Source organism: Streptomyces sp. NPDC052496 (genome assembly GCF_040679095.1).
GTDB lineage: Bacteria > Actinomycetota > Actinomycetes > Streptomycetales > Streptomycetaceae > Streptomyces.
In genome coordinates this window covers 286367-329415 of sequence record NZ_JBFAUH010000006.1, presented here as the reverse complement: position 1 = coordinate 329415, position 43049 = coordinate 286367, and the positions used below count along the sequence as shown (strand labels likewise).

Annotated in this window: 46 protein-coding genes and 1 pseudogene (1 of these 47 cut by a window edge); 22 read left to right on the top strand and 25 right to left on the bottom strand. The window is 71.9% G+C overall.

Features of this window, described 5'->3' with window-relative positions; genetic code table 11:
- The 3 genes from AB0L45_RS11695 to thpD form a co-directional block, all read left to right on the top strand.
- Window positions 1-540 (top strand): aminotransferase class III-fold pyridoxal phosphate-dependent enzyme (locus tag AB0L45_RS11695; protein WP_365838557.1); only part of this gene is annotated, 540 nt, incomplete at its 5' end.
- Between the two features lie 57 nt (window positions 541-597).
- On the top strand, window positions 598-1026 hold the full coding sequence (locus AB0L45_RS11690; protein ID WP_365838555.1) for an ectoine synthase: 429 nt from the start codon (window positions 598-600) through the stop codon (window positions 1024-1026).
- A gap of 87 nt (window positions 1027-1113) precedes the next feature.
- Entirely contained in the window at window positions 1114-2013 is a 900-nt protein-coding gene (thpD, locus tag AB0L45_RS11685; RefSeq protein WP_365838553.1) for an ectoine hydroxylase, read from the top strand.
- A gap of 42 nt (window positions 2014-2055) precedes the next feature.
- On the opposite strand, the gene AB0L45_RS11680 is transcribed toward thpD, so the two are convergent.
- Both AB0L45_RS11680 and AB0L45_RS11675 read right to left on the bottom strand, forming a co-directional pair.
- Complete coding sequence (locus AB0L45_RS11680; RefSeq protein WP_365838551.1) at window positions 2056-3132, bottom strand: maleylpyruvate isomerase family mycothiol-dependent enzyme; 1077 nt, start codon at window positions 3130-3132, stop codon at window positions 2056-2058.
- A gap of 405 nt (window positions 3133-3537) precedes the next feature.
- Window positions 3538-4152, bottom strand: coding sequence for a sigma-70 family RNA polymerase sigma factor (locus AB0L45_RS11675; RefSeq protein ID WP_365838549.1), 615 nt, complete (start codon window positions 4150-4152; stop codon window positions 3538-3540).
- Window positions 4153-4277: 125 nt separating this feature from the next.
- Between AB0L45_RS11675 and AB0L45_RS11670 the strand changes: the two genes are divergently transcribed.
- Window positions 4278-5588, top strand: coding sequence for an alpha/beta fold hydrolase (locus tag AB0L45_RS11670; protein WP_365838547.1), 1311 nt, complete (start codon window positions 4278-4280; stop codon window positions 5586-5588).
- 69 nt (window positions 5589-5657) lie between these two features.
- Here the strand turns inward: AB0L45_RS11670 and AB0L45_RS11665 are convergent, their stop codons facing one another.
- From AB0L45_RS11665 to AB0L45_RS11640, 6 genes are all read right to left on the bottom strand, one after another.
- Window positions 5658-6704: an aminotransferase class V-fold PLP-dependent enzyme gene (locus AB0L45_RS11665; protein WP_365838545.1), complete on the bottom strand. Its 1047-nt coding sequence runs from the start codon at window positions 6702-6704 to the stop codon at window positions 5658-5660.
- A 118-nt stretch (window positions 6705-6822) separates the two neighbouring features.
- Window positions 6823-7533 (bottom strand): DsbA family oxidoreductase, encoded by a 711-nt coding sequence (locus AB0L45_RS11660; RefSeq protein ID WP_365838543.1) that lies wholly within the window; start codon window positions 7531-7533, stop codon window positions 6823-6825.
- 187 nt (window positions 7534-7720) lie between these two features.
- Window positions 7721-7939 (bottom strand): DUF397 domain-containing protein, encoded by a 219-nt coding sequence (locus AB0L45_RS11655; RefSeq protein WP_365838541.1) that lies wholly within the window; start codon window positions 7937-7939, stop codon window positions 7721-7723.
- A 58-nt stretch (window positions 7940-7997) separates the two neighbouring features.
- The gene (locus AB0L45_RS11650) at window positions 7998-8204 is read right to left on the bottom strand and encodes a DUF397 domain-containing protein (RefSeq protein ID WP_365838539.1); all 207 of its coding nucleotides are present in this window, start codon (window positions 8202-8204) and stop codon (window positions 7998-8000) included.
- A complete protein-coding gene (locus AB0L45_RS11645; RefSeq protein ID WP_365838537.1) occupies window positions 8201-8695 on the bottom strand; it encodes a DUF5753 domain-containing protein in 495 nt (164 codons plus the stop codon). Before AB0L45_RS11645 ends, AB0L45_RS11650 begins: the two co-directional genes overlap by 4 nt.
- Window positions 8620-9033, bottom strand: a complete 414-nt coding sequence (locus tag AB0L45_RS11640; RefSeq protein WP_365838535.1) for a helix-turn-helix transcriptional regulator — start codon at window positions 9031-9033, stop codon at window positions 8620-8622. The genes AB0L45_RS11645 and AB0L45_RS11640 overlap by 76 nt, the downstream gene beginning before the upstream one ends.
- A 310-nt stretch (window positions 9034-9343) precedes the next feature.
- Here AB0L45_RS11640 and AB0L45_RS11635 point away from each other — a divergent pair, with 310 nt between their 5' ends.
- Both AB0L45_RS11635 and AB0L45_RS11630 read left to right on the top strand, forming a co-directional pair.
- The gene (locus AB0L45_RS11635) at window positions 9344-9565 is read left to right on the top strand and encodes a hypothetical protein (protein WP_365838533.1); all 222 of its coding nucleotides are present in this window, start codon (window positions 9344-9346) and stop codon (window positions 9563-9565) included.
- Window positions 9566-9665: 100 nt separating this feature from the next.
- Window positions 9666-10319 carry a class I SAM-dependent methyltransferase gene (locus tag AB0L45_RS11630; RefSeq protein WP_365838531.1) on the top strand — a complete coding sequence of 218 codons (654 nt, stop codon included), beginning with the start codon at window positions 9666-9668 and terminating at the stop codon, window positions 10317-10319.
- On the opposite strand, the gene AB0L45_RS11625 is transcribed toward AB0L45_RS11630, so the two are convergent.
- The gene (locus tag AB0L45_RS11625) at window positions 10297-10989 is read right to left on the bottom strand and encodes a GNAT family N-acetyltransferase (RefSeq protein ID WP_365838529.1); all 693 of its coding nucleotides are present in this window, start codon (window positions 10987-10989) and stop codon (window positions 10297-10299) included. The two genes, AB0L45_RS11630 and AB0L45_RS11625, sit on opposite strands and share 23 nt — an antisense overlap.
- 11 nt (window positions 10990-11000) lie before the next feature.
- Window positions 11001-12641, bottom strand: coding sequence for an aldehyde dehydrogenase (NADP(+)) (locus AB0L45_RS11620; RefSeq protein WP_365838527.1), 1641 nt, complete (start codon window positions 12639-12641; stop codon window positions 11001-11003).
- A 128-nt stretch (window positions 12642-12769) separates the two neighbouring features.
- Here AB0L45_RS11620 and AB0L45_RS11615 point away from each other — a divergent pair, with 128 nt between their 5' ends.
- The 6 genes from AB0L45_RS11615 to AB0L45_RS11590 all read left to right on the top strand — a co-directional run bounded on the left by AB0L45_RS11615 (window position 12770) and on the right by AB0L45_RS11590 (window position 18582).
- Window positions 12770-13540, top strand: coding sequence for an IclR family transcriptional regulator (locus tag AB0L45_RS11615; RefSeq protein ID WP_365838525.1), 771 nt, complete (start codon window positions 12770-12772; stop codon window positions 13538-13540).
- A gap of 106 nt (window positions 13541-13646) precedes the next feature.
- A complete protein-coding gene (locus AB0L45_RS11610) occupies window positions 13647-14672 on the top strand; it encodes a hypothetical protein (protein ID WP_365838523.1) in 1026 nt (341 codons plus the stop codon).
- A complete protein-coding gene (locus AB0L45_RS11605; protein ID WP_365838521.1) occupies window positions 14663-15967 on the top strand; it encodes a histidine kinase in 1305 nt (434 codons plus the stop codon). The genes AB0L45_RS11610 and AB0L45_RS11605 overlap by 10 nt, the downstream gene beginning before the upstream one ends.
- A gap of 131 nt (window positions 15968-16098) precedes the next feature.
- Complete coding sequence (locus AB0L45_RS11600) at window positions 16099-16746, top strand: response regulator transcription factor (protein ID WP_365838595.1); 648 nt, start codon at window positions 16099-16101, stop codon at window positions 16744-16746.
- A 393-nt stretch (window positions 16747-17139) separates the two neighbouring features.
- Window positions 17140-17646 carry a hypothetical protein gene (locus AB0L45_RS11595; RefSeq protein ID WP_365838519.1) on the top strand — a complete coding sequence of 169 codons (507 nt, stop codon included), beginning with the start codon at window positions 17140-17142 and terminating at the stop codon, window positions 17644-17646.
- A gap of 246 nt (window positions 17647-17892) precedes the next feature.
- Window positions 17893-18582, top strand: a complete 690-nt coding sequence (locus AB0L45_RS11590; RefSeq protein ID WP_365838518.1) for a class F sortase — start codon at window positions 17893-17895, stop codon at window positions 18580-18582.
- A 61-nt stretch (window positions 18583-18643) separates the two neighbouring features.
- On the opposite strand, the gene AB0L45_RS11585 is transcribed toward AB0L45_RS11590, so the two are convergent.
- From AB0L45_RS11585 to AB0L45_RS11575, 3 genes are all read right to left on the bottom strand, one after another.
- Entirely contained in the window at window positions 18644-19552 is a 909-nt protein-coding gene (locus AB0L45_RS11585) for a hypothetical protein (protein ID WP_365838516.1), read from the bottom strand.
- A 178-nt stretch (window positions 19553-19730) separates the two neighbouring features.
- Window positions 19731-21038, bottom strand: coding sequence for a hypothetical protein (locus AB0L45_RS11580; protein WP_365838514.1), 1308 nt, complete (start codon window positions 21036-21038; stop codon window positions 19731-19733).
- Complete coding sequence (locus AB0L45_RS11575) at window positions 21038-22063, bottom strand: 5-dehydro-4-deoxyglucarate dehydratase (protein ID WP_365838512.1); 1026 nt, start codon at window positions 22061-22063, stop codon at window positions 21038-21040. The genes AB0L45_RS11580 and AB0L45_RS11575 overlap by 1 nt, the downstream gene beginning before the upstream one ends.
- Window positions 22064-22386: 323 nt before the next feature.
- Between AB0L45_RS11575 and AB0L45_RS11570 the strand changes: the two genes are divergently transcribed.
- From AB0L45_RS11570 to AB0L45_RS11560, 3 genes are all read left to right on the top strand, one after another.
- Complete coding sequence (locus tag AB0L45_RS11570; RefSeq protein WP_365838593.1) at window positions 22387-23196, top strand: NAD(P)-dependent oxidoreductase; 810 nt, start codon at window positions 22387-22389, stop codon at window positions 23194-23196.
- Window positions 23197-23354: 158 nt separating this feature from the next.
- A complete protein-coding gene (locus AB0L45_RS11565) occupies window positions 23355-23627 on the top strand; it encodes a GlsB/YeaQ/YmgE family stress response membrane protein (RefSeq protein ID WP_365838510.1) in 273 nt (90 codons plus the stop codon).
- A gap of 82 nt (window positions 23628-23709) precedes the next feature.
- On the top strand, window positions 23710-24975 hold the full coding sequence (locus AB0L45_RS11560) for a TerD family protein (protein ID WP_365838591.1): 1266 nt from the start codon (window positions 23710-23712) through the stop codon (window positions 24973-24975).
- A gap of 389 nt (window positions 24976-25364) precedes the next feature.
- Here AB0L45_RS11560 and AB0L45_RS11555 read toward each other — a convergent pair whose 3' ends face one another.
- The 7 genes and pseudogenes from AB0L45_RS11555 to AB0L45_RS11525 all read right to left on the bottom strand — a co-directional run bounded on the left by AB0L45_RS11555 (window position 25365) and on the right by AB0L45_RS11525 (window position 31239).
- Complete coding sequence (locus AB0L45_RS11555; RefSeq protein WP_365838508.1) at window positions 25365-25814, bottom strand: hypothetical protein; 450 nt, start codon at window positions 25812-25814, stop codon at window positions 25365-25367.
- 78 nt (window positions 25815-25892) lie between these two features.
- Entirely contained in the window at window positions 25893-27083 is a 1191-nt protein-coding gene (locus AB0L45_RS11550) for a helix-turn-helix transcriptional regulator (protein ID WP_365838506.1), read from the bottom strand.
- 105 nt (window positions 27084-27188) lie between these two features.
- A complete protein-coding gene (locus AB0L45_RS11545; protein WP_365838504.1) occupies window positions 27189-27827 on the bottom strand; it encodes an HAD family hydrolase in 639 nt (212 codons plus the stop codon).
- Between the two features lie 209 nt (window positions 27828-28036).
- Entirely contained in the window at window positions 28037-28426 is a 390-nt protein-coding gene (locus AB0L45_RS11540) for a VOC family protein (protein ID WP_365838502.1), read from the bottom strand.
- Window positions 28423-28536, bottom strand: a pseudogene (locus AB0L45_RS11535) (transcriptional regulator); the annotation flags it as partial. The pseudogene AB0L45_RS11535 and the gene AB0L45_RS11540, both read right to left, overlap by 4 nt.
- A 78-nt stretch (window positions 28537-28614) precedes the next feature.
- Window positions 28615-29703 (bottom strand): LLM class flavin-dependent oxidoreductase, encoded by a 1089-nt coding sequence (locus tag AB0L45_RS11530; protein WP_365838500.1) that lies wholly within the window; start codon window positions 29701-29703, stop codon window positions 28615-28617.
- A gap of 69 nt (window positions 29704-29772) precedes the next feature.
- The gene (locus AB0L45_RS11525; protein WP_365838498.1) at window positions 29773-31239 is read right to left on the bottom strand and encodes an alkaline phosphatase PhoX; all 1467 of its coding nucleotides are present in this window, start codon (window positions 31237-31239) and stop codon (window positions 29773-29775) included.
- A gap of 481 nt (window positions 31240-31720) precedes the next feature.
- Here AB0L45_RS11525 and AB0L45_RS11520 point away from each other — a divergent pair, with 481 nt between their 5' ends.
- Together AB0L45_RS11520 and AB0L45_RS11515 are read left to right on the top strand one after the other, a co-directional pair.
- Window positions 31721-32878 carry a hypothetical protein gene (locus tag AB0L45_RS11520; protein ID WP_365838496.1) on the top strand — a complete coding sequence of 386 codons (1158 nt, stop codon included), beginning with the start codon at window positions 31721-31723 and terminating at the stop codon, window positions 32876-32878.
- Window positions 32879-32901: 23 nt separating this feature from the next.
- Window positions 32902-33339, top strand: coding sequence for a hypothetical protein (locus AB0L45_RS11515; RefSeq protein ID WP_365838494.1), 438 nt, complete (start codon window positions 32902-32904; stop codon window positions 33337-33339).
- 112 nt (window positions 33340-33451) lie between these two features.
- Here AB0L45_RS11515 and AB0L45_RS11510 read toward each other — a convergent pair whose 3' ends face one another.
- Window positions 33452-34960, bottom strand: a complete 1509-nt coding sequence (locus AB0L45_RS11510) for a hypothetical protein (RefSeq protein ID WP_365838492.1) — start codon at window positions 34958-34960, stop codon at window positions 33452-33454.
- 371 nt (window positions 34961-35331) lie between these two features.
- Between AB0L45_RS11510 and AB0L45_RS11505 the strand changes: the two genes are divergently transcribed.
- Window positions 35332-37101 (top strand): endonuclease/exonuclease/phosphatase family protein, encoded by a 1770-nt coding sequence (locus AB0L45_RS11505; RefSeq protein WP_365838589.1) that lies wholly within the window; start codon window positions 35332-35334, stop codon window positions 37099-37101.
- Between the two features lie 69 nt (window positions 37102-37170).
- A complete protein-coding gene (dapA, locus tag AB0L45_RS11500) occupies window positions 37171-38109 on the top strand; it encodes a 4-hydroxy-tetrahydrodipicolinate synthase (RefSeq protein WP_365838490.1) in 939 nt (312 codons plus the stop codon).
- Here the strand turns inward: dapA and AB0L45_RS11495 are convergent.
- Window positions 38066-38890: an EI24 domain-containing protein gene (locus AB0L45_RS11495; protein WP_365838488.1), complete on the bottom strand. Its 825-nt coding sequence runs from the start codon at window positions 38888-38890 to the stop codon at window positions 38066-38068. The two genes, dapA and AB0L45_RS11495, sit on opposite strands and share 44 nt — an antisense overlap.
- 57 nt (window positions 38891-38947) lie before the next feature.
- Window positions 38948-39661: a hypothetical protein gene (locus tag AB0L45_RS11490; RefSeq protein ID WP_365838486.1), complete on the bottom strand. Its 714-nt coding sequence runs from the start codon at window positions 39659-39661 to the stop codon at window positions 38948-38950.
- Between the two features lie 628 nt (window positions 39662-40289).
- Here AB0L45_RS11490 and AB0L45_RS11485 point away from each other — a divergent pair.
- Both AB0L45_RS11485 and AB0L45_RS11480 read left to right on the top strand, forming a co-directional pair.
- Window positions 40290-40730 carry a hypothetical protein gene (locus tag AB0L45_RS11485; RefSeq protein ID WP_365838484.1) on the top strand — a complete coding sequence of 147 codons (441 nt, stop codon included), beginning with the start codon at window positions 40290-40292 and terminating at the stop codon, window positions 40728-40730.
- Window positions 40731-40825: 95 nt separating this feature from the next.
- Window positions 40826-41137 carry a hypothetical protein gene (locus tag AB0L45_RS11480; protein WP_365838482.1) on the top strand — a complete coding sequence of 104 codons (312 nt, stop codon included), beginning with the start codon at window positions 40826-40828 and terminating at the stop codon, window positions 41135-41137.
- Window positions 41138-41368: 231 nt separating this feature from the next.
- Here AB0L45_RS11480 and AB0L45_RS11475 read toward each other — a convergent pair whose 3' ends face one another.
- Window positions 41369-42058: a hypothetical protein gene (locus tag AB0L45_RS11475; protein WP_365838480.1), complete on the bottom strand. Its 690-nt coding sequence runs from the start codon at window positions 42056-42058 to the stop codon at window positions 41369-41371.
- Entirely contained in the window at window positions 41971-42735 is a 765-nt protein-coding gene (locus AB0L45_RS11470; RefSeq protein WP_365838478.1) for a hypothetical protein, read from the bottom strand. The genes AB0L45_RS11475 and AB0L45_RS11470 overlap by 88 nt, the downstream gene beginning before the upstream one ends.
- On the opposite strand from AB0L45_RS11470, the gene AB0L45_RS11465 reads away from it, so the two are divergent.
- Window positions 42728-43049, top strand: partial view of a toxin glutamine deamidase domain-containing protein gene (locus AB0L45_RS11465; RefSeq protein ID WP_365838476.1) — the beginning only. Its footprint extends 5357 nt past the window's final position; only the first 322 of its 5679 coding nucleotides appear in the window; it begins with the start codon at window positions 42728-42730; the stop codon falls past the right edge of the window. The genes AB0L45_RS11470 and AB0L45_RS11465 overlap by 8 nt on opposite strands.

The window sequence follows — 43049 nt, the reverse complement described above, 5'->3', positions numbered from 1 at the left end:
ATCCAGATGGGCTGCGGCCGCACCGGCGCGTTCTTCTCCTTCGAGGAGGCGGGCATCGTGCCGGACATCGTCACCGTCTCGAAGTCCATCAGCGGCTACGGCCTGCCGCTCGCGCTCACCCTGTTCAAGCCGGAGCTGGACGTGTGGGAGCCGGGCGAGCACAACGGCACCTTCCGCGGCAACAACCCCGCCTTCGTCACCGCCGCGGCGGCCCTGGACACGTACTGGGCCGACGGCCAGATGGAGAAACAGACGCTGGCCCGCGGCGAGATCATCGAGTCGCACCTGCGCGCCATCGTCGCGGAGCACCCCGACGTCATCGCCGAGTACCGCGGCCGCGGCATGGTCTGGGGCCTGGAGTGCTCCGACAAGCCGCTCGCCAACAAGATCGCCAAGCGCGCCTTCGAGCTGGGTCTGCTCATCGAGACCTCCGGCCCGGAGAGCGAGGTCGTCAAGCTGCTGCCGGCGCTGACGACCACCCCCGAGGAGCTGGACGAGGGTCTGCGCATCCTCGCCCGCGCGGTCCGCGACTGCGCCTGAGCGCACCGCGGCACCGCACCACTCCTTGTCCGCACCACAGAAAGGTACGAGAACACCGTGATCGTCCGATCCTTCAAGGACATCGAAGGCACCGACCGCCATGTCAAGGCCAAGTCGGGCACCTGGGAGAGCAAGCGCATCATCCTCGCCAAGGAGCGCGTCGGCTTCTCGCTGCACGAGACCATCCTGTACGCGGGCACCGAGACGTCGATGTGGTACGCCAACCACGTCGAGGCCGTGCTGTGCGTGGAGGGCGAGGCCGAGCTCACCAACGACGAGACCGGTGAGAAGTACACCATCACCCCGGGCACGATGTACCTGCTCGACGGGCACGAGAAGCACACCATGCGGATCAAGAAGGACTTCCGCTGCGTGTGCGTCTTCAACCCGCCGGTGACGGGCCGCGAGGACCACGACGAGAACGGCGTGTACCCGCTGCTCACCGAGCCCGAGCCGGAGCCGGAGACCGCCGGCCAGGCCGGCTGACGCGCCCGGCGCGTACCCCTGCCCCGTCCGGCAGTTGAGGAAGGCGCGAGAAGGAAAGCTCGTACGAGAGGAGAGGAAGGCAACACCATGACCACCGCACCCGAGCGCACCGCCGACCTGTACCCGACCCGGGGGACCACCGAGGTGATGACCCCGCGGCAGGACCCGGTGGTGTGGTCGCAGCCCGGCACGGAGGGCCCTTTCCAGCCGGCCGAGCTGAGCGAGTTCGAACGCGACGGTTTCTTCGCCATCGGTGAACTGCTGACGGCGGAGGAAGTCGCGGTGTACCGCGCCGAACTGGACCGGCTGGTCAACGACCCGGCGATGCGGGCGGACGACCGCTCCATCGTCGAGCCGCGGTCCCAGGAGATCCGGTCCGTCTTCGAGGTGCACAAGATCAGCGAGGTGTTCGCCAAGCTGGTCGCCGACCCGCGCGTGGTGGGCCGCGCCCGTCAGATCCTCGGCTCGGACGTGTACGTCCACCAGTCCAGGATCAACGTCAAGCCGGGCTTCGGTGCTTCCGGGTTCTACTGGCACTCCGACTTCGAGACCTGGCACGCCGAGGACGGCCTGCCGAACATGCGGACCGTGTCGGTCTCGATCGCGCTGACGGAGAACTACGACACCAACGGCGGCCTGATGATCATGCCGGGTTCGCACCGGCACTTCCTCGGGTGCGCCGGTGAGACGCCGCGCGACAACTACAAGAAGTCGCTGCAGATGCAGGACGCGGGCACGCCCTCGGACGAGGCGCTGACGAAGCTGGCCGACGCGCACGGCATCAAGCTGTTCACCGGCAAGGCCGGTTCGGCCACCTGGTTCGACTGCAACTGCATGCACGGTTCCGGCGACAACATCACGCCGTACCCGCGCAGCAACGTCTTCATCGTGTTCAACAGCGTCGAGAACACCGCGGTGGAGCCCTTCGCGGCACCGGTCCGGCGCCCGGAGTACATCGGCGCGCGTGACTTCACTCCCGTGAAGTGACACCTACGCCGTACGGTGCCGGCGGGGCACCACGGCACGGCATCACAGCCAGGCCAGCGACGTGGCCGTCTCCAGCAGCCGCTGCGAGGCGGCCGCGTCGCCCGCCTGGCCGCGCGCGATCTCCTCGGGGTCCTGCCGCCCGCCGATGAGCAGGAGGAAGTCGGTGGCCTCCAGGACCAGTTCGGCGGCGATCGGCTCGGCGTCCGAGCCGAGCACCCAGTCGCCGCCCGCCTCGCCCTCCACCGACAGCAGCACCGGCTGCGCCTCCGGGCCCAGCGCCAGGTCCAGGATGCGTACCGCCAGCCCCAGGAAGCGTTGCAGGTGCACCGGCAGCGGCGGCGGTACGGTACGGCCCAGCGCCCGCCCGATGTCGCGGGTGTGCACCCACGTCTCGAACGCGCGGATCACATAGTGGTCGGCGACCGGCAGCCGCAGGCCCATCAGCGTCGTGGCCATGGCGGCCAGCTGCTCGTCACCCGCCTCGGGCAGCGCGAGCAGCCCATGTGCCTGGGTCCGCCACGCCTCCCGCGTCTCGGCGGGCGGCCGGGTGTGCTCGTACGCCACGACCTCCTGCGTACGGGCCGCCCAGCGCAGCTCCCAGGGGGCGCCCGCGCCCGCCGTCCGGCCCGCGGACAGCGCGCCCGGATCCGTACCGGCGTCCGCCCCGAAACCCCCCTCCGGCCGCGCCCCGGGCAGCGGCCCCAGTCCGGTGCCCGCCTCCGTCACCGGCGCCAGCCCCAGCCGTTCCGCCAGCACTTCGTCGGCCGCGACCAGGTGGGCGACGGTGCCCTGGACGTCCCAGTCGTGCACGACGGGGGTACCCCAGCGGGCCGGCGCCTGGTCCAGTTCCCGCAGCAGCGCGTCCAGGCAGGCCACCGCCCCCGCGTACGGAGCGGCGTGCGCGGCCGGCGGCACCTGCCCGGGCCGCGCGGCGCGGGCCGCGGCCATCAGCCGCCCGCGCGCCAGGCCCGTGTTCGCCTTGCGTCCGGCCCCGCGGCCCGTCCCGCCGGGCGCCGGTTCGTCCAGCAGCCGTACGGTCTCCCGCAACCGCCGCGCCTCGGCCGCGCAGGGCGCGCAGTCGCTCAGGTGGCCGCGGACCCGCGCGTCGTCGCCCGGCATGTCCGCACCGAGCGCCCATGCGGCGAGCAGGGCGGTGACTTCCTCGTGGGCCGCGGTGGGGGTGTCGGGGACGGCCGGGTTGTTCGGGCCGTCCTGGTCCTGCGGGGCTTGAGGGTCGTGGGGGTCATGCGGGTCATGCGGGTCTTGCGGCCCACCGCTCCCGCCCGTACCACCGGGCCCGCCGACACCACCCGCACCCCCTGGGCCACCGGTACCACCCGCCCCCTGCGGACCACCCGTGCCACCCGGGCCCTCCGCACCACCTGGGCCCTCCGGCCCACCCGCGCCACCCCGCCCGTTCCTGCCTCCCGCGCCCATCGCGCGCCCCTTCCGCTGTTCCACCGCCCGGCCTGCCCGCGCGCGTAGCTGTCGTCTCCCTTGCTGCCCGCGGTCGCCGCCCGGCATTCAGCACTCGTCCCGTGCTTCGTCGGCCGGGCTGCCGGGACCGGCCACCGGACCGGCGAGCCGGTCGGCCAGCCCGCCCAGGGCGTTCCGCAGCCGTGCGGTGGCCGCCGCCTCCGGGATGCCCAGTTCCACCGCGACCTGCCGGTACGTACGTCCGGCGAAGCACGCCAGGTGCAGTGCTTCCCGTTCCGGCAGGGGCAGTTCGGTCAGTGCGGTGTGCAGCGCCAGCCGGGCCTCCTCGACGGACTGGTGCCCCGCCCCCGCTTCCGTACCGCCCGGTGCGCGCTCCGTCTCCGCCTCCGTCTCCCGGGTCCGGGCCACCGCGCCGTGGTGCCCGCGGATGCTCAGCCACGCGCGCAGCGAACCGTGGCCGGGCTCGAAGGCGTACGGGCACGTCCACAGGTCGATGAAGACCCGGTGCGTCACCTCGTCGGCGACCGCCGTACTGCCGGTCACCCGGCGGGCCACCGTCCTGACCAGCGCGCTGTAGGCGTCGTACGCCTCACCCAGCGCGGATTCGTCCCCGTACACCAGCCGCCGGTGCAGCTCCCGGTCGCGCGGCGGGTACCTGGTTGTCCCGTCCACCGGCACCACCTCGTGAGTGTGTGGTGACATTCCTAGCCTTTCGCCCTCCTCCGCGATAGCCGTCCGCCCGGCCGAATTGCGCGGCGCCCGGCGGGTGTCGCACGATCCGGAGGGCGTCGGAGGGGCGCGGGGACGAAGAGGACCGAGGAGCGTACATGAGTGCCGACCGGCTGCCCGGTGTCGTACTGACCGACCACTTCCTGGAGGTGCCGCTGGACCACGCCGCGCCGGACGGCGAGCGGCTGACGGTCTACGGGCGCGAGGCCGTGGCGCCCGGCCGGGAGCACGAGAAGCTGCCGTGGCTGGTCTATCTCCAGGGCGGCCCAGGCTGCGCGTCGCCGCGCCCGCTGGGCCGGGACTCCTGGCTGGTGCGCGCGCTGGACCACTACCGGGTGCTGCTGCTCGACCAGCGGGGCACCGGCCGCTCAGCGCCGGCCAACCGGCAGACCCTCGCGCTGCGCGGCGGCCCGCGCGAACAGGCCGCGTACCTGGCGCATTTCCGTGCCGACGCGATCGTGCGGGACGCCGAGCTGTTCCGGCGTGAGCTGGCCGGTCCCGGCGAGCGGTGGAGCGTCCTGGGGCAGAGCTTCGGCGGCTTCTGCGCCACGACCTATCTCTCGTACGCGCCCGAGGGGCTGCGCGAGGTCATGATCACGGGCGGCCTGCCGGGGCTGCGGGCCACCGCGGAGGACGTCTACCGGGCCGCGTACCCGAGGGTGGCCCGCAAGAACGCCGCGCACTACGCGCGCTATCCGCAGGACGTCGAGCGCGTCCGCCGGATCGCCGCGCACCTGCGCGAACACCCGGCCCGGCTGCCCGGCGGCGGGCAGCTGACCGCTGAGGCGTTCCAGGCGCTGGGCCTGCTGCTGGGCACCGGCACCGGCTCGTACGTCCTGCACTACCTGATCGAGGACGCGTGGGTGACCGGCCCCGCGGGGCCCGAACTGGCGGATTCCTTCCTCCAGGCCGTACAGGGCCATCTCTCCTACGCCGCCACCCCGCTGTACGCCGTCCTGCACGAAGCGATCTACGCCCAGCGGTCGGTGGCCTCCAAGAGCACCGGCTGGGCCGCCCAGCAGGTACGCGCCGAGTTCCCCGCGTTCGACGTGGACACGGCGCTGGAAGGCGGGCGGCCGGTCCACTTCACCGGCGAGATGGTCTACCCCTGGCTCTTCGACACCGACCCGTCGCTGCGCCCCCTCAAGGAGACCGCACAGGCACTGGCCGAGCGCGCCGACTGGCCCGATCTGTACGACGCCGACCGCCTCGCGGCCAACGAGGTCCCGGCCGCGGCCGCCGTGTACGCGGACGACATGTACGTCGACGTCACCCACTCCCTGGAGACCGCGCGGGAGATCCGCGGGCTGCGGACCTGGGTGACCAACGAGTGGGAGCACGACGGGCTGCGGGTCAGCGACGGCGCGGTGCTGGGGCGCCTGATCCGGATGGTGCGCGGGGAGATCTGAGGCAGGGGGCCAGGACCGGAGCCGGGCCGGAGCCTGGCCGGCGCCGGGAGCCCCCGCACACCTCCTCAGCTACCCCAACAGCTCCAGCAACCGATCCACATCATCCGACGAGTTGTACAGATGGAAGGCGGCGCGGAGGCTGCCGGCGCGCGCGGCGACCCGTACCCCCGCCGCCTCCAGCCGGCCCGCCGCGTCCGCGAGCCCCGGCACGGACACGATCGCCGAACCGGGCGCGGGCAGCGGGGTGTGGCCGAGCGCCGTGATCCCCGCGCGGTACCGGTCGGCGAGCGCGGTGTCGTGCGCGTGGACGGTCTCGACGCCGATCTCGTTCAGCAGGGCGAGGGACTGCGCGGCGGCGGTGTACGAGTAATGGGCGTGCGGCTCGTCGTAGCGGCGCGCGCCCGCCGCGAGCTCCCGGATCGGCCCGTAATTGGACTCGAACGGGTCCGCGCCGGCCACCCACCCGGCGTGCAGCGCCTCCAGCCCGTCGTCGCCACACACCAGGAAGGAGGTGCCGCGCGGGCACAGCAGCCACTTGAACGCCCCGCACACCACGTAATCGAAGTCGCCGCCCCGCAGCGGCAGCCACCCGGCGGCCTGCGTGGCGTCCACCAGGGTGCGTGCGCCGTGGGCGCGGGCGGCGGCCCGTACCGCCTCCAGGCCGGCGATCCGTCCGTCCAGGGCCTGGACCGCGCTCACCGCGACGAGCGCCGTGCCCGGCCGGACGGCATCGGCCAGCTCCGCGAGCGGCGCGGTACGCAGCTTGATCCCGGACCGGGCCGCGAACGGATTGACCAGCGAACTGAACTCCCCCTCGGGAACCAGCACTTCGGCCCCGTTCGGGAGCGACCCGGCGATCAGCGCGGCATGCACCGCGACGGCGCCGCCGATCGCGACCCGATCCGGCGCTACGTGCATCAGCTGGGCGAACGCGGCCCGCGCGGCCTCCGCCGGCCCGAAGTAGTCCCGGCCCATGGTCCCGTACGAGACGGACTCCTCGACGGCCGCGCGCAGGGCGGCAGCCGCACGGGCCGGGAGCAGGCCGCTGGAGGCGGTGTTCAGGTACGTCGTCAGGGGCGCGAACTCGTCCCCACCAAGTGGCTCAATGCGCTGCATGCCCCCCACTGTGACCGCCCCGCCGCCCGCCGTCCATCAAGAATTCCTTTGCAACGGCACCAAGCACCCCTTATCCCCGCAGCTCAGCGCCCTGCCACTGCACCGACCCCCGCCGCGATCACTTACCCGTGCCGGGCCGGCACACCTCCCCTTCACACCCCGGCGCGCCCTCGCCGTCCCCCAGCACGGGCGCCTCCCCCTCCCCCCACGCCTGCTCCAGCGCCTGCCGGAACACCTCGGCGGGCTGCCCGCCGGAGATCCCGTACCGCCGGTCGATGACGAAGAACGGCACGCTCCGCGCCCCCAGCTCCGCCGCCTCCCGCTCATCGGCGCGCACCGCCTCCGCGTAGGCGGTCCCGTCCGCCAGCACCCGGCGCACGTCCTCCTCGTCCAGCCCCGCGGCCACCGCGACCCCGGTCAGCACGTCCGCGTCCCCCAGCGGCAGCGCCTCCGCGAAGTTGGCCCGGTACAGCGCGCCGAGCAGCGCGTCCTGGACGCCCCGCGCCTTGGCCAGGTGCAGCAGCCGGTGCAGGTCAAAGGTGTTCCCGTGCATCCGGTCCGACCGGTACCCGAGCCCTTCCCCAGCCGCCGCCTCAGCCACCCGAGCCTCCATGGCCTCAGCCTGCTCCCGCGACACCCCGTACTTGCCCGCGAGCATCTCCAGCACCGGCACGCCCCCCGCCGGCGCCGCCTCCGGATCCAACTCGAACGACCGGTGCACCACCTCCACCGCCCCCCGATGCGCGAACCCGGCCAGCCCCTTCTCGAAACGGGCCTTGCCGATGTAGCACCAGGGGCAGGCGATGTCCGCCCAGATCTCGACGCGCATGTCAGGTATGTCCTCAGATGACCAGTACGAATACAGACAGTGGCGGACAACCTTCCGAAGGCGGTACCTATTCCCCGACGCGGTAACGCATACGGGTACGCGGCGTCACACACCACCACAGACACCGGAGCAAGAAGCCCCGCCGCCCCATCACGGGAAGGCGGGACCGATAACCCGCTCGACAAGATCAGACAACAGCCCGCCGAGCGAACTGCACGAGCCCAGCAAACGCCCCACCAGTAAGCCTCAAGCACGGCCCATCCGGAAACGCACTGTCCCGAACCAGATACTCCCCCGTAGCCACCGCATACTCCGGCGCCCACTCGACGCACTGGCCACCTTCACCGCCGCTGTAACTGCTCTTGGCCCACCGGGTGGGGCGTACGAGGCCTGGAGTGCTGGTCATCTGGTGCATTCCTCCGCAAGGCTAGAGGGAGCGGGGCCGGCGGCTCGCTCGGCCGAAGTCAGACAGCAGCCCGCTGAGCAAACCGAACAAGCCCGGCAAATGCCTCGCCATTAAGCCTCAAACACGGCCCATCCGGAAACGCACTGTCCCGGACCAGATACTCCCCCGTAGCCACCGCATGCTCCGGCGCCCACTCGACGCACTGGCCGCCGTCCCCGCTGCTGTTGGTGCTCTTCACCCAACGGACGGGCTTTCCTGTCTTCATCGCGCGTACTCCTTGATCGCTTCGCGCAGTGCGCGGAGTGATTTCTCGGGGGACAACGCGTCCGCGCGCAGCCGTTCGTACCTGCTCGTGCCTGTGGCCACCACGGACGCCGAATCGATGACGCGTCCCAGTCCCTGAGCTTCCGAGTAGAGCACTGGTGCCGAGCCATCGTCGAACGTCAGCAGCGTAAACGGCTCTGCCGCCGGAGGAGCACCGGAGTCGAACGGCAGTACTTGGACAGTGACGTTCGGCGTCTCAGCCACTTGCGACAGGTGCTCCATCTGGCCACGCATCACGGGGCGTCCTCCCACCTGCCGGCGCAGACACGACTCGTCCAGCACGACCCACAACAGTGGCGGCTCGGGGCGCTCCAAGACATCCCGTCGCTGGAGGCGCCACGCGACCTTCTCCTTGATCACGTCGTCCGAGTAGCGCGGGTTCGCCGCACGGTACAGCGCTTCGGCGTAGGCGAAGGTCTGCAGGATTCCCATGACCAGGAAGGGCGAGAAGTCGAGAATTGCGCCGCCTTCTCCTCCAGCAGCAGGTACGGCACGAACCACTCAGGGTGCCCGTGCTGCGAGATCCGGGTCCGCATACGGGCGAAGTAGCCGGAGGTGCGGAAAAACTGGTCGCACCCTTCGGCGAAATGCAGGCTGGCAAGAGCTTTACCCTGCTTCACCTTCGTCACGTACGGCGCCTTGTAACCTGTCGCGTCTGCCAGCTCCTGCTGGGTCACGCCCCGATGACGAAGGGCTTCCTCCAGCTCTCGCCCGAACCACTCAAGACCGTTGCGCGGTTCGGGTTGTGCCGCGAGGAACTTTTCGCTCATGTGTGCAACTCCCGGTTTTTCCAAGTGCCTTGGAAACCTTTCAGGCCTATTGAGCCTACGCCTGAAGCGGCAGTCTGTGAGCAGACAGTCACGCACCGGATGAAGGGCTCAGCTCCCCATGCCGAACGACCTGCCGAATCGCCTTCCCCCGGCTACCAGCCCCGGCCGGACACACTTCGCCCGCCTCATGCGCTCGCACGGGCATGAAGGCGTGCTCCACATGCGCACCAGTGGCAGCAGTGATGCTGCCCTCGTCCCCCCGCGACCTGAAGGCAAGTCCATGACAACCCCCGCCTCTGCCCCGACACGCATGGAAATCCAGATCACCGGCATCCGGAAGCACGTCGCCGTTTGCGTCACTGAATCCGGTGGCATGGAATGCGGCGTTCGCTCCAGCGTTTGGGACACTCCCACGCCATTGCACACATGGATTCGCGCCCACGCGGACGAGACCGGGCACACGGAGTACAAGAAGCACACGGAAGAACCCGTCAACGCCTTCTCCGTGCCCGTCGGCAAGGCAGGGCAGTGAGCGTGGGTGGCGCGTCAGCGACTCCGGCTCACTGAGCGGAAACTCCGCCGTCATCGCCGAAATGAGCGGCCTCCCGTCGCTTCCGGGGTAGCGTCCGCCCATGGAGATGCGGCAGGAAGCGCGGGGGTTCTGGGAGCGGGCCGGGGCGGGCAAGACGTTCACCCACCCGTTGGACCACGGGCTGCTCGACGCTTACGTGCCGCGCGACGTGGCGGTGCTGGACTACGGATGCGGGTACGGGCGGCTGACCGCCGAGCTGGTGGCGGCCGGGTACGGGGACGTGTGCGGGGTGGACGTGTCGCGGGCGCTGGTGGAGCGGGGCCGGCGGGAGCATCCGGGGGTTCGGGTCGAGCATTGTCCCGGGCTGCCGCTGCCGTTCGAGGGCGGGAGCTTCGGGGCCGCGCTGCTGTTCGCCGTACTGACCTGTGTGCCCGGCTCCGGGGAGCAGCGGGAGATCGTCGCGGAGCTGGGGCGGCTGGTACGGCCGGGCGGCGTGCTGTACGTCAGTGACATGCCGTTGCAGAGCGACCGGCGGAACCTGGAGCGGTACGAGGCGTACGCGGACCGGTACGGGACGTACGGGGTGTTCGAGACGCCCGACGGCGGTGTGTTCCGGCACCACGAGCCGGACCACCTGCGCGGACTGCTCCGGGCGCACGGCTTCGCGGTGGAGGCCGAGCGCACGGACACGGTCGAGACGCTGGAGGGGCACACCGCCGAGCGGCTTCAGCTCATCGGGCGGCGGCAGGGCTGAGGGGCAGGATCAGGTCCAGGTGGGTGGCGTCCGGGGCGGGGCGCCGGGACGTGTCGGGTTGCCAGCCGTGCCGGGTGTAGAAGGCGCGGGCGCGCTGGTTGTGCCAGTAGACCTCCAGGTGGGCGGTGGCGGTGCCGGCCGCCTGCCAGTCGGCCACGCAGGCGCGGTGCAGCACGGTGCCGATGCCGGCGCGCCAGTGGTCGGGGTCGACGTGGAACTGGAAGAGCTTGACGGTGTCCGCGGGCGCGCCGTCCTCACGGCGGTAGGAGGCGATGCCGACGATCGCGCCGTCCCGTTCCGCGCACAGCACGGTGGCGTCCGGGCGTTCCAGTCCACGCTGCCAGCCCGCACGCCACCGCTCGCGCTCGGCCGGGGCGTCGAGCAGGGCGTCGGGGATACGGCCGCGGTAGTACGTCGCGCGGGCGCGGGAGTGCAGGTCGACCATGGCGTCGAGGTCGGCGGTCGTGGCGTGGCGGACGGTGGGGCCGGGGGCGTGCGGCGCGCCCGGCGTGGCGGCGTGCGGCGCGCCCGGCGCGGGGGCTTCCGGTGCGCCGGGCGTGGCGGCGTGCGGTGTACCGGACGTGGAGACGTGCGGTGTACCGGACGTGGCGGCGTGCGGTGCGCCGGGCGTGGGGGCGTGCGGTGCGCCGGGCGTGGGGGCGTGCGTCATGGGTGCGTACGTCACCTTTCGGCCCGGCCGTCGACGCGGCGGGGCAGCTTCAGCGGGTTGTCCTCGCGCAGTTCCGGCGGGAGCAGGGCGGGCGGGGTGTCCTGGTAGACGACCGGCCGCAGCCAGCGTTCGATCGCCGTGCCGCCGACGGAGGTGGCGGTCGAGGTGGTGGCCGGGTACGGGCCGCCGTGGTGCTGGGCGGGGGCCACGGCGACACCGGTCGGCCAGCCGTTGACGAGCACCCGGCCGGCCAGCGGGGTGAGCGCGGCCAGCAGCCGCGCGCCGCGCCCCGTACCGCCGGCGGAGGCGACGCGTCCGGTACCGTCCCCGCTTCCGCTCCCGTCCCCGGCTTCGGCTCCGTCCCCGGCTCCAGCCACCGCCGCGTCCGGCACCCCGTCCTCCCCCGCGCACTCCGCCGCCCCCAGCTGGAGCGTGGCGGTGAGGTTGCCGGGCAGCCGGGCCAGTACGGCGCTGATCTCGGCGTCGTCGGTGTAGCGCGCGAGGACGGTGACCGGCCCGAAGCACTCCTCCAGGAGGAGGTCGTGGCCGCCGCCGTCCGCGGCGAGCCGGGCCGCCGGGACGGTGAGGAAGCCCGCGCTGACGGTGTGCTCGCCGCCCGCGCCGGGTGTCACGGGGGCTTCGACGTCCGGCAGCGCGGCGCGTTCCCGTACGCCGTCGAGGAACGCGTCGCGCATCCGGTGGTCCAGGAGCACCCCGGCCTCGGTGTTGCTGACGGCCTCCGTGAGGGAGCGCTCCAGGCGGTCGCCGGCCGGGCCGTGCGGCGCGAGGACGAGTCCGGGCTTGACGCAGAACTGGCCGGTGCCGAGGGTCATCGAGCCGGCCAGGCCGGTGCCGATCTGCTCGGCGCGCTCCTCGGCGGCGGCCTCGGTGACCACGACCGGGTTGAGGCTGCCGAGTTCGCCGTGGAAGGGGATCGGGTGCGGGCGGGCGGCGGCCGCGTCGTACAGGGCGCGTCCGCCGCGTACCGATCCGGTGAAGCCGGCGGCGGCGACCAGCGGGTGCCGGACCAGCTCGATGCCCGCCTCGAAGCCGTGCACCAGGCCGATCACGCCCTCGGGCAGGCCGACTTCGGCCGCGGCGCGGCGCAGCAGGGCGGCGCACAGTTCGGAGGTGGCCGGGTGGTCGGGGTGGGCCTTGACCACGACGGGGCAGCCGGCGGCGAGCGCGCTGGCGGTGTCGCCGCCGGGCACGGAGAAGGCGAGCGGGAAGTTGCTGGCCGCGTAGACGGCGACGACACCGAGCGGAATTTTGTAGCGGCGCAGGTCGGGGCGGGGCGGGGTGAGCGCGGGGTCGGCGTGGTCGATCAGTACGTCGAGGAAGGCGCCCTCGTCGACGACGTCGGCGAAGGCACGCAACTGGTAGGTGGTGCGGGCCAGTTCGCCGGTGAGCCGGCCGGGCCCGAGCGCGGTCTCCGCGTCGGCGGCCTCGACGATCCGTTCGCCGGCGCCGTCGAGCAGGTCGGCGGCGCGGCGCAGCAGGGCGGCCCGGATGCCGCGGTCCGCCAGCGCGTCCCGGGCCTCGTGCGCGGCCCGTACGGCGGCGTCGACCTCGGCCGCCGTGGCCTCCACCGCAACCTGCTCGCGCCGCTTCCCGGTACGGGGGTCGGCACTCCAGACTGGTGCTGCTGCCACCGCGCATTCCTCCCAGCGAACTCTTGCCGCACCCAGGACGCCGTTCGGTATGCTGAACGCCGTCCCAGATGGTGAATGTGACCGTCCGCCGGGACTCTATGGCTGTCCGAACTGAGGGGTCAAGGCCGATGTCCGCTGCCGAGACCACCGGAGCGCAGGTCAAGTCCGCAGTGCGCACGGTGGAGTTGCTGGAGTACTTCGCGGGCCGCCCCGGAATGCACAGCCTCGCCGCCGTCCAGGAAGCCGTCGGCTACCCGAAGTCCAGCCTCTACATGCTGCTGCGCACCCTCGTCGACCTGGGCTGGGTGGAGACCGACGCCACCGGCACGCGGTACGGCATCGGCGTCCGCGCGCTGCTGGTCGGCACCTCGTACATCGACGGGGACGAGGTGGTGGCCGCCGCCCGCCCCACCCTGGACCGGCTCGCCGACGACACGACCGAGACCATCCACCTGGCCCGGCTGGACGGCACCAACGTCGTCTACCTCGCCACCCGCCAGTCCCAGCACTACCTGCGCCCCTTCACCCGTGTCGGCCGCCGGCTGCCCGCCCACTCCACGTCCCTGGGCAAGGCGCTGCTCGCCACGTACACCGACGACCAGGTACGGGCGCTCCTCCCGGAAAGGCTCGACGCCCTGACCGAGCACACCGTCACCGACCGCGAGCAGCTCATCGAGGAGCTGCGCCTGGTGCGCGAGCAGGGGTACGCCGTCGACCGCGAGGAGAACACGCTCGGCCTGCGCTGCTTCGGCGTCGCGGTTCCGTACCGCACCCCGGCGCGGGACGCGGTCAGCTGCTCGGTGCCGGTGGCCCGGCTGACCCCGGCGCACGAGCAGCTGATCAAGGACGCGCTGTTCGACGCGCGGGACCGGCTGGCTCTGGCTACGCGGCGGCTTTGAGGGGGCGGGCGGCTCCTCCCCTCGGCGCCGCCCCTCCGCCGCACGGCGGAAGCAGATCGTCGCCAGGGCCGAGGCCCGGCGGGTCCGGATCCGGGAACCTGCTGGCATGAACTCCTCACCAGCGGGGACGCCGACGGTCCGCGGGAACCGCACACGCGCCGCGCTGCGGACGGTCACCCTGGCGGCCTGCGTCCCGTACCTCTCCCTCAAACTCGCCTGGCTCTCGGGCAGCCGCGTCGGCATTCCCGCGGGCAGCGCCCTGCGCCGGGACGGCAACTCCCTGATGACGCTGAACGCCCTGACCGTCCTGATGGACGCGGCCGTGATCGTGCTGGCGTTCCTGCTGACCCGCCCCTGGGGCCGCCGGGTGCCGTCCTGGCTGATGGCCCTCCCCATGTGGTGCGCCACCGGCCTGCTCGCCCCGATCATCGTGGTCTTCCCCGTACAGACGCTGTTCGCCCTGGTGCGCGGGGCCGCCGCGGACGGTACGGGTTCGGCGGCGGGCGGGCCGGACGGCCTGCTGGCGCCGTGGGTGTGGGGTCTGGTCTACGGCGGGTTCATCGTGCAGGGCCTGGCGCTGGGCACCCTGTTCGTGCTGTACGCGCGGGACCGCTGGGGTCACCTGTGGCGCGGCCGCACCGGTGGACTGCCGGTCACCCCGACGCTGCCCGCGCGGCAGTCTGCCGCGGTCGCCGCCGCCGTGGCGGCCGCGCTCCCCGCCGCCGTACACGGCCTGTGGGCGTCCGGTCAGGGCGTCGGGCTGAGCGCCGCGCGGCTGGCCGGCCAGGATTTCGACGCCCGCCTCAACGACGCGGCGTACGTGCTGTTCGCCCTGTTCACCGCCGTGGGCGTACTGGCGGTCGGCTTCCGGCGCGGCGGCCGGACGCCCCTGCTGCTGCCGCTGGCCGCGGCCTGGACGGGTTCGGCGGCGCTGGCCTGCTGGGGCGGCTGGATGACGCTCACCACGCTGACGGCGACGGCGGCCGACCCCCGTCTGCCCACACCGGTGATGAGCCTGACTTACGCTGTGCAGATGATCGTCGGGATGCTCGTCGCCGTCACCGGCGCCCATTTCCTCGCCGAGCGGCACGCCACCACGCGGGCCGCTTCGGAGGCCGCGCGATGCGGGTGACCTTCCGCCGCTGGGTGCATCTCATCCTCGGCGGCGCCTTGCTGATGCCGTACTTCCTGCTGGTCACGGTCCTCACACCGCTGTTCTTCCCCAGCGTCAACCCGTTCTCCGACTTCCCGTGGCAGTTCGCCGCGTTCGGTGCGGCCCTGCCGCTCGCCGCCCTCAGCGCGCTGCTCTTCCCGCTGCTGCGCACGCTGGAGTCGACCGCGGCGCGGTCGCTGTGCGGCCTGCCCGCGGACGTGGCGGCCGAACTGGCCGAGGAGCCCGCCGACTCGTGGGCGGCCCGGCGGCGTACGGCCCTGTGGTTCGTGGCGCACCTGGCCGCCGGCGGCATCGTCAGCGGCATGACCCTGTCGGCGCCACCCGCCGCCGTGATGCTGGTCCTCCTGCCGGTCACGGACCCGCTGCGGCACGAGGAGCTGGGCTGGCCCGCTCTGGAGGGCAGTGTGCTCGGCCCGCTGCTCGGCCTCGGGCTGCTCGCCCTGGTGGCAGGCACCTCCTGGGGGGCCGGGACGCTGCTGGCCCGCCTGGCGCCCGTAGCGCTGGGCCGTACCCCCGCCGACCGGCTGGCCGCCGCCGAACGCCGGGCCGCCGACCTCGCCTCCCGCAACCGGCTCGCCCGCGAACTGCACGACTCCGTGGGCCACGCGCTCAGCGCGGTCACCCTCCAGGCCGGCGCGGCCCGCCGGGTGCTGGACTCCGACCCTGAGTTCGCACGGCAGGCGCTCACCGCCATCGAGGAGACCACCCGCGACGCGGTCGCCGAACTCGACACCGTACTGGGCCTGCTGCGCGAGGAGGGGGACAACCGCCCCGGCGCGCCGGCGCCCGCGCCGACGCTGGACGCCCTGGACGGCTTGCTGGACCGCAGCCGCGCCGCCGGGCTGCGGATCGATGCGGACATCGACGGCAGGTGCGGGGGACTGCCGCCGCTGGTCTCGCGGGAGGCGTACCGGATGGTGCAGGAAGGCCTCAGCAACGCGCTGCGACACGCCGGTGCCGTACCGGTGCGGCTGCGGGTCGCCTTGGATCCGGGCGAGCTGAGGATCACGGTGGAGAATCCGACGGGGGATCCGGTGAGGGATCCGGTGAAAAACACGATGGGGGACGCGATGAAGAGCCCGAAGGCAGACACACCACGCGATACGGCCGGGCCTGTGCCCCGTCCCGGTGGCGGCCGCGGCCTGCACGGCATCGCCGAGCGCGCCCGCCTGCTGGGCGGCGAGGCACGGGCCGCCGGCCAGGACGGCGTATGGCTGCTGACCGTACGGCTCCCGCTGGAGACGGCCCGGTGAGCGCCCCGGACGAGGGCCGCCCTGGCGCCCGTACAAGCTCCACGGAGACCACCGGCACCGATACCCCTGCCACCGTCTCCGACACCTCCGGCACCTCCGACACCCCCAGCACCACCGCTCCCCCGCTCCGCATCGTCCTCGCCGACGACGAGCGGATGGTGCGTACGGCGCTGCGCGCGATCCTCGGCGCGGAGCCGGACATGGAGGTCGTCGGCGAGGCGGCCACCGGCGCCGAGGCGGTGCCGCTGATCCGCGAACTGCGTCCGGACATCGTGCTGATGGACGTCCGGATGCCGGAGATCGACGGCATCCGCGCGACCGAACAGGTGCTGGCGGGCATGGCGGAGCCGCCGCGCGTCATCGTGGTGACGACCTTCGAGAACGACGCGTACGTGTACGACGCGCTGCGCGCCGGCGCCAGCGGCTTCCTGCTGAAGCGGGCCGGTGTGGAGGATCTGGTGCAGGCGGTACGGATGGTGGCGCGCAGCGACTCGCTGCTGTTCCCGGCGGCGGTACGGGAGCTGGCCGCCCGGTACGCGGGGGCGCGGACCGCGCGCGAGACGGCGCGGGCGCTGCGGGCGCGCCTGTCCGACCGTGAGGCGGACGTGCTGCGGCTGATGACCAAGGGCCTGACGAACGCGGAGATCGCGGACCGGCTGGCGGTGGGCCCCGCGACGGTCAAGACGCATGTCGCGGGCGTACTGGCCAAGCTGGGCGTACGGGACCGGACGCAGGCCGTGATCGCGGCGTACGAGAGCGGGTTCGTCCAGCCGGGGTGAGGGCCGGGAACCTCCTGGCGGACCGGACTCGAAGACGTCCACACACCCCCGCGCCCCCTGCGGCCACCCCACGACCGCCTCGCGACCGCCTCACGACCACCCTCCGTAACACCCGATTACCCAGCGCCACTACCACATTCCGCGGGAAATATCCGTCACCCGTTCATCCCAATGCGCAACATCACCGAACGTCACCGGCACCGCGCCCCTGACGTGCACAAACGTGCTCGATCATGCGCGACACGCCGACCGGGCACGGGAGTTCTGACAGCGCGTCAACAGGCTCCCGGCGCGCCCGGCCGCTTACCTCGATTGCAGGAGGCTCGGAATCCCCCAACTTCCTCTCGCGGCGCAGTCGTGTGCTGCGGTCCGTGCCTCGTGGAGGTTCGTCACATGCGTTCCACTCGCGTTCTCACCGGGGCCGCACTGTCCGTCGCCGCCCTCGGCCTGTCCACCTCCGCGGCGTTCGCCGCCACCGGCAACCTGGAGGTGACACCGAACCCCGTCCAGGCCGGCAAGACGGTCAACCTCAACAGCAGTGCCTGCGGCAAGGACGGTTCGGCCACCGTGGACGCCAGCACCCTGGGCGCCGACAGGATAAAGCTGTCTTCGAAGGGCCAGACGCACACCGAAAACGTCCAGGGCTCCCTGCGGGTGCCGACGAGCACCAAGCCGGGCAACTACGGCATCAGCGGCAAGTGCTCCAACGGCACGGCGCTCTCCGCCACGGTACGGGTCACCTCCCGCGGCACCCCGCACGGCCCGACCAGGACCGGCGTCGGCACCACCAGTGAGAGCTCCGGCACCACGCAGATCGTCGCGGGTGCGGGCGTACTGCTGGCGGCCGCCGCCGGTGGCGCGTGGATGGTGCGCCGCCGTCGCGCGGACGACTCGGCCTGAACCTTCGGAGCGGCCACAAGCGGCCACAAGCGCCGGACGGCACGGGCATCGCCCAGTCCGCCGGTCCGGTCCGCCGGTCCGCGTCCCCGCCTCCCGGTCACGTCCGCCGTACCCGGGAGGCCGGGGTCGCACCCGGGCCCAGGCCACGTCCCGTAACCCGTCATGCGCACCCCGCACCCCGCACCCCGCACCCTGCGGACCGCGCTCCGACGGCCCGCCCGCAGCAGACCCGGAGGCACGACAGCCATGGGACACCCCCGTCGCCGCCGCGGCGACCAAGGCCTCATAGCCCTGCTCACCGCCGCCGCCATGTGCACCGGCATCTGGCTGATCGGCCACGGCGCCCGGGCCCAGGCGCCGCCGCAGCCCTCCGCCGACCAGGGGTTCGCCGCCGGCGCACACGGCGGCCGCCCGTCCGCGGCCCCCACCCCGCCGCCCCCGCCGATGCCGGCCTCCCGGCCCCTGCGGGTCCGTATCCCGTCGGTCGGCGTGGACGCGCCGCTGATGCGCCTCGGTCTCGACGAGAGCGGCGGCCTGGCGACCCCGCCGCAGGAGGACAAGAACCTCGCCGGCTGGTACGAGGACGGCAACACCCCCGGCACCACCGGCACTTCACTGGTGGCGGGCCACGTAGACAACCGTTCCGGGCCCGCGGTCTTCTACAACCTCGGCTCCCTGAAGAAGAACCACCAGGTCGAGATCGTCCGCGCGGACGGCCGCACCGCGGTCTTCTCCGTCGACGCCGTCGAGGTCTACGACGGCGCCGACTTCCCGGACAAGAAGGTCTACGAACCGGCCTCCCGCCCCGAACTGCGGCTGATCACCTGCGGCGGTGGCTTCAACAAGGCCCGGCAGGAGTACCTGGGCAACGTGGTGGTCTTCGCCCACCTGACCGGCACGAAGCGGGAACCGGCCCCGCACCGCAGCGCCGGCTGACGCACCCGGCGGACGCCCTGCGCGACCTCCGCCCCGCGCGTCCCCCGGGCCGTCCCCCCCCTCAGCCCGGAACGCGGTTGCCGCGCCCGTTGAGCGCCATCCGGTTCCAGGTGTGCCGCCGGCCGCGGACCGCAACGGAGTAGGCGTAGAGCACCTCCGGATCACACATGCCCGGCAGGAACGCGTCCCCGAAGTGGTGCGCGTCCACCCCGATCTCCTTCGCCGTCACAGCCAGTTGGGGGACGACGTCGGCGTGCGCGCCCTCCTGGCTCGTACCGATCGCGCCCATCACCACCGCCCCCGCGTCCTGGACAGCGGCGACCGCCTCGGCGGCCCGCTCCTTGGTCAGACCGGGCATGGTGCCGGGCAACGGCAGCACGATGCCGTCGGCGCCCGCGTCCACCAGCGCGGTCAGCCGCTCGGCGGTGATCCGCTCGGGGTGGCCCGCGTGGTGCATCTTGCCGGACCACAGCGCCACGTCGTCGCCGAGACCGCGGCGCAGCTCGTCGGTGACGCGAGCCAGCCCGTCGAAACTGCCGCCGGTGCCCGGATTGGCGGTCAGGCAGAGCAGTGCGGCGCCCATGTCGACCAGGCGGCGGGCCTGCTCGGGACCGGCCCGGCGGATCTCCGGCACGTCGCCCGGTTCGAGATTGACGCCGATCGGGCGGCCCACGTACGAGGCCAGGTCGGCGAAGCCGGCGAACGTCCCCAGCCCGGGCAGCCGCAGGGACTCCCCGTCCCAGGCCCGCTCGATGAGGTTGAGGATCACGATGTCCGCGCCGAAGGCGGAGACCAGCTCGATGTTGTGCACGCCCGCGCGGCCGTCGGGGTACGGGGAGAGCGCCGCGCGCTCGGCGAAGACTTCGGCGACCATCGTGCGGCCCTCGGCGGCGGCGACCGCTTCGGTCAGCTCCCGGCCCCGAAGCGACGCCAGTTCCTCCCGGTCGAGGTCGAGGATGCGCTGTGTCATGACGTTCCTTCCACAGGGGGTTCCCGAGATTCCCGAGGTTCTTCCCAAGGTCTTTCCAGGGGCAGGGGCAGGGGCAGGGGCAGGGGTTTCCCGAGGGCCTTCAGGGACGCCCCGAGGGCCTTCGGGGGGCTTTCCAGGGGACTACTACCCAGGGTCTGCCGGCGGTCGTGGGCCGCTCTCACCGTACGGTCGCCGAGGCACGCCGTACGGCCACCAGCCCGCGCCGTACGGCCGCCAGATCGCCGTTCCCCGCCAGGCCCGCGTGATAGAGCCGCAGCTCACCGGCGCCCAGGGCGGCTGCGTGCGCGGCATCGGCGGCGAGGGCGCCGGGGCGACCGCCCATGGCGGCGACGACGGTGAGGTTGGCGGCGACCACCGGGACGGACGGCGCGTCCGGGAGGGAGCCCGAGACGGAGCCCGGAAGGGAACCCGGAGGCGTGTCGAAGCCCACCCCGGCCACCGCCCGCGCCTCCACGAACGGCAGCAGCGCATCCGTACGGTCCGCGTCGTCGCCCGTGCACGGCACCACCACCCCGTCGGCGTGCGCCAGGACGTCCGCCGGGTCGACGCCCGCGTTCGCGCCGCAGCGGTGCGCGGCCGGATCGGCGTGCAGCAGTACGCGGAACCCGTCGCGCGCGGCGCCTCGTACGGCCGCGACCACCTCCCGCTGGAGCGTGCGCGCGGCATCGTCTCGCCAGCGCCGTACGAGCACCGACAGTTCGCCGCCCAGCATCTCCTCCACACCGCGCCACTCCCCCGCCCGGCCCCCGCCCGTCTCCCCCTTGCCCCTGCCCTCGGCGCCCGCCCACACCGGCTCCAGCGCCCGTACCACCGCGCCCCGCACCTCCTCCGCCCGCACGCCCAGCCCCGTATATCCCGCCTCGCAGACCTCGCAGAAGCACAGCGACATCAGGTACTGGGCGGCGCCGGAGAGCGGGACGCCGCCGATTTTGTCGTGCGCGTGCGGGTGCGCCAGTCCGTACCAGCCGCAGGACTCCAGCTCGGTGCCGCGCGCGCCGGGCCGTGCCGCCGCCTCCGCGGCCAGGTCGCGCAGGTAGGCGCGTACCTCGGGCCGGGCGATGCAGGGCGCCCACGGGTAGCGGTCGCCGTAGGCGTTGCGTACGGCGATGGCGGGGTGCTCGGTGCCCAGGCGGGTGTTGTGGGCCAGTACGACCCAGCTGTGCACCTCCAGGCCCGCGTCCGCCAGCGTCCGCGCCGCCACGTCGAAAGGGTCCGGGTCCGCCACCCAGTCCTGCGGGTACGGGCGCAGGGCGCGGCCCGCCCAGCGTTCGGCGTCCGGCGGGTACAGGACGGCCGCGTGCCGGGCGGTGACGACTCGGTGGCGGGGGTGACGTGGGGTCAGCGCGCGGGTGGAGTGGTACGCGGCGGCCAGGGTGACCTGCTGGGCGCCGAGGTCCGCGACGCGGCGCGCGGCGGCCGGGTCGCCGGCCACGTCCCACGGATACAGGAACGCGGCAGCGCGCATCAGCGGCCGCCCGCCGGCGCGCCGACCAGCGCCAGGCCCTGTTCGATCAGCGCGGCCAGCGCCTTGACGTGTTCGGGGGCCGGTTCGCTCAGCGGCGGCCGTACCGGGCCCACGTCCGTCCCGCGCAGCCGTACCCCCGCCTTGACCAGCGAGACCGCGTAGCCACGCCCTTGGTTGCGCAGCTCGACCAGCGGCCGGTAGAAGCCGTCCAGCAACCGGGTGACCATCTCGTCGTCGCCGTCGGCGAGCGCCCGGTGGAAGGCGGTGGCGATCTCCGGGGCGAAGGCGAAGACGGCCGACGAGTACCGGCGGACGCCGAGCCCGCGGTAGGCGAGGGCGGTCAGCTCAGCGGTCGGCAGCCCATTGAAGTACAGAAACTCCTGCTGCTGTCTCCACTCCTGACCCTGTCTCCGCTCCTGACGCTCCCCCCGCACCTTTCCCCGTGCCTTCTCCCGTACCTCCCCCCTCCCCTCACTCCGCACCGCGCTGATCATCCGTTGCAGCAGATCGAGATCGCCGAGACCGTCCTTGAGGCCGATGATGCCGGGGGTGCGCGCGAGGGCGACGACGGTGTCCGGGGTGAAGACGGCGTTGTCGCGCTGGTAGACGATGACGGGCAGGGCGGTGGCCGCGGCGACGTCCGTGTAGTGGCGCAGCAGGCCCGCCTGGTCGGCGGTGACGAGGTACGGCGGCATGGCCAGCAGCCCGACGGCGCCCGCCTCCTCGGCGAGCCGGGCGTAACGCACGGCGAGCGCGGTCCCGTACCCGGCGCCGGCCAGGACCGGAACCCGCCCGGCCGCTTCCTGGACGGCGGCGGTCACGCAGTCCCGGAACTCCTCCGGGGTCAGCGCGTGGAACTCGCCCGTACCGCAGCAGGCGAAGACGGCGGCCGCGCCGGCGTCGAGGCCCGCGCGTACGTGGGCGCGGAAGGCGGCCGGGTCCAGGGTGCCGTCGGGGCCGTACGCCGTCACGGGGAAGAACAGCAGTCCGTCGAGGCGTTCGGCGAGCGGCGGGGCTGAGGTCACGGGCTCTCCCTGACATGCTCGTACGGGACGCGCGCACCTCTCCATGACGTCCTCGCGCGTGCACGTCGCTGACTGTTGTACACATCCCTGAACCCGCTCACGCTAGGGCAGCACTCCCGGGCCGGTCAAGGACCCCACCCACCCGTCCGGAACCCTAAGTTTCCCCGGCACAACCGGATTTGAGCGATCCGTCAGCCACCTTGACCCCGTCCGGCACACCTTCCTACCGTGACCCCGGTCGTCCACCCATCTGAACACGATCCGCCGATGCGGCCGTACGCGCCGGCGCCCGGCGCCCGGCCGGAGGAGTCCCCATGGCCCCCATGCCCGCCCCCCGCACCGTCCTGCTCACCGGCGCCGCCGGCGGCCTCGGCACCCTGATGCGCGACCTGCTGCCCCCGTACGGCTACCGCCTCCGCCTCCTCGACCAGCGGCCCGTCGACGACGCGCCGGACGCCGTCACCGCCGACCTGGCCGACAAGGAAGGCCTCCGCGAGGCGGTGCGCGGCGTCGACGCGATCGTCCACCTCGCCGGGATCTCTCTCGAAGCCCCCTTCGAGAAGATCCTGCGCGCCAACATCGAGGGCACCTACAACCTCTACGAAGCGGCACGCGAGGAAGGCGTCCGCCGCGTCGTCTTCGCCTCCTCCAACCACGCCGTCGGCTTCACCCCGCGTCCCGCCGACGGCTCCGGCGCGATCCCGGTGGACACCCCGCGCCGCCCCGACACGTACTACGGCCTCTCCAAGAGCTTCGGCGAAGACCTCGCCTCCCTTTACTGGGACCTGCACGGCATCGAGACGGTCTCCGTCCGCATCGGCTCCTGCTTCCCGCGCCCCACCACCGTCCGGATGCTGTCGATCTGGCTGAGCCCGGCCGACTGCGCGCGCCTGCTGCACGCCGCGCTCACCGCCGAAGGGGTCGGCCACACCGTGGTCTACGGGTCCTCCGCCAACACCCGCCTGTGGTGGGACCTGACCACGGCCCGCTCACTGGGCTACGTGCCGCAGGACGACTCCGAGCAGTACGCCGCCGAACTCGTCGCCGCGCACGGCGAACTCGACCCCGCGAATCCCGAACACGCCCACCTCGGCGGCTCCTTCTGCGTGGATCCACCCATCTGGCCGTACTGAGCGGACGGCCATGGATCCGCCTGACCCGCCCTCCACCCGTACTGAGTGACCGTGGCCTCGGCCACGCCGGCCCGGTCGGCGCAACCCCCGCCCGCCTCCCCGCGTCCTCGTGTACGTATCAATCATTTGCGCAACTGCGCAGGAACGAGGAACGCACCATGGGTATCGTCAGCTGGCTCGTACTGGGACTGATCGCCGGCGTCATCGCCAAGGTCCTGCTGCCCGGACGGGATCCGGGCGGACTCGTCGGCACCACCCTCATCGGCATCATCGGCTCCTTCATCGGCGGCTGGCTCTCCACGAAGATCCTGGACAAGCCGATCCCGAAGGACTTCTACGACCCGTCGATGTGGATAGCCGCCATCGCCGGCTCCCTGGTCCTGCTGATCGCCTACCGTCTGCTCTTCGGCAACAGCCGCGACCGCCGCTGACCCTGCCGGCGCCGGTGCCCCGTCCGGCCCTCGGTAATGGAACCGCAAAGGAAGGCCACTCGTTATCCCCGGCATGACCGCTATGACTCCTGGCTCGAACCTCCCGCTCACCGCCTCGCGGGTGGCGGTGGACGTCACCGCGCCCGTGCGGCTCGATGTGTCGGGCCTGCTGCTCACCGCCGACGGCAAGGTGCGTTCCGACGACGACTTCGTGTTCTACAACCAGCCGGCCGGCCCGGGCGTGACCCACACGTCCGGCGCGTCCGGCGCGGGCGACACGATCACGGTGGACACCGCCGCGGTGCCCGCCGGCATCGAGAAGATCGTCGTCACCGCCAGCCTGGACGCGCCCGGCGCCACCTTCGCCGGCACCGAACCGACCGGCACGGTCCGCAACGCCGACGACGGCAGCGTCATCGCCTCCTTCACCCCGCCGCAGCTCGGCCCCGAGACGGCCCTCGTGGTCGTCGAGATCTACCGCCGCAACGGCGCCTGGAAGGTCCGCGCGGTCGGCCAGGGCTACGCGAACGGCCTGGCCGGCATCGCCACGGACTTCGGCGTCACCGTCGAGGAACCCGCCGCCCCGGCCGCCCCGACCGCACAGACTCCCGCCGCACCTCCGGCCGCCCCGTCTCCGGCGCCGCAGGCACCTTCCGCTCCGCCTGCCGCTCCGCCCGCCGCCCAGTGGGGCCCGCCCACCGGCGCCCCCGCCCCCATGGCCCCGCCGCCCACGACAGCCGCTCCCGCCCCGGCCCCCGCGCCCGGCACCGGCAAGATCAACCTCGACAAGGGCCGCGTCAACCTCCAGAAGAACCAGACCGTCTCCCTGGTCAAGGGCGGTCAGCCGCTCCTGTCCTCGGTGCGCATGGGCCTCGGCTGGGAGCCCGCCTACCGCGGCAAGGACATCGACCTGGACGCGTCCGTGATCGCCTACGGCCCGGACCGCAAAAAGGTCGACAACTGCTTCTTCGGCAAGCTCCAGATCCTCAACGGCGCCATCCAGCACTCCGGCGACAACCTCACCGGCGAGGGCGCGGGCGACGACGAGGCCATCACCGTCCACCTCGGCGGCATCCCCCCGCAGGTCACCGGCCTGGTCTTCACGGTGAACTCCTTCTCCGGCCAGAAATTCTCCGACGTCGCCAAGGCCTACTGCCGCCTGGTCGACGCCCAGACCGGCGAAGAACTGGTCCGCTTCGACCTCACCCACTCCGAACCACGCACCGGCGTCATGATGGCCAAACTCATCCGCCAGTTCTCCGGCGAATGGGAAATGACCGCCATGGGCGAATTCGTCGACTCCCGCACGGTCCGGGGGATGGTCAAGCCGGGGGGTGCGGCGCTGTAGGAACTGGCTGGCCGGCACCGTCACACGGGCTGGCGGGGCACAGCTGGGCGGGCCCCGCCCCGAAGGCGCCTGCCTCTCGCCCTCCGCTCCGCCGCCACCGGCCAAGTGCCGTCTTCCGGCAGTTTCTTGCAGTTCGTAGCAGCGGAGCATAAGCCTGATTTCCCAGTTTTCCCCACTCCCCGTCCGCGTCGCCCGGCATGATCAAGCCGGGTGACGCGGCGTTCCGTTGCCTGAAGACGGTACTGCGGACCGGTTGCCGCCCCTGCGCCGTCTCTCCCGCTTCTCCGCACACCCGGCACACCGCCCGACATCGGTCCCGCCCCCACTGGCCGCGTGCACCGTACCGATCACAGTCACGCCCCGTACCGTGCCGCAGTCCGCGCAGCCGATCACTGTACGTCCCCCACCGCGATGACCGCCGCCCGCAGCGTCACCGGGTTCGTCACCAACGCACCGGCATCCGGCCGCACCCGCCACCGCAGCCGCTCGTTACGCATCTCCAACCCCGGCACGTACAGGGCCGCCCCCATGCTCGCGTCCTCCCACAGCGGAAGCCGCATCCCACCGGCCGTCCAGGCCGGCACCATCCAGCACATCCCGGCGGCGGGCCGACGGTCTTCGATCACAGCCCCGGACCGCGCCCCCAACTCCCCAAGCACCTCCTCTCCTACAGGCAACGCCAGCCACACCACATCCACGCCGAGCCCCGCCACGTCACGCACGACGCGCAGGCCGGCTCCGCGTGGGATCCAGGCGGGCAGGGTGCCGGGCGGCAGGCAGGCAGTACCCACCGGTGGACGTTGGCCAACTGCGCCGGTCAACGCATCGGGCATGATCATCACGAGCTCCTGTCGTTCGGACAAGGAGATGCTGACCTGCCGCGGACGGCACAAGTACCCCTGCACGGGGTAGCCCGGTCACTCGCCCGCGCGGCACCATTCCGCGAATTTCGACAGGCTCTCAGCGTCACCACGCTTCAACCTGCGCAGTGTCGCAGCGTCCTCACGTACCCACTTGTGTTCACGGGTGTGCTGGGGAGCGATGTGCCGTGCGGTCTGCAAAGAGACAAAAGCCTGTTCCGACCGACCCGACCAGAGTTGCGCACGCGCCAGCTCGATGTAGAAACCCGATCGGCGTTCCGCAGCAAGGCCAGCTGGCGGAACCCAGGCACCGACTGTGTCGAGGACGCGCCGCACGAGAGCGCCCCCCAAGCTGACAGCGACGGACAGTTCGTGGATGCGTACGGTGTCCGGGCCGAACTCGGTCCCTTGATAGACGGCTTCCGGGACATGTGCGGCGAGAGAACGAGCGTCGGAGAGATGAGCAGCGGCAACGTGCGCATCTCCGGCACGACCGGCCATGACAGCGGCCCGCATATGCAGAGCTCCACGTGTCGCAACGGCTGCCGGGCCGGCCGAATGGCGCGAGGCCGCCGCACCCAACGCGCGTTCCAAGGCACGCAGGCCGGCCGCATGGGCTTCGGCGGCGAAATACGTCTCGGCCCGTGTATAGGCAACCGCGGCTTCGAGCAGCGGATTCTCCGCCTGCGGCGCGGCCCACCTCATGAGGTCGACCAAGCGGGCGGACAGGTCATAGGCGCCGCACTTGAACGCCATCGCGTCGGCAGCCCGGTATGCAGCGACAAGCAACTCGGCGATCTCGGTGCGGTACCTTACGGGCGTGCTGTGGAAGGCACGACCAAGTTCGACGAAAAGCTCCGGCGCACGACATGCGATACGAACGTATTGTGCTGCGAGTCGCCAGGTGACGGTTTCGGCCACCTCCTTCCGGAGTTCGCTCAATGGACGCGTGGGGCCATCCCCAGGCATGTCATAGGTGGCGAGAGCTGCGGACAGCTTGGGCATGGCCCGGTGCACTCGGTCATCAGCGCGGTCAGGTCGGGGCAGCAGGCGAGCGATGTCAATCCCGAGAGCTGCGGCGATGGAGTCCAGGACTGCCTCGCCGACACCTCGCTCCCCTAACTCGATCTTTCGCACGGTTCCTAGGGCGACACCTGCCGCAGAAGCGAGTTCCTGCTGCGTGAGGCGGGCCAGCCGACGCTGATACGCGATCCGCTTTCCCGTACCGGCCGAGGCATCAGCACACATGTGGCACTCCGTTCGGGCTGCAATACACACTGTAACGCGATTGGTGTACCGCGGCTCGAGTGCCTTCTTCCAAAAGCCACCCACAAGCAGGCCCTTGTCGGGCCATCAGCCCGCCACAATGCCCAGCAACTCCTCCAAGCCGTTGACACGCCAGTCAGCCAGATCGGCTTCCGGACTCGAACCCCACAAGAACCCGTACGGGCCGCGGCGTATGTGTGCAGTCCGCAGGCCGGCCGCGCGGGCGGGGACGATGTCATTGGCGGGGTGATCGCCGACGTACAGGATGCGCTCCGGGGCAGTACCGGCGAAAGCGATGACCTTCTCGAAGAATTCGGGCCGAGGCTTGGCGACTCCCCACTCACCTGATGTCGCAATGGCGTCGGCAGGCAGGTCCAAGCCGCGGAGCAGCGCGCCGGCACGGGAAGTCTGATTTCCTGCGATCAGGACCCTGACTCCGGCCGCGCGCAGCGCTGCCAATGCGGGCCGCGCATCCGGATACAAGTCCGCCTCACCAAGGCACTCGCCCTGCCCAGCCGCTTCGCGTGCACGGTACTCTGCGGCGAGATCCGTGCCGGGCCGCAGCAGACGAACGGCATCCGCATTGTCGCGCCCTTGGGCGACCACTGCCCCTACCAAGGCGGAGAGCGTATGCCGGGGGACGCTCAGCCAGTCTGCCCAGCTGTGCCAGTACCGGTCATCACAGACCAGTGTCTCCCCCACGTCGAACACCACCGCTTCGATCACACACGCACCCTAGAGGCAGTTGAGTCTGCCGGACCCCTGCGTTCGCGGCTGCACGGTGAGGAGCGATCCACACGCCGTTGGCCACCGCCGCCTCGCATCGGCGACGGCCGTGACTCCGCACGCCGTCCGGTTGGCCGCGCAACCCGTCGCCCGCCGCCGCGATCGTCGCGCCGATGACACGGCGGTCGGTGCAGGTACTGCCCCATGCCTTACTTGGTCTGCATGATCTGGATCAGATTGCCGCAGGTGTCGTCCAGAACAGCGGTGGTGACGTCGCCCATTTCCAGCGGCTCCTGGGTGAAGAGCACCCCGAGCCCGCGCAGCCGTTCGAACTCGGCCCGGACGTCGTCCACGGCGAACGAGGTGGCCGGGATGCCGTCCTGGACCAGCGCCGTCTTGTACGGCTGCACCGCGGGGTGGCCGGAGGGTTCCAGCAGCAGTTCGGTCCCGTCGGGGTCCTCCGGCGAGACCACGGTCAGCCATCGGGCCTCTCCGCCCAGCGGGACGTCGTGCTTCTTCACGAAGCCCAGCACATCGGTGTAGAAGCGCAGAGCCTTTTCCTGGTCGTCGACGAAGACGCTGGTCACGTAGATCTTCATGGGGTGTTCTCCGGTGGGTCGGGCCTGCGCCATCGGGTCACGAGGCGCTTCAGGGGCTCGGTGTTCAGATCGTGGAACTTGTAGCGGCCCTGACGCCGTGAAACGACCAGACGCATAGGCAAGTCGAAACTTGCCTATCAAGGCAGGGAGCCGGGGCTGACGGAGAAGGGAAAGCGTACCCGGCGCCGCTAGCCCCCCAGCCCCACCACCCTCGCCAGCCGCTCATACGACTCCAGCAACGCCGCCCGGTCGTACGTGCTGGTGGTCACCAGGAATTCGTCGGCGGCCGTCTGTGTCAGGAGTTCGTCCAGTTCGGCGGCCACCTGGGACTCCGTGCCGTGGATGTGGCCGGTGAGGGCGGCGGTGTAGAAGTCGCGTTGTTTCGGGGGCATGGCCGGTTCGCGGGCGGCTATCGTCTCGGCCGGTTCGAGGGGCGGGAAGATACCGTGGGTGCGGGAGTAGGCCATCGACCAGGCTTCGGGGAGCAGGAGGCGGCGGGCCGCTTCGGGGGTTTCGGCCACGGCCACGGTGCCGGAGACGATGACGTACGGGTGGGGCCACAGGGGTGAGGGCTCGAAGGCGGCGCGGTACCGGTCGACGGCGGCCTGCATCGCGTCGCGGCCGCGCAGGTCGCCGATGACCAGGGCCAGGCCCGCGCGGGCGGCGATGTCCGCGCCCGCGCCGGTGGCCAGGACGAACGCGGGGACGCGCAGGCCCTCCGCCGGGCGGGCGTGCACCTGGGGGTGGGGGCGCGGTCCGTCGGTGAAGTACGCGGTGAGTTCGGACAGTTGGGCGGCGAAGGAGTCGGCGGCTTCCTTGTCGGTGCCGAGGGCGCGGCGGATGCCGTCGGTGAAGCCGACGGACCGGCCGAGGCCCATGTCGATGCGGCCGGGGAAGAGGGATTCCAGGACGCCGAACTGTTCGGCGACCACCAGCGGGCGGTGGTTGGGCAGCATGACACCGCCCGTGCCGACCCGGATGCGGGACGTCGCGGAGGCGACCGCGGCGGCCAGGACGGTCGGGGCGGAGCCCGCGACGCCGGGCACGCTGTGGTGTTCGGAGACCCAGAAGCGGTGGTAGCCGAGCGCTTCGGCGTGCCGGGCGAGGTCGATCGTTTCGCGGAGCGCCTCGGCTTCCGGGCGGCCCTGGCGGGTCCGGGAGCGGTCGAGGAGGGAGAACGGGGTGCGGAGGCGGGGAGCCTCGCGGTCGGTCGGGTGGCCCCCTGTCCCGGCCGGCTCGCCGGGTGTCTGGTTCGTCGTACCGCTCCGCGTGCTCACACCTGGTGCAACGTGCACGGAACCGGCCGTGATTCCCCGCCGCGGGGCCGGGCACGGCCCGCCCGGCCGTCACCCCTGCCGCCGCCAAGGGCCCCGGATCGCCAGCATGATCCCCGGGTCCTGGATGTTGGCGAACAGCGTGCGGCCGTCCGGCGAGAAGACCGGGCCGGTGAATTCGCTGTACGCGGGTGCGTCGGCGGTGCCGATGTCGAGGTCGTTGCGGGCGATCGGGTACGTGCGGCCGTCGTCCGTGGCGCCGAAGAGGTGCTGGACGCCTTCGCCGTCCTCGGCGATGATCAGGCCGCCGTACGGGGAGACGGTGATGTTGTCGGGGCCGTCGAGGGCGCCGTCCTGGTCCGGGGCGGGGTTGACGCCGAGCAGGACCTTCAGGGTCAGGGTGCGGCGGCGCGGGTCGTAGAACCAGACCTGGCCGTCGTGGTGGACGGGGCTCTCCTCGCGGGCGTACGAGGAGACGATGTACGCGCCGCCGTCGGCCCACCACATGCCTTCCAGCTTGCGGGCGCGGGTGATCATGCCGTCGGTGAACTGCTTGCGTACGGGGGTGCGGCGCGCGTCGCGCTCGGGCACCTCGATCCAGTCGACGCCGTAGACCGTGCCGGTCCTGGTGGCGCGGGAGAGGTCGTCGACGAAGCGGCCGCCGGAGTCGTAGCAGCGCGGCGCGGCCAGTACGCCCGCGTCGTCGGCGAGCGTACGCAACCGGCCGCGGCCGTGCCGGAAGCCGGGCGGCGGGGTCCAGCGGTAGAGGAGGCCGTTGGGGCGGTCGGCGTCCTCGGTGAGGTAGAGGTGGCCGCGCCGGGGATCGACGACGACGGCTTCGTGGGCGTAGCGGCCGAGGGCCTTGACGGGGCGCGGATCACGGGCGGCGCGGGGGTCGTACGGGTCGACTTCGAAGACGTACCCGTGGTCCTTGGTCATGCCGTTCTGACCGGCCTTGTCCTCGGTCTCCTCGCAGGTCAGCCAGGTGCCCCAGGGGGTGCGGCCGCCGGCGCAGTTGGTGGACGTACCGGCGATGCCGACCCACTCGGCGACGTGCCGGCCGTCCCGGGAGACCTCGACGACGGTGCAGCCGCCGGCTGCCGCCGGGTCGTAGACCAGCCCTTCGGCGAGCGGCACGGGGTGCGGCCACTTCGCGCGCGGCCCCTTCAGCTCGTGGTTGTTGACGAGCAGGGTGGCGCCGCGCGGGCCTTCGAAGGTGGCGGTGCCGTCGTGGTGGGAGGGGGTGGGCTCGCCGCTCTCCAGCTCGGTGACGCCGGCCCGGGTGATGATCCGGTACGAGAATCCGGCGGGCAGGGCGAGGATGCCGGCCGGGTCGTCGATGAGCGGACCGTAACCGGGCTCGCGCCCCCGTGCGCCGGCGCCCGTTGCGGGGGCACCGGCTTGCGGAAGCCGCTGTCCGGGGTTCTCCTGCCCGATGGCGCCGGGCGCGGTGGCCAGGACGCCCACGCTGCCGGTCAGTGCGACCCCGGCACCGGCGACGGCGGAGCGCTTGGCGAAGTCTCTGCGGCTGAGCGGCATGTCATCTCCTGGGCGGGACCGGTGCGGGAGTGCTGTGCGCTGTGCGGCACACCCTCGCGCGCCACGGCGAACTGCGGTTGAACCCGGTACGACGCCGCGATGTCCGCGAAGCGAGCCCCTCCACCGCGGAAAACCATGGCAAACAAGGTCATCAGCGGCATCCGCGCAGCAAGCGCAAGATTTATCGCGTACCTCCTTGACCGCCGACCGGCCCGGCAATAGACAGTCCCTACCTGCATCACCCGTAGGGAGAGCGGAGCGCCCGCAGAGTCGTACGGAGCTGCCCGGGGAGCTGTTCCGTGCCGGGTTCCCGTCCTCCCCTGAGAGCCCCCGCCGCCGTGGGCGGCCCGGGCTCGTGAAGCGAACGCGGTCCCGCCCCGCAGCCGTCACCGTCCGTGCGCCGGAGCGCTCGGCGCTCGTACGGCCCGGACGCACGGCTGAGAGCCGCGCGGGACGCCCACCGGGGAAGAGGTGGTCTGGTGTGAACCAGCCCGAGATGATGCGCGGACCCACCGGAGGTCAGGTCAGCGACACCTCCCGCCAACAGGCACTTTCCGACTTCATGCACCCGCAGAACCCGACCGCGAACGTCGTCGGCTTCGGGCACGGCGTGAAGTGGACCAACGGCGAGCCCACCGGCGAGGAAGCCGTCCTGGTCTTCGTCACGCAGAAGGTCCCGGAGTCGATGCTGCCCGAACGGGACGTGATCCCCCGGGAGATGGACGACGGCACCCCGACCGACGTCCTGGCCGTCGGCCACATCTCCGCGCAGGCCCAGCAGCGTGTACCGGGCGGCCAGAGCCGCTCGATGCCGCAGGAGCGGAGCCTCGGGAGCAACGGCGAGCGGATGAGCGCGCTCGCCCAGCCACTGCTCGAAGAGCTGAGCCAGCTCGGCAGCGCCCTGGAGCCGCAGCTCCTCAAGCGCCGTATGCGCCCCTGCCCGGCCGGCTTCTCGGTCGGCAACGTACAGGTCACCGCGGGCACGCTGGGCAGCGTGGTGTACGACTTCCTGCCCGGGGCCCAGACCAACCCGCCGGCGCCCGGCCTCGGCGTACCCGGCAAGTTCTACATCCTGAGCAACAACCACGTCCTGGCGGACTCCAACCGGGCGCCGCTGGGCAGCTCCGTACTCCAGCCGGGCAAGTTCGACGGCGGTACGGACCCCGCGGACCGGATCGGCACGCTGGACCGCTTCATCTCGATCCAGTTCGCCCCGCAGATCCCGCTGACGCAGCACAACAACGTGGTGGACGCGGCGCTCGCGAAGATCGAGTTCGAGGACGCCACCCGGCAGCAGTACTTCAGCGGCGCGCCGCGCGCATGGCGCCGCAAGTCGGCGGTGGCGGTGGGTGACCTGGTCAAGAAGACCGGCCGGACCACCAACATCAGCTTCGGGCGGATCGTCTCCACCGACGCCACGGTCGACGTCAATTACGGCACGGCCGGCACGGCGCGCTTCAAGGACCAGATCATGACCACGAACATCTCGGCGGGCGGCGACTCCGGTTCGCTGGTCACCTCGCTCGACAACGTCGCGGTCGGTCTGCTCTTCGCGGGCTCGTCGACGGTCACCATCGTCAACCACATCGAGACCGTCCGCACGCTGCTGCGCGTCGAGGTCGCCGAGCAGCTGGCCTGACCCACCGAGCCCGAGGGAGAGCCATGACAAGCGCAGCGAAGAAGAAGGGGCCGGGCCACGAGCACCAGTTCGTCAACGCCCAGGGCTCCGAGGTCAAGACCCGCGACGAGGCGTTCGCCGTACAGCGTGACGTCTCCGCCGAAGCCCTCCAGGTCACCCAGAAGATGGCGCTGCACAACCAGGCGCTCACCTTCGACATGGAGGTCAGCTACAACCCGAACACCAACGTCGTCACGGGCGGCCGGATCACCACCGGCATCTGCGGCGCTCCGTGGGACATCACCGGCGGCTCGATCGGCAGCTCGCTGCGGATCGACGCCAAGCGGCCGGGCACCGGCGGCAACTGCGCCGCGACGATCACCATCATCGGCCAGTTCCAGGTCCCGCTGTCCTACCGCGGCACCTACGGGTTCAACGGCCAGTCCACCTCGTTCAACCACACGACGCAGCTCGTGTGCTGATCATGTGCTGACGGCGCACCTCCGCCGGAAAGGCCGGCGGGCGGCGGGAGCACCGAGGTGCTCCGGCCGCCCGCCGGTGGCTGCGGTGGGGAAACCCGCGGCGTACGAGTGCTCAGCCCTTCTGCCGCGAGCGCGCCTTGAAGGCCGCCTTGCGGGCCTCCTTCGCGGTCTTCTTGTCCGGGTGGAGGCGGCCCATGGCCTCCAGCACGTCGGCGGTCGCCGGGTGGTCCACCCGCCAGGCCGTCTCGAAGAAGCCGTTGTGCCGGCCGACCAGCCCCTCGACGAGGGCGCGCAGCTCGTCCGCGCTCTCGTCGGCGGCCTCGGCCGCGCCGAGCTGCGCCGCGATGGTGTCCACGGTCAGCCAGAAGATCATGTCCTGGGACGGCTCGGGGACGGCGGTGGCGCCGCGCTCGGCGAGCCAGACCCGGGCCAGACCGCCCAGCTGCCGGTCGTCCAGCACCTCGCGCAGCGCGGGCTCGGCCTCCGGCCCGGCCAGCGACAGCGTCTGCTGGCAGGCCAGCCGGCGCAGCGGCCCGTCCTCGTCGTCGCCGCGGGCGGCGGAGAGCAGGTCGCGGGCGGCGTCGACGGGCGTACGGGCGGCGAGCCACTGCTCGGACTCGGCCTGCGCGAGCGGCTCCGGGTAGCCGGGCAGCGCGTCCAGCAGGACGTCGGCGCCCTTGTCGGTGAGGTCGCCGACGGCCGGGGCGTCGACGCCCGCGTCCAGCATCCGGGCGCGTACGGCGTAGACGCCCAGCGGGGTGAGCCGGACCATGCCGTAACGGGAGACGTCCTCGTCCTCCAGGGGCTCGGCAGCTCGCGTGGTCGCGCCGTTCTCGTCCAGCTCCTCGATGAGCGCCTCGTCGACCGGCCGGTACGCGACCAGGCCGATCGGCTCCAGCACCCGGAACTGGTCGTCGAGCCGCATCATCGCCTCGGAGACCTCTTCGAGGATGTCGTCGGTCGGCTCGTCCATGTCGTCCGGGACGATCATGGAGGCGGCGAGGGCGGGCAGCGGCACGGCCTGCTCGGGGTCCTCGTTCAGCGCGGTGAGCAGGTAGAGGTTGCCGAGGATGCCGTCCAGCAGCTCGGCCTCCTCCTCCGGGTTCCAGTCGATCGCGTCCAGGTCCAGCTCGCCGCCCTCGGCGAGCTGGTCGGCGATGTCGGAGAGGTCCGGCGCCACGGCGTCGGCCAGCACGGTCTCCATGCCGCCGAGCCAGATGTCCAGGATGTCCTGCGGGCTGCCGGAGGTCAGCAGCGACAGCTCCTCGCCGGGGGTGGCGGTACCGGCCACGGCATCGCCGGGCCCCTCCGCGTCCTCCCCGTCGGCCGCCGCGTTCTCCTCGTCCTCCTCGATCTCCACCAGCCCGGTGTCGACCGCGAGCTGCCAGGCCTCGGCGGCGTACCCGGCGCCGTCCTCGTCCCCGGCCAGGCCGAGGTGGTCGACGGCACCGGCCAGCTGCTCCTGGAGGAGTTCGCCGCCGACGCCGACGGGGACGCCGGGCTCGGCCCAGCGGGCCAGCTGCGCGGCCCGGGCGAAGAGCGGCGCGCTCAGCGCGTCCCGCGCCAGCTCCGCGTCGGAGTGCAGCCGCACCGGCGGCAGGGTGGGGCGGTCTGCGGACATCTCGGGCTCAGCTCCTCGTGCGGACTACGGCTCGTGCGAAGCCCCAGCGTAGACGGAATTCCGTGCATCTCGGGCGGTTCACCTTGGTTTCCGTGCCCGTACACCTGGCGAGCCTTGACAACTGCCCTGGGCACACAAGAGATTGACGCGCGTAGAGGCTGCCGGACCGTTTCCGTTCCGCTGCGTTCACGCCTTCTCGCACGCTGTTCCCACCCTCACCCGCCTTCCGGAGGCCCTCCGTGTCCGCGCAGACACCGCCGCACATACCCGCCCGTGTACCGACGCACGGATCGACGCACGCCCCGTCCGGTACGCCCCGCCGCCGCGCCCTGCGCAGGTCCGCCACGCTGACCGCGCTGGTCGCCGCCGCGCTGGCCGGCGGGCTGCTCGCCGTACCGCAGACCGCCTCGGCCGCGGTCACCCGGATCCACGACATCCAGGGCACGACCCGCCTCTCGCCGTTCGCGGGCCGGCAGGTCGCCGAGGTGCCCGGTACGGTCACGGCGGTACGGGCCTTCGGCTCGGCGCGCGGCTTCTGGGTGCAGGACCCGGAGCCCGACCGCGACCCGGCCACCAGCGAGGCGGTCTTCGTCTTCACCGGCAAGCAGACGCCGAAGGTCGCCGTCGGCGATTCCGTACGGGTCTCCGGCACGGTCAGCGAGTACTACCCCGGCGGCGAGCGGGCGGGCCTGCAGTCCGTCACCGAGATCACCGACGCCGCCTGGACCGTGGCGTCCTCCGGCAATCCGCTCCCGGCCGCCTTCCAGCTCAACGCCGCGAGCGTGCCGGACCGTTACGCCCCCTCGGCGGGCGGCAAGAGCATCGAGGGCCTGCCGCTGCGCCCCCGCTCGTACGCGCTGGACCGGTACGAGTCGCTGGAGGGCATGCGGGTCTCCGTCACCGACGCGTCCGTCGTCGGCCCGACGAACACGCACAACGAGCTGTGGGCCACCGCCGAGCCCCGCCACAACCGCACCGTGCGCGGCGGCGCGCTCTACGGCTCGTACCAGGACCCCAACGCCGGCCGCGTGAAGATCACCTCGCTGATCCCCTTCACCCAGCGCCCCTTCCCCGTCGCCGACACCGGCGACCTCCTGACCGGCACCACCGCGGGCCCGCTGGACTACGACAACTTCGGCGGGTACGGGATCGCCGCCACCGAACTGGGCGCGCTCACCGACCGCGGCCCGGCCCGCGAGACCACGCGCAAGCAGCGCGCCGACGAGCTGGCCGTGGCCACGTACAACGTCGAGAACCTCTCCCCGAAGACGCCGCCCGCCAAGTTCGCGCGGCTGGCCGAGGCGCTGGTGAAGAACCTCGCGTCGCCGGACATCGTGGCCCTGGAGGAGGTGCAGGACGACAACGGCACCACGGATGACGGAACCGTTTCCGCGAACGCCACCCTCAAGCAGCTCACCGACGCCGTCAAGGCGGCCGGCGGCCCCTCCTACGCCTGGCGGCAGATCGACCCGGCGAACAACCAGGACGGCGGCCAGCCCGGCGGCAACATCCGCACCGCGTTCCTCTACAACCCCGCCCGGGTGACCTTCACGGACATCGCCGGCGGCGACGCCACCACGCCCGTCAAAGTCACCGGCTCCTCCGGCAAGCCCCGCCTGTCCGCCTCGCCGGGCCGCATCGACCCCGGCAACGCGGCCTGGGCCAACAGCCGCAAGCCGCTGGCCGGCCAGTTCTGCTTCCGGGGCCGCCCGGTCTTCGTCGTCGCCAACCACTTCAACTCCAAGGGCGGCGACCAGGGCCTCGACAGCCGCTTCCAGCCTCCGGCCCGTACGTCGGAGACCCAGCGCGTCCAGCAGGCGAAGGCCGTGCACTCCTTCGTCGAGGACGTGCTGCGGGTCGACCCGAAGGCCGACGTCATCGTGGCCGGCGACCTCAACGACTACCAGTTCTCGCCCACCCTCAAGGCCCTGACCGCCGGCGGCGTCCTGACCGACCTCGTCGACCGCCTGCCGCGCGGCGAGCGCTACGGGTACGTCTACCAGGGCAACTCGCAGGTGCTGGACCACATGCTCACCAGCCGCCACCTGCGTCGCGTGGACTACGACATCGTGCACATCAACGCGGAGTACGCCGACCAGTCGAGCGATCACGACCCGCAGGTGCTGCGCCTGAAGCCGTAGCGCTCCTTAACCTTCCTGCCAGCACAACTAAGTAGACCTGAAGGCCGCGGCGGGGCCAGACTCCGCTCCATGACCACAACGAGCGCCGTTCCGTCCTCGTCGCCCTTCGGCCGTACCAGCACCCCGCCGCCCTTCGGCCGCACCGTCGCCGCCATGATCACGCCCTTCCGCGCGGACGGCGGCCTGGACCTCGACGGCGCGCAGCGCCTCGCCGCCCACCTCGTCGGCGAGGGCTGCGACGGTCTGGTCCTCAGCGGCACCACCGGCGAGTCCCCGACGACCACCGACGCCGAGAAGGAAGCCCTGATCCGGGCCGTCGCCGAGGCGGCCGGCGACCGGGTGCGGATCACCGCCGGTGTCGGCACCAGCGACACCCGGCACACCGTCGAACTGGCCCACACCGCCGAACGCGCCGGCGCGCACGGCCTGCTCGTCGCCGCCCCCGCCTACTCGCGCCCCGGCCAGGAAGCCATCGCCCACCACCTGCGTACGGTCGCCGACGCCACCGGCCTGCCCGTGATGCTCTACGACATCCCCGGACGTACCGGCGCCGGCACCGCACTGGCCGCCGACACCCTGCAACGGCTCGCGGAGCACCCGCGCGTCCAAGGGGTCAAGGACTGCGCGTACGACCTCATGAAGAGCGCGAAGGTGCTGGCGGCCACCGGCCTCGCGTACTACGCGGGCTGCGACGAGCAGGCTCTCCCGCTCCGGGCCATCGGCGCCGTCGGCTGCGTCAGTACGGTCGCCAACGCCGCGCCACGGGAGGTACGGGCCGTCCTGGACGCGTACGACGCCGGCGACCCGGCCGAGGCCACGCGCCGCTACCGCCGCCTCACCCCGCTCATCGAGGCGATGATGGGCACCGAGCACCCCGGCGCGGTCACCGCGAAGGCCCTGCTGAACGCCCTCGGACTGCCCGCGGGGCCGGTCCGCGCGCCCCTCCTGGCGGCGGGCCCGGAGATCACCAGCGAGCTGGCGGCGGCCCTGAAGTCGGCGCAGCAGTAGCTTCCTCCGTCTGGGGAGCTGCCCCCGCTGCCCCCGCTGCTTCGTTGTCCCCCGTCAGGTCGCGGACGAGCAGCGTCGCCCCCGCCACCGCGCCCGGCATCAGGAACACCGCAACGAACGGCACCAGGAACAGCAGCACCAGCGGCGTACCGAAACCGACGGCGAGCCCCTTGCGGCCGCGCAGCATCCGCAGCCGCTCCCGCACGGGGATGCCGCGCCGCTGCATCGCCACCGAGGTCAGCTCCACCGTGAGGAAGAACCCCGAGACGCAGAAACCGATCGCGGGCACCACGGTCTGCCCGACGACCGGCACGAATCCCAGCACGAAGAAGAGGAGCCCGAAACCGGCCGCGCGCACCAGCACGTGCACACTGTCCTTGAGCGAGATCCACAGCTCCCGCCACAGCGGCAGGCCGGGCCCCGGCGGGCAGTGACCCTCGCTCTCCTCCACCTTCCCCGACAGCGACTCGTAGAACGGGTCGCCGATCAGCAGCGTGACGGCGGTGAAGGTCAGGACGGACAGCAGCAGCCCGCCCGCGAAGAGCAGCGCGACGAACAGCCCGCGCAGCGCCCCCTGCCAGGGCGAACCCCAGCCGTCGGCGAAGGGCGTCGCCCAGGCCGCGAGGTCACCCGCGAAGAAGGCCAGCGCGACCAGTGCCCCCGCGTACAGCACGAGCGCGATGAGCGCGGGAATCATCCCGAACCCCCACCACCGGCCGTGCCGGGCAACCCAGCGCTGCCCCTTCCCCAGGTACCCCGTTCCCGCCACAAGATCGCGCATACGCGTCAGCCTAGCGGGCGCATGACAGACGCCCGTCTCCGCATCGTACGGATACGGTTACGGAACCCGGCCCCCGCCCGTGAACCGGGCCAGCTGCCGCTGCAGCCAGTCCAGCCGGGCCTGCATCAGCGACGCCTCGGCGGCCAGCTCCGGCACCGACCGCACCTCGGCCACCGCCTCCTCCTTCACGTCCGCCTCCCCCGCCTCCGGCTCACCACCCGCCACGATGCGCAGCGGCCCGCCCCCGCACCGTACGAACTCCTCGAAGCTCACCGCCGTCCACGGCGCGAACGCCGTACGCCCACGCCGGTCCGCGCACTCCGCGCACACGGCCGTCAACACGCGCCAGCCCGTACGCCCCCACCCCGCGTCCGCGAACCCCGACGGCATCCGGCCGCACGCACACGCACCGACCCGCGCCACCCGCACCCGCTGCCGCGCGTACCGCATCCCCCGCTCGAAGCGGATGTACGCCCCGAGGACGGTGACCTCCAGCAGCACCGCCCTCCGGTACTCGCTCGAACACGCCAGGGCCAGCGCCTGCTCGAACGTGTGCAAGCAGTAGAACCCGCAATCACAGCGCAGCGCCGGGCAGCGATGACGCCTCCCGTACACACAGCGCGCCTCATCCACGAACCCGTACGGCAGCGCGCCGCCGAGCGACACCCCGGCGAACCCGGCCCGCTTCCCGTCGTGGGAGATCACCGGATGTGCGAGCTTGAACCCGACGGGCGGGCCGGCGGGCCGCTCCTCGGGCAGCCGCAGCCTCATCGCCCGGCCGGCACCGGGTCCTGCCGGGGCGCCTCGACGACCACTTCATGCGCGTCCGGGCCCTTTATGTCCGTCCACTCGGCGTCTGCCCCCTTTACGCCTGTTCCCTTTACGCCTGTCCCCTTTGCGTCCGCGCCCTGCGCGTCCGTCCCCGTCGCGTCCGGCGCGTCCTGCGCGCGCTCCACGTCCTCCGCGACACCGACAGCAAGCGCTTTACCCAACCTCACGACGCCTCCCGGTACGGATCGATTCGTGTCCGTTCGAGTCAATGGTGACGCAGGGAAGGCCGGGTTGGCACGGCCACATACCGGCCAGAGCATCCGCCGCGTATGTGCCGCGTGCGACTCGCGGCGCTCAGTGGGGGTGTTATGACATCGCCGGCACCGAATGCCGTTGCGGGGACGCGAGTTCGACATCGGCCACCCCGACCACGGCAATCGCTTCGTCTCGCAAGGTGTATTGGCCACGCTTCTCTGGGACAGCACTGTGACCCCCAGGGGTTGAGGGCTTGTCAGTGCCTCTGGATACTCTGGCCTTGACGTGAAACAGGTGTGAACCGGCAACTCGACGGCGCCGGGTGGTGAACGGGGGCACAGTCATGGGCGACGGGTTCAAGAGCAATTCGGACATGTTGAAGGTCGAGGGGAAGAACTTCTCCGAGATCGCCAGGGACTTCTACCAGGCGACCGTCAAGCTGAAGAACGGCCTGGCCGCGCAGGGCGACGGTGGAGGCGGCGGAGGCGAAGCACCGAAGGAGACGACGTTCTCAAGCGTCGCCCAGGACGCCTGGAAGGGCCTGACCACCTTCAGCGACAAGGAGGGCACCCCTCCGTGGGGTGACGACGAGCTCGGCGAGAAGTTCGGCGTGGTCTACGAAGGCCTGCGCGACGGCATGACGGACTCGATGGAGCACCTTGCCACCAAGCTCAACGAAATCGGCAAGGCGTTGGAGCGGATGGCGAAGAACCATGCGGAGAACGAGGACTTCACCCACGCTCTGATCAAGGAGCAGAAGCCGGAGAACCAGTTCGGCGGCGACGTGCGGATACTGAAGTCCATCAGCAGGTGACACGGACCGCCGCACCGAGTCCGCATACGAGTTCGAGTCCGCCCGCATGATCGCGCCTGCCCCGCAGGGGCCCCTTCACCGACAGGAGAAAGTCCGTGTCGCATCCCGACGCGCCGGAACCCGTACAGCCCGTCCCCGCCACTGCCGAAGAGGCACTGGCTGCCGCTCGCGCCCGGTTCGAAGTACGGGACCTGGAAGGAAACCCGGCACCCCTGCACGTGGCGGAGTTCGACATCGGCTTCCTCGTCCACGCGGTCATGCCCCCGCCGCCGCCCGGCACTCAGGCGCCGTTGGGCGGCAGTCACATGGTGATTTCCAAAATCGACGGAGCCGTCACCTATGTCCCTAACTTTCCGCCGGACTCCGCAATCGAGCTGTACCGCAGCATGCGGCGGTCCCATGGCTAGGACTGTGACCAGGGCTGTGGTCAGGGCTGTGACCAGGGCTGCCGCCTGACGGCTGGACGGCTGGACGGTTCAAGTGCTCACGAGGCGCCGAATGGCGCCTCCAGCAGCAGAGAAGCAGGGCCCTTCCGCCGGCGGTGAGGCGGAAGGAGTCGGTCGGCCCACAGGGCCGGGGCGACACGGATTACATGGGCGACAACGGGGGTCTTCGTCATGGCTTTGATGCTGCCGAACTCACTTGAGTGGGTTCTCGAAATGTGTGGCTTCGAGTGGCCCACAGGCAACGAAGACAAGATGATGGAGTGCGCCAACACCTGGCGCCAGTTCGCCGCCGATGTGCAGAGTCTCCAGGCCCGTGGCGTGACCGCCGCCGGCAACATCCTCGCCGAGAACGCCGGCGACTCCATCGAGGGCTTCAGCAAGACCTGGGAGAAGTTCTCCGGCAGCTCGGGCTACCTCGACGACGCCCGCCAGGGCGCCGAGCTGATCGCCATTTGCCTGGACGCCGCGGCGATGCTCATCATCGGGCTGAAGGTTGCGGTGATCGCCCAGCTGGTGATCCTGGCGGTCGAGATCATCGCGGCTCAGGCCGCCGCCCCCTTCACCCTGGGTCTGTCCGAGCTCGGCGCGCTGGGCGCGGCCGCCGCCACGCGGCTGATTCTGCGCAAACTCCTCAAAGAGGTGGCCCAACAGATATTGCAGGCGGTGCTGGAGACCGCCAAGGAACCCTTTGTCTCCGCTCTGGAAGCCATGGTCTCCGACCTGGTGGCCCAGACCGTCGAGCAGAACTTCGGCAAGCAGTCGGGCTACGACCTGGGCCGCACCGCCAAGAAGGGTTACGAAGAGGGCAAGGAGGCCCTGAAGAACTCCGGCTCCACCTTCGGCGAGTCCCTGCGCGACGGCGCCGGCTCCCGCGCGGGGCATGGCGCCCGCCATGGACTGACCCACGGGGGGAACGACGGCGGTGGCGACGGCGGCGGCAACAGCAACAGCGGCTCATCGGACTCCGGCAATGACAGTTCGCCGAAATCCAACGATGCGCCGTCGAGCAATTCTTCGTCGTCGTCGAATGATTCCTCGTCGTCGAACAATGCGTCAAACAATTCGTCGCCGTCGAGCAGCACCTCGCCGTCGAGCAATTCCTCGTCGTCCAACGACAGCAGTCCGTCCAACAGCTCCTCCCGTTCCTCCAATTCTTCGAACTCGCCCAGCGCATCCACCTCGTCGTCGAGCGACAGCAGTTCTTCGAACGGCAGCAGTTCGTCCAGCGACTCCCCGAGTAACAGCGGTTCGCCGAGTTCGAGCAGCGGTGACTCCGGGCGGAGGGCGCCGGATATCGGTGGTCCGTCGTCCTCGCCGTCGTCCTCGTCCGCTACTCCGACGAGCGGTTCGGACAGCTCGTCGTCGAGCCCGTCTCCGTCGTCGAGCCCGTCCTCGTCGTCCGACGGCCCGTCGGCTGCCAGTGCGCCCTCCTCTTCCCCGAGTACGCCGTCCAACAGCAGTACGGACAGCACCGGCAGCCCGGACTCGTCGAGCCCCTCGTCGTTCGCGCCCTCGCCGAGCCGTGGGTCCGACTCGCCCAGTCCCTTCGACGTGGGCACCCAGGCCTACAACGAGAGCATCAGCCGTCCTCCGGGCGACGACGCGTCCACCTCTGACTCCAGCCGCCCGGACAGCACACCGGACGCCCCGCCGCGCACGGCACCGGGCACCGAGCCGTCCACGCCTTCCAACTCCTCGCCCATCGAGAGCCCGGGCACCACGCCGAGTGCCGACGGCTCCCCGGAGCGGGGCGCGTCGATCCCGGACGCGCGCAACGCCGAGCCCGCGCCCATGCCGTCCCCGCCGCCGGAGACGGACCGCCCCGAGGCCGCACCGACCCCGGCTCCCGACAACTCCCGCTCCGAACCCGGCG

Excerpts from the sequence above, each read along its gene's own strand:
- AB0L45_RS11590 (WP_365838518.1), top strand. The coding sequence starts at position 17,893 with ATGGGACACCCCCGTCGCCGCCGCGGCGACCAAGGCCTCATAGCCCTG.
- AB0L45_RS11615 (WP_365838525.1), top strand. The coding sequence starts at position 12,770 with ATGTCCGCTGCCGAGACCACCGGAGCGCAGGTCAAGTCCGCAGTGCGC.
- AB0L45_RS11555 (WP_365838508.1), bottom strand. The coding sequence starts at position 25,814 with ATGATCATGCCCGATGCGTTGACCGGCGCAGTTGGCCAACGTCCACCG.
- AB0L45_RS11550 (WP_365838506.1), bottom strand. The coding sequence starts at position 27,083 with ATGTGTGCTGATGCCTCGGCCGGTACGGGAAAGCGGATCGCGTATCAG.
- AB0L45_RS11570 (WP_365838593.1), top strand. The coding sequence starts at position 22,387 with ATGCCCGCCCCCCGCACCGTCCTGCTCACCGGCGCCGCCGGCGGCCTC.
- AB0L45_RS11490 (WP_365838486.1), bottom strand. The coding sequence starts at position 39,661 with ATGAGGCTGCGGCTGCCCGAGGAGCGGCCCGCCGGCCCGCCCGTCGGG.
- AB0L45_RS11630 (WP_365838531.1), top strand. The coding sequence starts at position 9,666 with ATGGAGATGCGGCAGGAAGCGCGGGGGTTCTGGGAGCGGGCCGGGGCG.
- AB0L45_RS11645 (WP_365838537.1), bottom strand. The coding sequence starts at position 8,695 with ATGGGAATCCTGCAGACCTTCGCCTACGCCGAAGCGCTGTACCGTGCG.
- AB0L45_RS11560 (WP_365838591.1), top strand. The coding sequence starts at position 23,710 with ATGACTCCTGGCTCGAACCTCCCGCTCACCGCCTCGCGGGTGGCGGTG.
- AB0L45_RS11660 (WP_365838543.1), bottom strand. The coding sequence starts at position 7,533 with ATGCGCGTCGAGATCTGGGCGGACATCGCCTGCCCCTGGTGCTACATC.
- AB0L45_RS11605 (WP_365838521.1), top strand. The coding sequence starts at position 14,663 with ATGCGGGTGACCTTCCGCCGCTGGGTGCATCTCATCCTCGGCGGCGCC.
- AB0L45_RS11585 (WP_365838516.1), bottom strand. The coding sequence starts at position 19,552 with ATGACACAGCGCATCCTCGACCTCGACCGGGAGGAACTGGCGTCGCTT.
- AB0L45_RS11675 (WP_365838549.1), bottom strand. The coding sequence starts at position 4,152 with ATGTCACCACACACTCACGAGGTGGTGCCGGTGGACGGGACAACCAGG.
- AB0L45_RS11565 (WP_365838510.1), top strand. The coding sequence starts at position 23,355 with ATGGGTATCGTCAGCTGGCTCGTACTGGGACTGATCGCCGGCGTCATC.
- AB0L45_RS11640 (WP_365838535.1), bottom strand. The coding sequence starts at position 9,033 with ATGAGCGAAAAGTTCCTCGCGGCACAACCCGAACCGCGCAACGGTCTT.
- AB0L45_RS11670 (WP_365838547.1), top strand. The coding sequence starts at position 4,278 with ATGAGTGCCGACCGGCTGCCCGGTGTCGTACTGACCGACCACTTCCTG.
- AB0L45_RS11580 (WP_365838514.1), bottom strand. The coding sequence starts at position 21,038 with ATGCGCGCTGCCGCGTTCCTGTATCCGTGGGACGTGGCCGGCGACCCG.
- AB0L45_RS11650 (WP_365838539.1), bottom strand. The coding sequence starts at position 8,204 with ATGAAGACAGGAAAGCCCGTCCGTTGGGTGAAGAGCACCAACAGCAGC.
- AB0L45_RS11665 (WP_365838545.1), bottom strand. The coding sequence starts at position 6,704 with ATGCAGCGCATTGAGCCACTTGGTGGGGACGAGTTCGCGCCCCTGACG.
- AB0L45_RS11485 (WP_365838484.1), top strand. The coding sequence starts at position 40,290 with ATGTTGAAGGTCGAGGGGAAGAACTTCTCCGAGATCGCCAGGGACTTC.
- AB0L45_RS11540 (WP_365838502.1), bottom strand. The coding sequence starts at position 28,426 with ATGAAGATCTACGTGACCAGCGTCTTCGTCGACGACCAGGAAAAGGCT.
- thpD (WP_365838553.1), top strand. The coding sequence starts at position 1,114 with ATGACCACCGCACCCGAGCGCACCGCCGACCTGTACCCGACCCGGGGG.
- AB0L45_RS11655 (WP_365838541.1), bottom strand. The coding sequence starts at position 7,939 with ATGACCAGCACTCCAGGCCTCGTACGCCCCACCCGGTGGGCCAAGAGC.
- AB0L45_RS11680 (WP_365838551.1), bottom strand. The coding sequence starts at position 3,132 with ATGCCGGGCGACGACGCGCGGGTCCGCGGCCACCTGAGCGACTGCGCG.
- AB0L45_RS11635 (WP_365838533.1), top strand. The coding sequence starts at position 9,344 with ATGGAAATCCAGATCACCGGCATCCGGAAGCACGTCGCCGTTTGCGTC.
- AB0L45_RS11495 (WP_365838488.1), bottom strand. The coding sequence starts at position 38,890 with ATGCGCGATCTTGTGGCGGGAACGGGGTACCTGGGGAAGGGGCAGCGC.
- AB0L45_RS11510 (WP_365838492.1), bottom strand. The coding sequence starts at position 34,960 with ATGTCCGCAGACCGCCCCACCCTGCCGCCGGTGCGGCTGCACTCCGAC.
- AB0L45_RS11475 (WP_365838480.1), bottom strand. The coding sequence starts at position 42,058 with ATGCCCCGCGCGGGAGCCGGCGCCGTCGCGCAGGGACTCGCCGAAGGT.
- AB0L45_RS11515 (WP_365838494.1), top strand. The coding sequence starts at position 32,902 with ATGACAAGCGCAGCGAAGAAGAAGGGGCCGGGCCACGAGCACCAGTTC.
- AB0L45_RS11610 (WP_365838523.1), top strand. The coding sequence starts at position 13,647 with ATGAACTCCTCACCAGCGGGGACGCCGACGGTCCGCGGGAACCGCACA.
- dapA (WP_365838490.1), top strand. The coding sequence starts at position 37,171 with ATGACCACAACGAGCGCCGTTCCGTCCTCGTCGCCCTTCGGCCGTACC.
- AB0L45_RS11625 (WP_365838529.1), bottom strand. The coding sequence starts at position 10,989 with ATGACGCACGCCCCCACGCCCGGCGCACCGCACGCCCCCACGCCCGGC.
- AB0L45_RS11595 (WP_365838519.1), top strand. The coding sequence starts at position 17,140 with ATGCGTTCCACTCGCGTTCTCACCGGGGCCGCACTGTCCGTCGCCGCC.
- AB0L45_RS11525 (WP_365838498.1), bottom strand. The coding sequence starts at position 31,239 with ATGCCGCTCAGCCGCAGAGACTTCGCCAAGCGCTCCGCCGTCGCCGGT.